At 68.0% G+C, this 55847-nt stretch carries 51 protein-coding genes, 2 tRNA genes, 1 other RNA gene and 9 pseudogenes (2 of these 63 only partly in view); 17 read left to right on the forward strand and 46 right to left on the reverse strand.

Annotation, left to right across the window (positions count from 1 at the left end; translation table 11 throughout):
- Both pepN and QUE33_RS05255 read right to left on the reverse strand, forming a co-directional pair.
- Positions 1-402, reverse strand: partial view of an aminopeptidase N gene (pepN, locus tag QUE33_RS05250; protein WP_286302334.1) — the 5' end (the start) only. It extends 2106 nt beyond the left edge of the window; 402 of the gene's 2508 nt are visible here — the first part of the coding sequence; it begins with the start codon at positions 400-402; its stop codon lies off the left edge, out of view.
- Positions 403-456: 54 nt separating this feature from the next.
- Positions 457-1649, reverse strand: a pseudogene (locus QUE33_RS05255) (trans-sulfuration enzyme family protein).
- Between the two features lie 137 nt (positions 1650-1786).
- On the opposite strand from QUE33_RS05255, the gene QUE33_RS05260 reads away from it, so the two are divergent.
- Positions 1787-2248 carry an Lrp/AsnC family transcriptional regulator gene (locus QUE33_RS05260; RefSeq protein WP_286302336.1) on the forward strand — a complete coding sequence of 154 codons (462 nt, stop codon included), beginning with the start codon at positions 1787-1789 and terminating at the stop codon, positions 2246-2248.
- A gap of 43 nt (positions 2249-2291) precedes the next feature.
- On the opposite strand, the gene msrA is transcribed toward QUE33_RS05260, so the two are convergent.
- Entirely contained in the window at positions 2292-2849 is a 558-nt protein-coding gene (msrA, locus tag QUE33_RS05265; RefSeq protein ID WP_286302338.1) for a peptide-methionine (S)-S-oxide reductase MsrA, read from the reverse strand.
- Positions 2850-2983: 134 nt separating this feature from the next.
- On the opposite strand from msrA, the gene QUE33_RS05270 reads away from it, so the two are divergent.
- On the forward strand, positions 2984-3457 hold the full coding sequence (locus QUE33_RS05270) for a carboxymuconolactone decarboxylase family protein (RefSeq protein ID WP_286302339.1): 474 nt from the start codon (positions 2984-2986) through the stop codon (positions 3455-3457).
- 225 nt (positions 3458-3682) lie between these two features.
- Here QUE33_RS05270 and QUE33_RS05275 read toward each other — a convergent pair.
- The 4 genes and pseudogenes from QUE33_RS05275 to QUE33_RS05290 form a co-directional block, all read right to left on the reverse strand.
- Positions 3683-4501: pseudogene (locus QUE33_RS05275) on the reverse strand (pirin family protein); the annotation flags it as partial.
- A gap of 51 nt (positions 4502-4552) precedes the next feature.
- The gene (locus tag QUE33_RS05280) at positions 4553-5020 is read right to left on the reverse strand and encodes a hypothetical protein (protein WP_286302340.1); all 468 of its coding nucleotides are present in this window, start codon (positions 5018-5020) and stop codon (positions 4553-4555) included.
- A gap of 444 nt (positions 5021-5464) precedes the next feature.
- Positions 5465-5713 (reverse strand): hypothetical protein, encoded by a 249-nt coding sequence (locus QUE33_RS05285; RefSeq protein WP_286302341.1) that lies wholly within the window; start codon positions 5711-5713, stop codon positions 5465-5467.
- Positions 5713-5868 carry a hypothetical protein gene (locus QUE33_RS05290; RefSeq protein ID WP_286302342.1) on the reverse strand — a complete coding sequence of 52 codons (156 nt, stop codon included), beginning with the start codon at positions 5866-5868 and terminating at the stop codon, positions 5713-5715. The genes QUE33_RS05285 and QUE33_RS05290 overlap by 1 nt, the downstream gene beginning before the upstream one ends.
- 184 nt (positions 5869-6052) lie before the next feature.
- On the opposite strand from QUE33_RS05290, the gene QUE33_RS05295 reads away from it, so the two are divergent.
- Positions 6053-7465 (forward strand): plasmid pRiA4b ORF-3 family protein, encoded by a 1413-nt coding sequence (locus QUE33_RS05295; RefSeq protein WP_286302343.1) that lies wholly within the window; start codon positions 6053-6055, stop codon positions 7463-7465.
- A gap of 639 nt (positions 7466-8104) precedes the next feature.
- Here QUE33_RS05295 and QUE33_RS05300 read toward each other — a convergent pair.
- The 11 genes and pseudogenes from QUE33_RS05300 to QUE33_RS05350 all read right to left on the reverse strand — a co-directional run bounded on the left by QUE33_RS05300 (position 8105) and on the right by QUE33_RS05350 (position 17840).
- A complete protein-coding gene (locus QUE33_RS05300) occupies positions 8105-8320 on the reverse strand; it encodes a helix-turn-helix domain-containing protein (RefSeq protein ID WP_286302344.1) in 216 nt (71 codons plus the stop codon).
- 164 nt (positions 8321-8484) lie between these two features.
- A tRNA-Gln gene (locus QUE33_RS05305) sits at positions 8485-8556 on the reverse strand.
- A gap of 88 nt (positions 8557-8644) precedes the next feature.
- Positions 8645-9139 (reverse strand): lipocalin family protein, encoded by a 495-nt coding sequence (locus tag QUE33_RS05310; RefSeq protein WP_286302345.1) that lies wholly within the window; start codon positions 9137-9139, stop codon positions 8645-8647.
- Between the two features lie 82 nt (positions 9140-9221).
- Positions 9222-10730 carry a glutamate--tRNA ligase gene (gene gltX / locus QUE33_RS05315; RefSeq protein WP_286302346.1) on the reverse strand — a complete coding sequence of 503 codons (1509 nt, stop codon included), beginning with the start codon at positions 10728-10730 and terminating at the stop codon, positions 9222-9224.
- 62 nt (positions 10731-10792) lie between these two features.
- A pseudogene (locus tag QUE33_RS16370) lies at positions 10793-12051 on the reverse strand (MFS transporter).
- A 4-nt stretch (positions 12052-12055) separates the two neighbouring features.
- Positions 12056-12832: a fumarylacetoacetate hydrolase family protein gene (locus tag QUE33_RS05325; RefSeq protein WP_286302347.1), complete on the reverse strand. Its 777-nt coding sequence runs from the start codon at positions 12830-12832 to the stop codon at positions 12056-12058.
- 122 nt (positions 12833-12954) lie between these two features.
- Positions 12955-14052 (reverse strand): branched-chain amino acid aminotransferase, encoded by a 1098-nt coding sequence (locus QUE33_RS05330; RefSeq protein WP_286302348.1) that lies wholly within the window; start codon positions 14050-14052, stop codon positions 12955-12957.
- 47 nt (positions 14053-14099) lie between these two features.
- Positions 14100-15149 carry a 3-isopropylmalate dehydrogenase gene (locus tag QUE33_RS05335; protein WP_286302349.1) on the reverse strand — a complete coding sequence of 350 codons (1050 nt, stop codon included), beginning with the start codon at positions 15147-15149 and terminating at the stop codon, positions 14100-14102.
- A gap of 98 nt (positions 15150-15247) precedes the next feature.
- Positions 15248-16866: pseudogene (gene serA / locus QUE33_RS05340) on the reverse strand (phosphoglycerate dehydrogenase).
- 117 nt (positions 16867-16983) lie between these two features.
- The gene (locus QUE33_RS05345; RefSeq protein ID WP_286302350.1) at positions 16984-17343 is read right to left on the reverse strand and encodes a hypothetical protein; all 360 of its coding nucleotides are present in this window, start codon (positions 17341-17343) and stop codon (positions 16984-16986) included.
- Entirely contained in the window at positions 17340-17840 is a 501-nt protein-coding gene (locus QUE33_RS05350; protein WP_286302351.1) for a DNA polymerase III subunit gamma/tau, read from the reverse strand. Before QUE33_RS05350 ends, QUE33_RS05345 begins: the two co-directional genes overlap by 4 nt.
- 71 nt (positions 17841-17911) lie before the next feature.
- Between QUE33_RS05350 and QUE33_RS05355 the strand changes: the two genes are divergently transcribed.
- Positions 17912-18835, forward strand: a complete 924-nt coding sequence (locus QUE33_RS05355; RefSeq protein WP_286302352.1) for a hypothetical protein — start codon at positions 17912-17914, stop codon at positions 18833-18835.
- Here QUE33_RS05355 and QUE33_RS05360 read toward each other — a convergent pair.
- From QUE33_RS05360 to QUE33_RS05390, 7 genes are all read right to left on the reverse strand, one after another.
- Positions 18792-19640 (reverse strand): copper homeostasis protein CutC, encoded by an 849-nt coding sequence (locus QUE33_RS05360; protein ID WP_286302353.1) that lies wholly within the window; start codon positions 19638-19640, stop codon positions 18792-18794. The two genes, QUE33_RS05355 and QUE33_RS05360, sit on opposite strands and share 44 nt — an antisense overlap.
- A complete protein-coding gene (locus QUE33_RS05365; RefSeq protein ID WP_286302354.1) occupies positions 19637-20983 on the reverse strand; it encodes an alpha-L-fucosidase in 1347 nt (448 codons plus the stop codon). Before QUE33_RS05365 ends, QUE33_RS05360 begins: the two co-directional genes overlap by 4 nt.
- Complete coding sequence (locus tag QUE33_RS05370; RefSeq protein ID WP_350226551.1) at positions 20977-21510, reverse strand: MlrC C-terminal domain-containing protein; 534 nt, start codon at positions 21508-21510, stop codon at positions 20977-20979. Before QUE33_RS05370 ends, QUE33_RS05365 begins: the two co-directional genes overlap by 7 nt.
- Complete coding sequence (locus QUE33_RS05375) at positions 21489-22559, reverse strand: M81 family metallopeptidase (RefSeq protein ID WP_286302355.1); 1071 nt, start codon at positions 22557-22559, stop codon at positions 21489-21491. The genes QUE33_RS05370 and QUE33_RS05375 overlap by 22 nt, the downstream gene beginning before the upstream one ends.
- Positions 22560-22620: 61 nt before the next feature.
- Positions 22621-23559, reverse strand: coding sequence for an ROK family protein (locus QUE33_RS05380; RefSeq protein ID WP_286302356.1), 939 nt, complete (start codon positions 23557-23559; stop codon positions 22621-22623).
- Between the two features lie 6 nt (positions 23560-23565).
- Positions 23566-24489 carry a carbohydrate ABC transporter permease gene (locus QUE33_RS05385; protein WP_286302357.1) on the reverse strand — a complete coding sequence of 308 codons (924 nt, stop codon included), beginning with the start codon at positions 24487-24489 and terminating at the stop codon, positions 23566-23568.
- Positions 24479-24802, reverse strand: a complete 324-nt coding sequence (locus tag QUE33_RS05390; RefSeq protein ID WP_286302358.1) for a carbohydrate ABC transporter permease — start codon at positions 24800-24802, stop codon at positions 24479-24481. Before QUE33_RS05390 ends, QUE33_RS05385 begins: the two co-directional genes overlap by 11 nt.
- On the opposite strand from QUE33_RS05390, the gene QUE33_RS05395 reads away from it, so the two are divergent.
- Positions 24786-25484 (forward strand): hypothetical protein, encoded by a 699-nt coding sequence (locus QUE33_RS05395; RefSeq protein WP_286302359.1) that lies wholly within the window; start codon positions 24786-24788, stop codon positions 25482-25484. The genes QUE33_RS05390 and QUE33_RS05395 overlap by 17 nt on opposite strands.
- Here the strand turns inward: QUE33_RS05395 and QUE33_RS05400 are convergent.
- Positions 25421-26680 carry an ABC transporter substrate-binding protein gene (locus QUE33_RS05400; protein WP_286302360.1) on the reverse strand — a complete coding sequence of 420 codons (1260 nt, stop codon included), beginning with the start codon at positions 26678-26680 and terminating at the stop codon, positions 25421-25423. The two genes, QUE33_RS05395 and QUE33_RS05400, sit on opposite strands and share 64 nt — an antisense overlap.
- Before the next feature lie 151 nt (positions 26681-26831).
- Between QUE33_RS05400 and QUE33_RS05405 the strand changes: the two genes are divergently transcribed.
- A complete protein-coding gene (locus QUE33_RS05405; protein ID WP_286302361.1) occupies positions 26832-27962 on the forward strand; it encodes an ROK family transcriptional regulator in 1131 nt (376 codons plus the stop codon).
- A 44-nt stretch (positions 27963-28006) separates the two neighbouring features.
- Here the strand turns inward: QUE33_RS05405 and QUE33_RS05410 are convergent, their stop codons facing one another.
- The 8 genes and pseudogenes from QUE33_RS05410 to QUE33_RS05445 all read right to left on the reverse strand — a co-directional run bounded on the left by QUE33_RS05410 (position 28007) and on the right by QUE33_RS05445 (position 38096).
- A complete protein-coding gene (locus QUE33_RS05410) occupies positions 28007-29275 on the reverse strand; it encodes an alpha-L-fucosidase (RefSeq protein ID WP_286302362.1) in 1269 nt (422 codons plus the stop codon).
- Between the two features lie 152 nt (positions 29276-29427).
- The gene (gene ilvC, locus QUE33_RS05415; RefSeq protein ID WP_286302363.1) at positions 29428-30456 is read right to left on the reverse strand and encodes a ketol-acid reductoisomerase; all 1029 of its coding nucleotides are present in this window, start codon (positions 30454-30456) and stop codon (positions 29428-29430) included.
- 42 nt (positions 30457-30498) lie between these two features.
- Positions 30499-31008 carry an acetolactate synthase small subunit gene (gene ilvN, locus QUE33_RS05420; protein WP_286302364.1) on the reverse strand — a complete coding sequence of 170 codons (510 nt, stop codon included), beginning with the start codon at positions 31006-31008 and terminating at the stop codon, positions 30499-30501.
- A gap of 3 nt (positions 31009-31011) precedes the next feature.
- Positions 31012-32816, reverse strand: a pseudogene (locus QUE33_RS05425) (acetolactate synthase large subunit).
- A 60-nt stretch (positions 32817-32876) separates the two neighbouring features.
- Positions 32877-34522: pseudogene (gene ilvD, locus QUE33_RS05430) on the reverse strand (dihydroxy-acid dehydratase).
- Entirely contained in the window at positions 34405-35415 is a 1011-nt protein-coding gene (otsB, locus tag QUE33_RS05435; RefSeq protein WP_286302365.1) for a trehalose-phosphatase, read from the reverse strand. The pseudogene ilvD and the gene otsB overlap by 118 nt, the downstream one beginning before the upstream one ends.
- A complete protein-coding gene (locus tag QUE33_RS05440) occupies positions 35412-36833 on the reverse strand; it encodes an alpha,alpha-trehalose-phosphate synthase (UDP-forming) (protein ID WP_286302366.1) in 1422 nt (473 codons plus the stop codon). Before QUE33_RS05440 ends, otsB begins: the two co-directional genes overlap by 4 nt.
- Positions 36834-36875: 42 nt before the next feature.
- Positions 36876-38096 carry an MFS transporter gene (locus QUE33_RS05445; protein WP_286302367.1) on the reverse strand — a complete coding sequence of 407 codons (1221 nt, stop codon included), beginning with the start codon at positions 38094-38096 and terminating at the stop codon, positions 36876-36878.
- Positions 38097-38241: 145 nt separating this feature from the next.
- Between QUE33_RS05445 and QUE33_RS05450 the strand changes: the two genes are divergently transcribed.
- Positions 38242-38520 carry a hypothetical protein gene (locus QUE33_RS05450; protein WP_286302368.1) on the forward strand — a complete coding sequence of 93 codons (279 nt, stop codon included), beginning with the start codon at positions 38242-38244 and terminating at the stop codon, positions 38518-38520.
- Between the two features lie 77 nt (positions 38521-38597).
- Here QUE33_RS05450 and QUE33_RS05455 read toward each other — a convergent pair.
- The 3 genes and pseudogenes from QUE33_RS05455 to QUE33_RS05465 all read right to left on the reverse strand — a co-directional run bounded on the left by QUE33_RS05455 (position 38598) and on the right by QUE33_RS05465 (position 41201).
- Positions 38598-39775: pseudogene (locus QUE33_RS05455) on the reverse strand (acetyl-CoA C-acetyltransferase).
- Positions 39772-40425 carry a CoA transferase subunit B gene (locus tag QUE33_RS05460; protein ID WP_286302369.1) on the reverse strand — a complete coding sequence of 218 codons (654 nt, stop codon included), beginning with the start codon at positions 40423-40425 and terminating at the stop codon, positions 39772-39774. The pseudogene QUE33_RS05455 and the gene QUE33_RS05460 overlap by 4 nt, the downstream one beginning before the upstream one ends.
- A gap of 2 nt (positions 40426-40427) precedes the next feature.
- Positions 40428-41201: a CoA transferase subunit A gene (locus QUE33_RS05465; RefSeq protein WP_286303067.1), complete on the reverse strand. Its 774-nt coding sequence runs from the start codon at positions 41199-41201 to the stop codon at positions 40428-40430.
- 103 nt (positions 41202-41304) lie between these two features.
- Between QUE33_RS05465 and QUE33_RS05470 the strand changes: the two genes are divergently transcribed.
- The 4 genes from QUE33_RS05470 to QUE33_RS05485 all read left to right on the forward strand — a co-directional run bounded on the left by QUE33_RS05470 (position 41305) and on the right by QUE33_RS05485 (position 44343).
- Complete coding sequence (locus QUE33_RS05470; protein ID WP_286302370.1) at positions 41305-42099, forward strand: IclR family transcriptional regulator; 795 nt, start codon at positions 41305-41307, stop codon at positions 42097-42099.
- Positions 42100-42171: 72 nt separating this feature from the next.
- Positions 42172-42612 (forward strand): MarR family winged helix-turn-helix transcriptional regulator, encoded by a 441-nt coding sequence (locus tag QUE33_RS05475; protein ID WP_286302371.1) that lies wholly within the window; start codon positions 42172-42174, stop codon positions 42610-42612.
- Positions 42609-43835 carry an MFS transporter gene (locus tag QUE33_RS05480; RefSeq protein WP_286302372.1) on the forward strand — a complete coding sequence of 409 codons (1227 nt, stop codon included), beginning with the start codon at positions 42609-42611 and terminating at the stop codon, positions 43833-43835. Before QUE33_RS05475 ends, QUE33_RS05480 begins: the two co-directional genes overlap by 4 nt.
- Positions 43836-43860: 25 nt before the next feature.
- A complete protein-coding gene (locus QUE33_RS05485) occupies positions 43861-44343 on the forward strand; it encodes a YbaK/EbsC family protein (RefSeq protein WP_286302373.1) in 483 nt (160 codons plus the stop codon).
- Between the two features lie 50 nt (positions 44344-44393).
- Here the strand turns inward: QUE33_RS05485 and QUE33_RS05490 are convergent, their stop codons facing one another.
- Complete coding sequence (locus tag QUE33_RS05490) at positions 44394-44873, reverse strand: hypothetical protein (RefSeq protein ID WP_286302374.1); 480 nt, start codon at positions 44871-44873, stop codon at positions 44394-44396.
- Between the two features lie 74 nt (positions 44874-44947).
- Between QUE33_RS05490 and QUE33_RS05495 the strand changes: the two genes are divergently transcribed.
- Positions 44948-46036 carry an LOG family protein gene (locus QUE33_RS05495; RefSeq protein WP_286302376.1) on the forward strand — a complete coding sequence of 363 codons (1089 nt, stop codon included), beginning with the start codon at positions 44948-44950 and terminating at the stop codon, positions 46034-46036.
- A gap of 97 nt (positions 46037-46133) precedes the next feature.
- On the opposite strand, the gene QUE33_RS05500 is transcribed toward QUE33_RS05495, so the two are convergent.
- A tRNA-Lys gene (locus tag QUE33_RS05500) sits at positions 46134-46206 on the reverse strand.
- 153 nt (positions 46207-46359) lie between these two features.
- On the opposite strand from QUE33_RS05500, the gene QUE33_RS05505 reads away from it, so the two are divergent.
- Together QUE33_RS05505 and QUE33_RS05510 are read left to right on the forward strand one after the other, a co-directional pair.
- Positions 46360-47169, forward strand: coding sequence for an inositol monophosphatase family protein (locus tag QUE33_RS05505; RefSeq protein WP_286302379.1), 810 nt, complete (start codon positions 46360-46362; stop codon positions 47167-47169).
- Positions 47170-47200: 31 nt separating this feature from the next.
- Positions 47201-47773: a hypothetical protein gene (locus tag QUE33_RS05510; protein ID WP_286302381.1), complete on the forward strand. Its 573-nt coding sequence runs from the start codon at positions 47201-47203 to the stop codon at positions 47771-47773.
- Between the two features lie 45 nt (positions 47774-47818).
- Here the strand turns inward: QUE33_RS05510 and QUE33_RS05515 are convergent, their stop codons facing one another.
- Complete coding sequence (locus tag QUE33_RS05515) at positions 47819-48019, reverse strand: hypothetical protein (RefSeq protein ID WP_286302383.1); 201 nt, start codon at positions 48017-48019, stop codon at positions 47819-47821.
- Between the two features lie 137 nt (positions 48020-48156).
- Between QUE33_RS05515 and QUE33_RS05520 the strand changes: the two genes are divergently transcribed.
- Entirely contained in the window at positions 48157-48759 is a 603-nt protein-coding gene (locus tag QUE33_RS05520) for a TetR/AcrR family transcriptional regulator (RefSeq protein WP_286302385.1), read from the forward strand.
- A 41-nt stretch (positions 48760-48800) separates the two neighbouring features.
- On the opposite strand, the gene QUE33_RS05525 is transcribed toward QUE33_RS05520, so the two are convergent.
- Both QUE33_RS05525 and ssrA read right to left on the reverse strand, forming a co-directional pair.
- The gene (locus tag QUE33_RS05525; protein ID WP_286302386.1) at positions 48801-49901 is read right to left on the reverse strand and encodes a fatty acid desaturase family protein; all 1101 of its coding nucleotides are present in this window, start codon (positions 49899-49901) and stop codon (positions 48801-48803) included.
- A 220-nt stretch (positions 49902-50121) separates the two neighbouring features.
- Positions 50122-50490: a transfer-messenger RNA gene (gene ssrA, locus QUE33_RS05530) on the reverse strand.
- A gap of 146 nt (positions 50491-50636) precedes the next feature.
- Between ssrA and QUE33_RS05535 the strand changes: the two genes are divergently transcribed.
- On the forward strand, positions 50637-51290 hold the full coding sequence (locus QUE33_RS05535; RefSeq protein WP_286302387.1) for an SIMPL domain-containing protein: 654 nt from the start codon (positions 50637-50639) through the stop codon (positions 51288-51290).
- A 43-nt stretch (positions 51291-51333) separates the two neighbouring features.
- On the opposite strand, the pseudogene hflX reads toward QUE33_RS05535, so the two are convergent.
- Positions 51334-52841: pseudogene (gene hflX, locus QUE33_RS05540) on the reverse strand (GTPase HflX).
- A 72-nt stretch (positions 52842-52913) separates the two neighbouring features.
- Here hflX and QUE33_RS05545 point away from each other — a divergent pair.
- Complete coding sequence (locus QUE33_RS05545; RefSeq protein ID WP_286302388.1) at positions 52914-53558, forward strand: class I SAM-dependent methyltransferase; 645 nt, start codon at positions 52914-52916, stop codon at positions 53556-53558.
- A 27-nt stretch (positions 53559-53585) separates the two neighbouring features.
- Here the strand turns inward: QUE33_RS05545 and dapF are convergent, their stop codons facing one another.
- The 3 genes and pseudogenes from dapF to miaA all read right to left on the reverse strand — a co-directional run.
- Positions 53586-54458 (reverse strand): diaminopimelate epimerase, encoded by an 873-nt coding sequence (dapF, locus tag QUE33_RS05550; protein WP_286302389.1) that lies wholly within the window; start codon positions 54456-54458, stop codon positions 53586-53588.
- Positions 54380-54997, reverse strand: coding sequence for a dihydrofolate reductase family protein (locus QUE33_RS16375; RefSeq protein WP_434019615.1), 618 nt, complete (start codon positions 54995-54997; stop codon positions 54380-54382). Before QUE33_RS16375 ends, dapF begins: the two co-directional genes overlap by 79 nt.
- Before the next feature lie 31 nt (positions 54998-55028).
- Positions 55029-55847 (reverse strand): annotated as a pseudogene (gene miaA / locus QUE33_RS05560) (tRNA (adenosine(37)-N6)-dimethylallyltransferase MiaA); it runs 107 nt beyond the window's last position.

Raw genomic sequence — 55847 nt, forward strand, 5'->3', positions numbered from 1 at the left:
GTCGGCCGGCTCGTACTGCGTGTACAGGTAGGTCTCGCCGTCGACCGGGTCGTGGAAGCGGTGCATGCCCTCACCCGAGCGGCTGTATGCGGCGACGGCCTCCACGCGCACAACATTGTGCGCGCTGAGACCATCGACCAGGATCCGCGCGCCGTCGTAGCGCACCTCGCGCTCACGGTCGTCGACGGTCACGCGCGTCACGGACTCGCCGATGAAGTCGATCCAGGTCGCATCCGCCGAGGCGTCGAACCTCAGCGTGGTGACCGTGGGGAATCCGGTGCGCGCCCGCTCGGGAGCGCCGCTGAGATCCAGCTCGACACGGATGTCGTGCACAGTGATGTGCGATGCCCGTTCGGCGGTCTCCTCACGGGTCAGGTTGGCGGTCACGTTGGCGGAACTCATTGATCCATCGTGACACGTCGACCCTCGGCCCGTGCAACCGTCCTGCTGCCTGCCTCAGACGGCCGCGGCGAGCGATGCCGCCTTGGCGAGCGCCCGCTCCAGATCCGCGGCGAGGTCGTCGACGTTCTCCAACCCGATCGACAGCCGGACGATGTCCGCCCCGGGACGGGCCGAGGCTGCAACCGGACGGTGCGTGAGAGCCGCAGGATGCTGGATGAGCGAGTCCACTCCCCGAGCGACACCGCATGGGTGAACAGGCGCACGGCGCCGGTGAGCGCCTCAGCGGCGCCGTATCCGCCGACCAGTCGGATCGCGATCATCGCGCCGCCGCCGCGCAGCTGCCGGCCGACGATGCCGCGGACGTCGTCGACCTCGGGGTAGAACACCTCGGCCACCGCCGGGTTGTCCTGCAGCTTCGCGACCAGCGCGCGAGCATTCGCCTGCTGAGCCTGCATCCGCACCGGCAGTGTGGCCAGTCCGCGGTGCAGCAGGTAGGCGCCGAGCGGGTGCAGCACGGCTCCGGTGATCGCGCGCACGCGCCGCAGGGCCTGAGCGGTCTCTTCGGTGCAGGCGATGACGCCGGCGATCACGTCGCCGTGACCGCCGATGTACTTCGTGGCGCTGTGCAGCGACATGGCCGCGCCCAGGTCGAGTGGGTTCTGCAGCAGCGGCGTGGCGAAGGTGTTGTCGACCACCACGGGCACGCCCTGTGCCTGCTCGACGACGGCGGCGATGTCGACCAGGTCCAGCGTCGGGTTCGCCGGCGTCTCCAACACGATCAGCCCGGTGTCTGGACGGAGGGCGGCGGCCACGGCGTCTTCGTCGCAGAACGTCACCTCGGCGCCGAGCAGACCGGAGTCCAGCAGATGGTCGGTGCCACCGTAGAGCGGACGCACCGCCACGACATGATGCTTGCCGACGGCTGTCGTGTGCGCCAGGATCATGGCGGTCGTCGCCGCCATCCCCGAACTGAACGCCACGGCCGCCTCGGCATGCTCCAGTTCCGCCAGAGCTTCTTCGAAGCGCGCCACCGTGGGGTTCCACAGTCGCGCATAGACGTTACCGCCCTCCGGCAGCGGATGCCCGCCGTTGGCCATCGACTCGTAGGAGTCGCCGCCGTGCAGGATGTCGGGCAGCGGGTTGGTCGAGGAGAGGTCGATCGGGGCGGCGTGCACACCGAGTGCGGCGAGATCGGAGCGCCCGGCGTGGACGGCGACGGTATCGGGATGGAGGGGAAGATCAGCCATGACACCAGAATGCTCTGCACAGCGACGATCGTCCACCATCCCTGTCGTTCGTGAGCGCTGTGGTCGCGTATGTTGTTGACAGACCAATGAACCCGAGTTCTGGAGAGTGGAGATTGGCAGCAGCGCATACGGTCGGGGTGGACGAGCTCGACCTTCGGATCATCGCGGCACTCTCGGCGCAGCCGGATGCACCGGTCAAGCAGCTCGCCTCGGCGCTCGGCATCCCGGCATCCACCTGCTCATTCCGGCTGCGCTCGCTGCGGTCGCGCGGGGTGATCGCGGGCCTGCGCGTGGTGATCGAGCCGGCGGCGCTCGGCGCCAGCGTTCAGGCGATGATCCGCGTACGCCTCGCCAACCACAGCAAGAGCGGCGTCGACGCCCTCTTCGACGCACTCGTCGCGACGCCCGGAGTACTGCAGGTGTTTCACATCGCCGGCGTCGACGATTTCCTGCTGCATGTGGCCGTGTCGGATGCCAGCGCTCTGCGCGACATCGTGCTGGACCACATCACCGTACACGATGTGGTGCGCGCCACCGAGACGCAGCTGGTCTTCGAACGGCGCGAGGGCGCGGGCGTGCTGCCGGCGGTCGCCGGCTAACGGCGCCCCGGGTCGCCGCGTGTCAGGCGGTGGTCGCCGCGTGTCAGGCGGTGGTCGCCGCGTCTCGGCGCGGCAGCACCCAGCCTGCGCGCGGGAAGTGGCAGGTGTAGCCGTCGGGATAGCGCACCAGGTAGTCCTGGTGCTCGGGCTCGGCCTCCCAGAACGGCCCGGGCTGCTCGATGGTCGTCACGACGGGCCCTGGCCACAGCCCGGACGCGTCGACATCGGCGATCGTGTCGCGCGCGATCCGCTCCTGCTCCGCATCGAGCGGGAAGATCGCCGAGCGGTAGCTGGTGCCGAGGTCGTTGCCCTGGCGGTTCAGCGTGGAGGGGTCGTGGATCTGGAAGAAGAACGCGAGGATGTCACGGTAGCTCGTCTTCGACGGGTCGTAGACGATCTCGATGGCCTCGGCATGGCCGGGGTGGTTCCGGTAGGTGGCGTGGTCGTTCTCGCCGCCGGTGTAGCCGACACGGGTTCCGAGAACGCCGGGTCGGCGGCGGATCAGATCCTCCATGCCCCAGAAGCAGCCGCCCGCGAGCACGGCCGTCTCGGTGCCCGGCTGGCGGGTGATCGCTCCGGTGTCGCTGGTGCCGCTGGTCATCGCTGTGCTCCTCTGGTCGGGAATCATGACCCCTCCATTCTCTCCCCTGCGTTCGGCGATCGGGGCCGAGTGGCTCTAGGTTGGTGCTGACGGCGGTGCCACGCAGGCCCGCACCGCATACCCGGAGGAAAGTCATGCGCCCGTACCTGGACAAGTCCGCGCCAGAGGTCTGGAAGGCGATCACCTCCTACTCCGCGGTCGTCGCCAAGCGGGCGCAGAGCAGCGGACTCTCGACCGAGGAGAGCGAGCTGATCAAGGTGCGTGCCTCGCAGTTGAACGCCTGCGCGTTCTGCCTGGATCTGCACTCCCGGGAGGCCAGGGAATCCGGCATCCCGCAGCAGAAGCTCGATCTGATCGCCGCCTGGCGTGAGACGTCGCTGTACAGCGAGCGTGAGACGGCGGTGCTGGCCATCGCCGAGGCGGTCACCCGGATGCCGTTGAGCGAGGAGTCCAAGGCCGATCTGGCGGGCGCTCGCGCGGTGCTCGGCGATGAGGCGTTCGCCGCCGCGGAGTGGGTCGCGCTGACCATCAACGCCTTCAACAGGATCTCGATCCTCAGCGAGCATCCGGTGCGCCCGCGCGGCATCGACGGCGAGCCGCTCGCCTGACCTCTCTGCCTGATCTCTCTGCGGCGCGCTGAGCTCACTCGCGCGGACGCAGCGTGACGGTCGGCATCGGCGGGGCCGGCAGTGCGGGGAGCTGTCCGTCGGCGTACGGGCCGAACAGCGCAGGACTTCCTCGTCCCGCGGATCGGCGGGTTCGAAACCGAGCTCGGCCTGGTAGCGGCGCCGGAACTCGACGATCTCGTCGTGGCTGCGGCCGATGAAGTTCCACCACATCACGATCTGCTCCCCCAGCGGCACTCCGCCGAGCAGGATCACCCTGGCGCCGTCGGGCCCGGCGGAGATGCGCAGCGTGTCGGCACCGGTTGGCACGTAACCCAGTTCACGATGCTGCACAGGGCTTCCGTTGACCAGGATCGAACCGGTCTCGGCGAGGGCAGCGTGCTCGAAATCGGCGCGGAGATCGAGCAGCACCTCGGCGCCAGGGTCGAGTGTCAGCTCCGCTCCGAGCAGGTCTGGCGTGCGCGTCTGGACCGGCGAGGTCGAGCCCAGCAGCGATCCGATGAACACGCGTACGCTGACGCCGGGCAGTTCCACCGGCTCGGGAACGTAGTGGGTGAAGTCGTGGTCGGAGAAGCGGGTGGCATCCGGCAGTGCGTACCAGAGCTGCACGCCGTGCAGCACGGTGGTGTCGGGAGCGCTGATCTCCTGGTGGGTGATGCCACGGCCGGCGATCATCAGGTTCAGCTCGCCGGGGAGCACAGCCGCATCCACTCCGTTCGAGTCGAGGTGGTCGATGCGCCCGGTGAACAGCCAGGAGACAGTCGCGAGCCCGGTGTGCGGGTGCCGGGGCACCTCCATCCCGCCGGTGTCGGCGACGTCGTCGGGTCCGTAGTGGTCGAGAAAGCACCAAGCGCCGACCAGGGAGCGCTGCTTCTGCGGCAGCGTGCGGTACACCGTCATGGCGCGGATGCCGCCCAGCGGTACCTCGCGCGGGGTGAGCACCTCGACATCCGTGCACAGCTGCCCGGGCTCGAGAAGACGCTCGGGAGGGTTGCGTTCCTGGTTGCTCATGCTGCTCCTCGGCATCCGTGTCCTGCCAGCGTAGCCATCCCCGCCGCGCGGGTGCCTATGCCGGCGCTACACGTTGCGGATCGCGGAGAGCACCATTCCGACCGGGATGCTGACAGCAAGGATGACGAGCAGGATGCGGTAGGCGATCAGCGGGACCCGTCGGGGTGCGGTGTCGATCCGTAAGGTCACGAGGAAGGCGATGACCAGAGCGGCCACGAGCGCCGCCGACCCGAGGATGACGACGATCGTGACGCCCGCGAGCGTCCCGCCGATCACCGCGAAGTTGCCGAGGTTCCACAGTCCGAACTGCCACCAGCCCGGTGCCGCGCGGCCCGCCTTGCGCCAGTGCTGCCGCGCGGAACCCATCGCCACCTGGGCGACGCCCACCACGAGAACGAGATACGCCGCAGCCCAGCTGCCCTTGCTCAGCTCGAGCGGGCCGGTCACTGCAGCGACCAACCCGCCGACGACGACCGCAGCGGCGCCTGTGAAGCGCATCGCTGCGGAGGAGGAGACGGATGCTGAGGTTGCCACGATTCGAATCTACGCGTGTGTGCCCTCCGAGGCGGGGCGTCGCCGGGAACGAGGCAGGAATCGACCACGAGTGTCGAAACCGAGCCGCAACTGACGCGCCGGGCTGTTCTCATCGAGATCCTCGATCCATGCCGCCCATGTCGCTGCTTGAATCGCGTCTTCACGGAAAACGCCGTGCTTCGGTGCCGGGGCATGACGAAGTTCTCTAACTCGCGGATACGTATCTGTTGGGTTGGCGACCAGAGCACTTCTAGGCAAGGCGCTTACAGCCCGCAGGCCCAACAGTCAGCGACGCACAGCCGACAGACGCGGCGGTCGCCTTCGCCTCCTGCGTCCAACCTGTGTCAATCGGGAGCGGGCGATGAGGCGATAAGGCCGATGATCCGTTCAAGCCAGTGGCGCGCCACCGCGACATCCGGCGCCACGGGAGTCTGGCCGTCGACCTCAGTCTCCGTAGAGCTTCTGATGCAGGTCACGGAGGAACGCGTCCGTGAGGATATCGGCGAGCACGAGTCGCCCGTCGGCGATGTCATCGAGCAACGCAATGCTGATCTCATCGTTGATCGCCTGTTCGGCCTCGTAAAGGTCGATCTTCTTCGGCTCATCGCCGAAGATCTCACGAGCCTGTGGGGTGAGGGCGTCTGCTTCTTCCGGGTCCAACGAGGTCTCGCCGTAGCCGGGCTCGACACCCATCAATCGCGCTGCTTGCGCGCGGCAAGGAAGCGCTCGACCCGTTCAGAGCGAGTAACACCGACCGGCACCGACCTGTTCTCCAACGCCGCCGACGCCCGCGTGGAACGCAGAGCGGCACGATGAAGCGCCTCGCGGGTGACGTCCTTGCGCTTCATATGCTCACGTCCGGGAGAACAGGATTGGTTTCATTCTATCGTGCCGGCTCCCGCTTGGCGGGGTGCGGTGCGCGCCCCGCCAGGCACTTCCCTGACCAGCAGTTGAGCGGACACCACCGTGCTCCGCGAGAATTGATCGCGATGGCGCATCCCGAAGCGGTGTGCCCGAGCCGGAAGAAGGAAGATGACATCCGAGAAGTTCGAGGCACTCGATCTACAGAAGCTCATCGCCTCACTGAGGCCCGACGCTGATCACCTGGACGATCTCTGGCGTCGCCCCGAGCCGCAGCTCCTCCCCGTCCCGACTACGGTGCGGTGGTTCCGCATCCGCATCGACCTGCAGCGCACGAAGCCGCCGGTGTGGCGGCGCATCGAGGTTCCCGGCGACATCCTCCTCCCGCGGTTGCACGAGGTGATCCAGGCGGCGATGGGATGGACCGACAGCCACCTGCACCGCTTCCGCACGAGCAATGACCGGAACCCTCCCGAGTTCCTCACGCAGTTCGACCTCGACGAGGGCGACGAGGGGATGCTTGAAGACGATGTGCGTCTCGATCAGGTCATCGCTGAGGAGGGTGATCGGCTCTGGTACGACTACGACTTCGGAGATGACTGGAAGCACGTCCTGCGCGTCGAGAAGGTGCTCGACAGCCCTCCCCCGACTCCGGTGTGCGTCGGCGGGAAGCTCGCCTGCCCGCCAGAGGACTGCGGCGGCGTCTGGGGCTACAGTGAACTCGCGGACTGGGTGCGCAGCGGCTACGACGACGCACTCAGACCCGAGGTGTTCGACAGCACTGCGGAAGGGCGCGCCTGGCTGCCCGACGGCTGGCATCCCGACGTGTTCGACATCGACGAGACGAACGAGCTCATCACCATAGTGACCGCGGAGCCGATCCCAGTCGTCGAGGAACTCGAGTCGCTGCTCGAACTGGCACGCAATCGCGGCACACACGGCCTGCGCAACGCGCTCGCGCATCCGGCCACGTCCGGTGTAACCGACGTGAGCACCGGCGATGCCGCTGACGTCACCGAGCCGTTCCGTGTGCTCCTCGACGTCGTTGGGGACGGCATGGCGCTCACCACCGCCGGGTATCTGAAGCCCGCCGCGGTCGAGCAGATCGCGCACCGCACGGGCATCACTGACTGGTGGATCGGCAAGGCCAACCGCGAAGACCTCACCTGGCCCGTCTGGGAGCTGCGCGCCACGGCGCGAGCACTGGGACTGGTGTCGGTGCGCACAGGCCGCATCGCTCCGACTCAGGCCATCGCCAAACGTAGAGATGACCCGCAGGCGATCCTGCGACACATCATCGGCCGACTCCCGCTCGGAACAACCCCCGCAGAGCGGCACGCCGGATGGATGGCACTCGCCGTCGTCGCGAGCGAGACGCCCGCTGAACTGTGGGAGTCGCGCATCAGTGAACTCCTGCTCGAGCTCGGCTGGCGCGACCGCGAGGACCCCTACCGCGCCCCCTCACCCGAGAGTCCCACGCTCGACATACTTCACCTGCTCGCGGGGGCGATGCGCGCAAACTGGCGGCCCAAGGGGGTGAACACGGCTGTCTCAGCCATCACCCGGGCCGCCATACGGGCTTGATCGTCTGTCTACCGGATCGGCTGCGGCCAGGTTCAACAGAAACCGGCACAGGTCCGTCCTACCTGTAGCGGATCCTGTCGGGTCGGACGGCGTGACGCGTGCCGACGAGGTATGCGCGCCCTGCGGCGCTCTCTCGCGTGGGCCTACTCATCGGGGACTCGCAACATCGAGCGCAGCGCGCATCCGCCCGAACGTCCCCAGCGTCTCCGCATACTCCAGCAGCAGTACCGTTTCGAGTTCGGTGCTGCCAGGTATCGGTGAAGCGCGGCGTGCGCGATCGGCTCGCCAAGGCGTTTTCGAAATCTCATGAGATCCACCGTCCTCGCCGCGTCGTAGATGCGCACCGGCTCTCCCGGCCCTGCCTCGAACGACGTCAGCCAGAGTCGAAAGAGACCTCGTCAAAGCGGAACACCATCACCGGAGGATAGGTGATTACCGGCGTATGCGACCGCTTGGGAACCGCGATCTGCGTCTTCGCGCGAGACATCAGCTCCTCGCGGGCGTCAGACTCGGTGGCACCTTCGGCACGGAGTTGCACCAGCTCGCGAGCCGTCGCGCATCCGGGCGCGTGCCAGCCATTTGCCGTTCGCGAGTTGGGTCACCTGCACCTGGCCGATCTCGCCGGCGGCGATCTTCGGCCTAGACATGACGCTGCTCTCGCTCCCAGACGAGCACGTCGTCGCGGTCGTACCTGATGTGCCGGCCGAGCTTCAGCCACGGCGGCCCGGACTTCGTGAGTCGCCCGCCTTCGAGCGTGCGCTCGGGCACGCCCAGGAGCACGGCGACCTCGGCCTGGGTCAGGAACGCGGGCGCGACCTCGATGCGTGCATGAGCTTCCAAGTCAGACAGGTTCATGGCAGCAGGAGCGGGGCCGAGTGCGTACCTCATCGGCAGAGACGACCGCGAAACGCACCCCGTGAGGGTTTCTGGTCACCAATCTGGTCACCAGGCGCCAGATCGGGCCACTCGACGGAGTGAAGAGGAGGCCGGACTTCCTAGAGAACTCTAGCGATTCGTTGCTGGGGTACCTGGACTCGAACCAAGAACAACTGAACCAGAATCAGCCGTGTTGCCAATTACACCATACCCCAAGGGCGAAACCGGAGCCTCGCACCGAGGTTCAAGCTTACCGGAGCGGGAGCGAGATCGCGAATCGCCGCGCCTGTGGGCGTGGCCCTCTCAGACCTGCACCACCTGCCCCGACTGCGCGGGCCGGATCCATGACTCGAGGTCGTACCCCTGGTCGCGCGCGGTCTCGAGGTAGGTCTCCTCCACGGCATCCGAGATCTGTGGCGTGCGCGAGAGCAGCCAGAGATGCTTGTGGTCGGGCGTGCCCACGAGCGCATGCTCATAGGCCTCGTCGATGCGCAGCACCCAGTAGTCCGCCTTCGTGAACGGAATCCAGCGCAGCGCCTCCGGCAGGAAGGTCACGCGCAGCCGCCCCGGGTGCTCCTCGTCGGGAATCGCCTCGCCGAGCGCCTGGGTGGGCTCGCCCTGATCGTCCAGGCATCGGTTGTCGACGCGCACCACTCCCCCGTCCTCCAGGGAGTACTCGGCGGTGACATCCCGCGCACCGTCGTCTTCGAACCTCAGCGGAAGCCTGCCGACCTCGAACCACAGTCCCAGGTATCGCCCCAGCTCCAGCGCCGGCACCGAACGCACCTCATCCGTCATCCTGCTCTCCCCTCTGCTTCCGACCACCGTAGGCAGTCGCCGGCAGACCGGAAAAGGGCTTGCGCAGCCGACGGCGATTCGGCTAAGAGAGCCTGTCGGCCAGCGCCCGCAGGCGGCGCAGCGTCTCGTCCTTGCCCAGCAGCTCCATCGACTCGAACAGGGGCGGCGAGACGCGGCGCCCGGTGAGCGCGACGCGCGGCGGACCGTAGGCGACGCGCGGCTTGAGTCCGAGGTCGTCGACCAGGGATGCTGAGAGCGCGGCCTGCACAGCATCCGGGGTGAAGTCCTCCACAGGCTCCAGCGCCGCCGCGCATGCGGTGAGCACCTCGGCAGCGTTCGCCGGCATACCCTTCAGCGCATCCGCCTGGTATTCGATCTCGTCGGTGAACAGGAAGCCGAGCAGTCCGGGTGCCTCCCCCAGCAGCTGCATCCGCTCCTGCACCAGCGGTGCCGCGCGGAACGCCAGCACGATCTGCTCGTGCGTGGGTTCGGCCGATCCGAACACGCCCGCATCGGCCAGGTACGGCAGCATCCGCTCGGCGAAGTCCTTGCCGTCCAGCTGACGGATGTGGTCGCCGTTGATCGACTCGGCCTTCTTCTGGTCGAAGCGGGCCGGGTTCGGGTTGACGTCGGCGATGTCGAACGCCTCGATGAACTCCTCCAGCGAGAACACGTCGCGGTCCGGCGCGATCGACCAGCCCAACAGCGCCAGATAGTTCAGCAGACCCTCGTGGATGAAGCCGCGCTCCCGGTGCAGGAACAGGTCAGCCTGCGGGTCGCGCTTGGAGAGCTTCTTGTTGCCGGTCTCGCCCAGCACCAGCGGCATGTGCGCGAAGCGCGGCACGAAAGAGGCGACGCCGGCCTGGATCAGCGCGTCGTACAGCACCAGCTGGCGGGCCGTGGACGGCATGATGTCCTCGCCGCGCAGCACGTGCGTGATGCCCATCAGCGCATCGTCGACCGGGTTCACGAAGGTGTACAGCGGCTGCCCGTTCGGACGCACCACCACGAAGTCAGGGAACGACCCGGCAGGGAAGGTCACCTCACCGCGGATCAGGTCCTCGAAGGTGAGATCCTCGTCCGGCACGCGCAGACGCAATGCGGGCTGGCGCCCCTCTGCGCGGAACGCCGCCTTCTGCTCATCGGTCAGATCGCGGTCGTAGTTGTCATAGCCGAGCTGCTTCGCTCGTCCGTTCGCCTCGTTGCGCGCGTCGATCTCCTCGCCGGTGGAGAAGCTCTCGTACACGGCGCCGGACGCCTTCAGCTTCTCGATCACCTCGCGGTAGATGTCGTGCCGCAGCGACTGACGGTATGGCGCGTGCGGGCCGCCGACCTCGACGCCCTCGTCCCAGTCGATCTTCATCCAGGTGAGAGCGTCTACCAGCTGCCGGAAGCTCTCCTCGCTGTCACGCGCAGCATCCGTGTCCTCGATGCGGAAGATCAGCTTTCCGCCGTTGTGCCGCGCATACGCCCAGTTGAACAGCGCCGTGCGCACCATACCGACGTGAGGCAGGCCGGTCGGCGAGGGGCAGAAGCGCACGCGGATGTCTGACCCGGTGGCGGTGGTGGTGAGGGGATGCACAGTAGCCATATCCCCTCGATCCTATCGGGGGCGGATGCCGCGGCCGAGACGCCCCAGACGAGTGAGACGCCTCAGGGCGTCGGGCGGATCCTGCCCAGCGGCGACAGGACGATGATCGCGATCACGAACACGAGCGCCACGACGCCGAGTCCGCCATAGCCGAACTCGGTGAGCACCCAGCCTGCGGCGGCCGCACCCGCAGCGGCCGTCAGGCTCATCAGGGAGTCGCTGAGTCCCTGGCGGCGCGGACGCATCGTCACCGTCGACGATTCAGTCAGCAGCGCCGCGCCGGCGACCGTCGCCGCGCTCCAGCCCAGGCCCAGCAGAATCAGCGCGACCATCACTCCCGCCGGGTGCTCCCCGGCGACGATCGCCGTGATCAGGGATGCCGCGAGCATCCCCTGCCCCAGCAGCACGACGCGCACCCGCCCCCAGCGGTCAGCGAGGACGCCGAACAGCGGAGACAGCCCGTACATACCCGCGACATGCAGTGCGATCGTCACTCCCACCAACAGGGTCACATCCGCGCTGGTGGTGTGCGCACCGCCGGCGTGATGTGCCATGTGCGACAGGTGGATCGGCGTCATCGCCATGACGGACGCCATCACGGCGTGCGAACCCGAGACCGCGAAGATCGCATAGCGAGCGCTGACCGGATGATCGGCGCTCGCGCCCAGCACCGACGCCTGCGAGGGCTGCCTGGCGAGGTTCAGCGCCGTCAGCAGCGGATCCGGGCGCAGTGCGACCAGATACAGCACGAGAGCGGTGGCCTGCGCCACCAGCGAGAACAGGTACGCACCGGTCAGCGGCGGCATCCCGATCGCCTGCCCCAGCAGCTCCCCGGAGTCAGCAGCAGCGGCCCCGCCACCCCGCCGACCGTCGTCGACCAGACCACCACCGAGAGATCGCGGGCACGATGCTCGGGAGAAGCCAGATCTGCGGCAGCGAATCGCGACTGCAGGTTGCCGGCGTTGCCCATCCCGATCATGACGATCCCGATCAGCAGCAGCGGGAACACGCGCAGCGCCGCGGAGAGGATCACCACGCCGACGCCCACCAACGCCAGCAGGTTCCCGGCTGTCAGCGACAGCCGCCGGCCGCGACGGGCGGCGAATCGAGCGAGCGGGATCGCGAAGGCCGCAGCACCGAGGGTGACGGATGCCGTGGCCAGACCGGACAGTGCGTCGGAGCCGGACAGATCGGCAGCCAGCAGCGCGCCGAGCGACACGGTCGACCCGAAGGCGATGCCGCCGAGCACCTGTCCGAGCGAGAGCACTCGGACGGTGCGGCGTTGCAGAGCCGCGAGATCGTCAGTGGTGAGGACGCTCACGTGCTCAGGTGCTCGGAGCCGCGTCGCGCACCGGGTTGCGCAGCGTGCCGATGCCGGTCACCTCGACCTCGATGGTGTCGCCGGCCACGACGGGTCCGACCCCTGCGGGCGTGCCGGTCATGATGACGTCTCCCGGCAGCAGCGTGAATGCCGCCGAGGCGTAGGCGATGATGTCGGCGACGGAATGGATCATGTCGGTCAGCGGCGCCTGCTGCCGCACGTCTCCGTTCACCCGCGTCTCAATGCGGGCGGATGCGGCATCGAACTCGGTCTCGATCACCGGCCCGAGCGGGCAGAAGGTGTCGAACCCCTTGCCGCGGGTCCACTGCCCGTCCTTGCGCTGGATGTCGCGGGCGGTGAAGTCGTTCCCGACGGTGTAGCCGAAGACGTAGTCCAGGGCATCCGCCGCCACCACGTTCTTGGCGATGCGCCCGATCACCACGACCAGTTCGCCCTCGAACTCCGTGCGCTCCGAGACCGCCGGACGCACGATCGCATCACCCGGGCCGATCACCGAGGTGTTGGGCTTGAGGAACAGCAGCGGCTCCTCGGGGGCGACGTTGCCGAACTCCGCCGCGTGCTCGTGATAGTTGCGCCCGACACACACCACCTTCGAGCGCGGGATCACCGGCGCCAGCAGAGCGGCATCCGCGAGAGGCACCCGCTCCCCCGTCGGCTCGAATCCTGCGAACATCGGATCGCCGTCGAGCACGACGAGATCGCTCTCGTCGACGATGCCGTATCGGATGCCGTCGCTGTGGCTGAATCGTGCGATCTTCACCCGCACAGCCTAGCTGGCCGCCCCCGCTCCCGACGAGACTCGGGGCTGTCGCCGGACACCCCGCCCTGCGGACGTCAATACCACGGGGTATGGACGGGAAGACGGGAGTCGGGGAAGGAGAATCAGGACAGGCGCAGCAGCCAGCCGTGCTTGTCTTCGCGGCGGCCGTACTGGATGTCGGTGAGCTCCTCGCGCAGCGACAGCGCCAGCTCGCCGATGGGCTGCTCGTCCTCGAAGCCCTCGCCGACCAGCGCGCCGATGGGGGTGACCACGGCGGCGGTTCCGCAGGCGAACACCTCGACGATGTCACCGGATGCCACGCCCTGTCGCCACTCGTCGAGCGAGACCGGGCGACGCTCGACGGTGAGCCCACGGTCCTCGGCCAGCTGCAGCAGGGAGTCGCGCGTGATGCCCTCGAGGATGGACTCGGATGCCGGGGTGACGACGCGGCCGTCCTTGAAGACGAACACGACGTTCATTCCGCCGAGCTCCTCGACGTTGCGGTGCTGATCGAGGAAGACCACCTGGTCGCAGCCCTTGTCATACGCCTCGGCCTGCGGCAGCAGGCTGGATGCGTAGTTGCCGCCGGTCTTGGCCGCACCCGTGCCGCCCTTGCCTGCGCGGGCGTAGTTCTCGCTGAGCCAGATGCGCACGGGCTTCACTCCGCCCGAGAAGTACGCGCCGGCGGGACTGGCGATCAGGTAGTAGGCCACCTTCTTCGCCGGGCGCACCCCCAGGAAGGCCTCCTTGGCGAACATGAAGGGCCGCAGGTAGAGGCTCTGGTCCTCTCCCGAGGGCACCCAGTCGCCGTCGAGCGCGATCAGCTCCCGCAGCGACTGGAGGAAGTACTCCGTCGGCAGCTCGGGCAGCGCCAGCCGACGTGCGCTGCGCTGCAGCCGAGCGGCATTGCGATCAGGACGGAAGGTGTGCACCGAGCCGTCGGCGTGCCGGTACGCCTTGATGCCCTCGAAGATCTCCTGCCCATAGTGCAGCACCGCGGCGGCCGGGTCGAGCGTGATCGGGCCGTAGGGCTGCACGCGCGGACGGTGCCATCCGCCGTTCTCCGACCAGCAGATGTCGACCATGTGGTCGGTGAAGTGCACGCCGAAGCCGGGTTTCTGCAGGATCTCTTCACGCTGAGCCGGGTTCTTGGCCGCGAGGTTCTTCGTCACGGTGAACGTGAGCTCACCGGTGCGGGCGCTTGTCGTGGTGTCGGTCATGTCTGTCCTCGGTCGAGATGCGGCGTCGATGCTCGCATACAGTCAGATTACGCCTGCAGCAGGGCGATCACAGCGTCGCCGATCTCGCCGGTGCTGCGCGGTTCGCCGCGGCCGGCGATGTCCTGCTCCACCGCGCGTTGCACGCGAGCGGCCTCATCACGCAGCCCGAGGTGGTCGAGCAGCAGCGCCACCGACAGGATGGCAGCGGTCGGGTCGGCCTTGTGCTGTCCGGCGATGTCGGGTGCCGACCCGTGCACAGGCTCGAACATCGACGGGAAGGCGCCATCGGGGTTGATGTTGCCGGAGGCCGCCAGGCCGATGCCGCCGGTGACGGCGCCGGCCAGATCGGTGAGGATGTCGCCGAAGAGGTTGTCGGTGACGATCACGTCGAAGCGAGCCGGATCCGTGACCAGGAAGATCGTGGCGGCGTCGACGTGCAGGTAGTCGACCGTCACATCCGGGTGTTCGGATGCCACCTGATCGACGACTCTCTTCCAGATCGCCCCGGCGTGCACGAGCACGTTCGTCTTGTGCACCAGGGTCAGCTTCTTCCGGCGCCGCTCAGCCAGGTCGAAGGCGTAGCGGACGACCCTCTCGACGCCGAAGGCGGTGTTGACGCTGGTCTCGTTCGCGATCTCGTGCGGCGTTCCCGTGCGAATGCTGCCGCCGTTGCCGACGTACGGCCCCTCGGTGCCCTCGCGGACGACGACGAAGTCGATCTGCCCGGGGTTCGCGAGCGGCCCGGGCGCTCCGGCGAAGAGCTTGGACGGACGAAGGTTCACGTAGTGATCCAGCTCGAACCGCAGCTTGAGCAGCAGACCGCGCTCGATGTTGGCATCCTTCAGCCGCGGATCCCCCGGCACCCCTCCGACCGCGCCCAGCAGGATCGCGTCGTGTGCGCGGATGGACTCCAGATCGGCATCCGTCAGCGTGTCACCGGTCTCGAGATACCGGGCCGCGCCCAGAGAGAACGGCGTCTTCTCGAAAGTGACGTCGCTGTGCTCCGTCACCGCGTCGAGCACGCGCTCGGCCTGAGCGACGACCTCCGGACCGATCCCGTCTCCCGAAATGACAGCCAGCTTCACGACGCGCGACATGGATCTCCTTGCATCACGGCCGTCCGCCGCGCGGTCGCCGCGGACTTCGATCTCAGCGTAGCGGGGGCCGCCGTGTCGCCCCGACCACGAGTCATGGTTCAGACTTCGGTGAGCTCCACCTGACGGAACAGGTCGGCGTCGATCGCCGCGCTGATGTCGGCGAGCAGCTCGTCACTGACCGGCGAATCCAGCGTCAGCACGCTGAGCGCCTGCGCACCGGCCGCCTCACGGGCGATCTGCATGCCGGCGATGTTGATGCCCGCCTCGCCGAACTTCTGACCGTACACGGCTACGATGCCCGGACGGTCGGTGTACATCATCACGACGTGGTGCTTCTCGATGGGCAGCTCGATCGCATGCTCGTTGATCGCGACGAGCTTCTCGACCTGCTTCGGGCCGGTCAGGGTTCCCGAGACGGCCAGCTGCGCGCCATCGGAGAGCGCACCGCGCAGGGTGATGATGTTGCGGTACTCCTCACTGACCTCATCCTTCAGCAGACGCACGGCCACACCGCGCTGCTCGGCCAGCAGCGGCGCGTTGACGTAGGAGACGGTGTCGCTGACCACGTTGGTGAAGATGCCCTTCAGCGCGGCCAGCTTGAGCACGCTCACGTCGTAGTCGTTCAACTCGCCGTGCACCTCGACGTCCAGGCTCGTCAGCGGCGACTGTGCGAGCGCGGAGAAGATCTGGCCGAGCTTCTCGACCAGCGGGATGCCCGGGCGCACGTACGGGTCGATCACGCCGCCGGCGACGTTCACGGCATCCGGAACCAGGTCGCCGCCGAGTGCGAGGCGCACCGAGCGAGCGACCGACACACCGGCCTTCTCCTGCGCCTCCTCGGTGCTCGCCCCCAGGTGCGGGGTGACGACGACGTTCGGCAGGCCCAGCAGTGCCTGTGCGGTGCTGCCCTCTGCGGGGGCTCGGAGGTGAAGACATCCAGTCCCGCCCCGGCGATCTCCCCTGCGACGAGGGCCTCGTGCAGAGCGGCCTCGTCGATCAGGCCGCCGCGCGCGACATTGACGACGAAGGCGGACGGCTTCATGGCGGCGAACTGCTCGGCGCCGATCATCCCGGTCGTCTCCGGGGTCTTGGGCATGTGGATGGTCAGGAAGTCCGCCTCGGCGGTGAGCTCCTCGAGCGTCACCAGCTGCACGCCCAGCTGCTGGGCGCGAGCACTGGTGACATAGGGGTCGTAGGCGATCACACGCATGTCGAAGGCGTTCAGACGGGCGGCGACGAGCGCGCCGATGCGCCCGAGGCCGACGATGCCGACGGTCTTCTCGAAGAGCTCAGCCCCCGTGAACGAGCTGCGCTTCCAGGCTCCGCTGGAGAGCGAGGCGTTGGCCGCGGGAATGCGGCGGGCGAGGCTGATGATGTGCCCGATCGTCAGCTCGGCGGCCGAGACGATGTTGGACGTCGGCGCGTTCACGACCATCACACCGGCGGTGGTGGCCGCCTTGATGTCGACGTTGTCCAGGCCGACGCCGGCACGGGCGACGACCTTGAGCTTCGGCGCGTGCGAGAGAGCCTCGGCATCGATCTTCGTCGCGGAGCGCACCAGCACGGCATCCGCATCGGCCAGCGCGGCGAACAGCGCCGGCCGGTCGGTGCCATCGACCTGCCGCACCTCGAAGTCGGGGCCGAGCGCCTCGATCGTGGCGGGCGAGAGCACCTCCGCGAGGAGGACGACGGGCTTGGATGCAGAGGTGTTCGACACAGGTATCCTTCGGGGCAGCGCACGGTGGAGGGCGGTCGATGCGCCGCACTCCGTCGGGGCGCGATCGGGACACACTTTACCGCAGGGCGAACCCGCCCGAAGACCGTGTGACGTCGTTCAGGCCCCGGTCAGCGCGGCGAGGTTGCGGATCACGTAGCTGAACGTGTCGAGCAGGAACACCGCACTCAGACCGAGTCCGGCCAGCATCGCCAGGGCGAAGGCACCCACCCCGCGACGCCGCAGGAGCACGAGCACGACGACGAAGACCACCGCGGCCACGATCGCCGGGAGCAGCAGGATGAACCAGCCGTAGCCGCTCATGCCGCCCGCCGTGATCTGGATGGCGTAGAACACCGCGGTCCAGATGATGAACGCGTAGGCGAGCCCGCCCACGCCGGTCACGGCGGCGCGCAGCACGCGAGAAAGACGCCCGGATGCGGTGGGCACGGCGCCCGCCGTGGAGACGTCGGCGTTCACAGCGCACCGCCTCCGCCGGAGACCACGAACGGCCACGGCACGAGCAGCGCCGCACCGGCGATCAGCCACACCACGCGCACCCAGTCCTTCGAGCCCCGCGTCGCCACGAGCACCGCCGCGAACCAGAGCGCCGGGGCCAGCACGGCTACCCACAGTGCCGCCTGATACAGCACGGCGGGAAGCGTGAACATCACGGGCGCCTGCATCCCGACGCCGCCGATGATCCAGCCGATCGTGTAGAGCAGGTAGATGCCGCCGAGAATGCCGAGCAGCACCAGGCTGACTGTTCCCAGCCCCTGCGGCTCGTCCTCGGCATCCGTCGCGTCTGCCGCTGCTTCTGCCGCTGCTGCTGTTGCCGGAGTGGGAACGGATGCCTGCGCTCCGTCGCCTGCGAGCTGCGGGGTCCGGGAAGCAGGAGCCCACACTGCGGGGCGAGGCGCATCGAGCGCATCGTCCCCCTCCCAGCTGAGCGCGTCGTCGTCTGCGTCGGATCTCATCCCCTCAGCGTACCGAGGTGGACTCGCCGTTCCCACTATGCTCAGTGGCGAAACCACACCGGGAGGACACCGTGGCAGAGAGCAAGAAGAAGGACGTCCGGCCGGGCGCAGCATCCGCCGCCGCCGAGCGCGGGTGGACGCCCACGCCCGAGGCCAAGAAGAAGGCCACGACGTTCCGCTGGATCGCCGCCGTGCTCTGGGCTGTCGCCATCGCCGGCGAAGCAGTGGGGATCTTCTGGCTGCTGCGCCAACGCGTCGTCACCACCGAGGGTGGACTCGTACGCGATCCGGAGACCGGCCTTCTGCAGGAGAATGTCGCAACCTCCACCTTCCCGCAGTGGGCCTTCATCACCCTGCTGGTGCTGCTGGTCGTGATCGCAGCGCTGTCCATCACCGGTTCGGTGCTGTGGAAGAAGGCCAATCGCCTGGACCCGGCCCGCAAGTCCGACACGGTGCGGTTCTTCGTGCAGAACCAGCTCGGTGCGATCATCGCCATCATCGCCTTCGTGCCGCTGATCATCCTGATCTTCCTGAACAAGGACATGGACAAGGGTCAGAAGACCACGGCCGGTGTGGTCGGCATCGTGCTCGCGGCTCTGGCCGTGTTCATCGGCGTCGACTTCAACCCGTCATCTGTCGAGAAGTACACCGCCGATCAGTCGGCGGTCATCCAGCTGCTCGGCGCGGACCAGGTCACCTGGGTGGCCGGCGGCTCCGTGTACCACGTGTGCGACCAGGTCTCCGACATCCAGACCGGCAGTGAGATCCACACTGGCACCACCGCGGAGGCCGTCGAGGCCCACAAGGAGCGACTGACTCTGAAGTTCGCCTCGGAGCTGGAGAAGTGTGGCCTGCCCGTGCCCGAGAACGCCGCCGAGATCGCTGATGCGCTGCGTCAGTTCCAGGCGGGCCAGATCACCACGCTTCCCGCACCGGTGTGGGGCGAAGGGGTCACCCCGCCGCTGCAGGTCGAGGAGGCTGTTCCGGCCGAGTAGGCGCGGCCAGAGCGCGATCCACCGCTGTACGCGCCGCGGCCACGATCGCACCGTCCGTGACGTCGAATCCTGCTGAGCCGCCGCCAGGACCGCTCGGCGAGGTGTCCGAGGACGATGCCCGTGCCGACAGATGCACCGCATCCGCACCCGCCTCGACGAGGCACCGGATGTCCTGCACCCGCACTCCCCCGCCGGGCATGACCTCCACGGCCCCCGCCGAGCGCTCCACGAGGGCGGCGATCAGCCCGAGGCCGTCGATGCTGCGTTCCGCGCCGCCGCTGGTGAGCACGCGGCGCACTCCGAGTTCGATGAGCTGGTCGATGACCGCCACAGGATCCGGCGCGATGTCGATCGCACGGTGGAACTCGACCTCGGCATCTCCGGCGGCATCCATCCAGCGACGCATGGCGTCGATGTCCACACGCCCGTCCGTCGTCATGGCGCCGATGACGATACCACCCGCTCCCCGGCGCACGGCCTCGCGCACATCCGCGGTCACCAGAGCGATCTCGTCGGCGTCGTAGACGAACCCTCCAGGGCGCGGGCGCACCAGCACGGCGACCCGCTGCGGATTCTCTGCGGTCTGCAGAACAGCGTCGATCGTCGCCGCCGACGGGGTGAGCCCGCCGGTGGCGGACAGCGCCTGGCACAGCTCGACACGATCTGCGCCGGCGGCGAAGGCCGTGCGCGCACCCGCGGCGTCCTGCACGGCGATCTCGAGCTTCACCCGCGCGGGTGCCGCGGGTGTCTCGGGTGCCTCAGGTGTCTCATGGCCGATCCCGGGGCCGATCCCGCCGCGATTCATGCGATCGTCGCCACTGCGGCCGGTGCGGAGCGCAGCCCATCGGGAACGGTGAGCACCACGGTGCCATCGGGTCGCGTGCTGCTCGCCGCGCTGGACCCGTCGGCCCATCTCGCCTCACGAGCGGCCAGCTCATCGGGCAGCACGATCTCTCCGACGGCTGGATCCAGGGCATGCACGTGCACACCATCCGCAGATGACGTGTATCGCACGGGGGTCCCGACCGGCTCGCCGAATCGGATCCACGGCCTGGTGCCGTACACGGCTCGCCCGTTCTGCTCCAGCCAGGCACCCATCTCGCGCATGGCCCGCAGCTGCAGTGCCGGTATCGTGCCGTCCGCCGCGGGCCCGACGTTGATCAGCAGATTGCCGTTCTTGGAGACCACATCGATCAGCATCCGGATCAGCTCGGCACCGGAGAGCGACTGCCGCTCGTCCTCGGCCTGGTTGAAGCCGAAGGAGTAGCCCAGGCCACGGGTGGACTCCCACGGCTCGTGCAGGATGTCGGGGATGTCGCGGTACTCCCGGGTGAGGAACCCGTGATACGGAACACCCCAGCGATCGTTGACGACGCCGTCGGGCACCGTGTCGAAGTAGCGGGACAGCAGTGCGGCCACCGCGTAGTCCTCACTCCCCTTCCCACCGTCGGGCCATTCGATGTCGTTCCAGAGCACGTCGGGTGAGAACCTCTGCACGAGCTCCTCCAGTTGCGCTGCGGAGTAGCGTGAGAAATGCTCGTCGTTGCGACGGAACCGGAACAGGTCCGTGTCGGACTCGATCGGCGGGAAGTCGCTGACGTGCCAATCCAGAGCACCGGAGTAGTAGACGCCGAACTTCGCACCGGCACGGCGCGTGGCATCGTGGATCTCGCCGATCAGGTCGCGCCGGGGGCCGCGCACTGCGGCGTTGAACCCGGTCGTGGCGGTGTTCCACAGGCAGAAGCCCTCGTGGTGCTTGGTGGTCGGGATGACGTACTTCGCCCCGGCTCCGACCAGCTCGGCGACGAAGGCGCCGGCGTCGAAGGACTGCGCGTCCCAGAGATCGGCGAGGTCCTCGTAGGACGTTCCTGGCCCGTACACCCGCTGATGACGCTCCCAGGTCGGGCTGCCCGGGATGCGGACGGTGTTGCCGTACCACTCCGCGTACTGGTGCGACGCGTAGGCGTCTTCGGCGGGGATGTTCACCCCCTCGCCGTGCTGCACCGCCCATGCCGGCACAGAGTAGAGACCCCAGTGCACGAAGAAGCCCAGCTTGGCATCCCGATACCACTCCGGCACGCCGTTGCTCGGATAGGTGGGCGCTGCCGCCCCGAAGTCGGGGCCGGTGCGCGTCTCGAAGTTCAGCATGCGGAGGTCTCCTCGCGTCGGCTCACGTGCGCCGTGAGGGGCGGGTTCCCGGCGGTGTCGAAAGGATAGACGCCGGATGCCAGGTTGTGGTGTCCCAGGCGCAGCAGATCCTGGTCGACGCCGCCGGGAGTCAAAGCCAGCGTCCAGTCTGCGGCCAGATCGTACAGTTCGGGCTCGAGGTAGCCGATCTTTACGACGACGATGTCGGCGGCTTCGGGGTCGAGCCCGAGCATCCGGAAATCGTCCAGGTGGTGGAAGGGCTTGCGTCGCGTGGTGATGATGAGGTGCAGTCCGCCGACGGCGATGACCGCCTGCGGACCGGCATCCGGGTCGCCGTCGGTGATCGAGAACACCCGACCGGTGATCTCGACGGGGCCGCTCGGCCCGTCATCGATCCGGGCGCCCGCGGTGAGTGTGACCATCTCGCCGATGCCCGCCTCGCGTGCGGCCTGCACCGCATCCGCATCGAAGATCGATGCGACCAGCGTCGTGCGGGTGCCGTCGGTCAGCTCCGGATGCGCGAGCAGCTCGGTCGCCGTCCAGGTGACATCCCCGCCCCGCCGGCGGTCGGGTTGTCGCCGGAGTCCGAGATCAGATACGGGCGCGCCGCCCCCGGTGCGAGAGCCCGATCCAGCGCGCCGTCGAGCGTCGCCGTCGGTGCGACGAACACGAAGTCGGCGCGAGCCTCCCAGAACCGCCGTGCGATCCGCTCGGCCTCCTGCGCGATCAGCTCGCGATCGTCGCCGGTGACGACGACATATGCCTGGCAGCGGGGCTCGTCGGCCCAGGCGTACCCGATCCAGATCGACGCGTCCACCACGCCGTCCATCGCCTCGATCCTCGGCAGCTCCGCGTACAGACCCGCCGCAGGCTCGAGCCGTGTGCTGGTCTTCTCACCGGGGAGCAGCACCGGGACGGGCACCCAGGCGGTGAAGGGCCGCCGCAGCACTGGATCGGCACCGTGGGGCCCGCGCAGGCGCGTGAGCAGATTCCACACCGCGCGCTCCTTGGTGTTCATCCAGTCCTCGTGCGGTGCCATACGGTAGCAGGTGAGCAGGTCCACCTGGTCGCGCAGCACCTCTGACACGTTGCCGTGCAGATCCATCGACGTCGAGATGAGCGTGTCCGGACCCAGCGCGGCGCGCACCGCGGTGGCCAGGTCGCCCTCGGCATCCGTCATTCCGATGACGCTCATGGCGCCGTGGATGTCGAAGAAGAAGCCGTCGAAGGCGCCGTCGGTGCGGATGCTGTCGCGGATGCCGTCGACGATCGCGGACTTCATCCGCGCGTACGTCTCGGCCGCCACCGCTCCCCCGGGCAGCGAGCGGCCGTGGTACATGGGTGTCCAGCGCGCGGCGGCGCGCAGTTCCCGTCCCTCGTCGAGGAACGGGTAGTAGCCGAGAAGGTCTGCGCCGGTACGGATCGTGAACGCCTCATCGCCGGAGACGTGCGGCGAGAACGTGCTCGACTCGATCGAGATCCCGGCTATGCCGATCCGCGGTGCGGCGAGACCGCCGTCGGCGACGGCAGGCAGCGGACCCATCCAGATCTCACTGGCTTCGGGACGAATGGTCACGGGGACTCCTCAGATTTCGGGGCTGTCGGGGTGCGGATGCTGTGCAGCTGACGCCTGCCGGTCAGGCGACGACCGGAACGGCACGGCGTGCGGACTCGATCGCACCGAGCGCGACCGCATCCGACCCGAGTCGCCCCGGTCTGATCTCGAGGGGGATACCGGAGACCGGCGCGTTCGCCTCCAGTGCGGCGTCGATCCCCGGCTGGAGCAGATCCCAGGCGTGCGCGACGCCGCCGCCGACGATAGCGACGGGCAGATCCAGCAGAGTCGCCACACGGGCGCAGGCCAGTCCCAGTGCGTGCCCTGCTGTGTGGAACGCCGCGATCGCATGCTCGTCCCCCGCCCGCGCGCGATCCGCGACCTCGCGGGCTCCGCTCGCGGATCTCCCCGATCGCTCGGCGTAGCGCAGTGCGATGGATGTGCCCGAGGAGAGCGTCTCCAGATGTCCGACCTGCCCGCACGTGCAGACCAGGTCGCTGTAGCCGGCGGTGTGTCCGATCTCACCGGCCGCGCCGTGCGGCCCGCGCCGCAGGTCTCCGTCGATGATCAGAGCACCGCCGACACCTGTCCCCAGCATGATGCCGAGTGCGTCGCCTGCAATATCCGCCGCTTCGCCGAGCAGGAACGCGTTCACATCGTTCTCGATGGTCACCGGCGCGCCCAGGCGCTCGGACAGCTCGGCCGCGAGTGGGAAGCCGACCCAGTCGACGAACGTCGCCGACGCGGCGCGGATGGTCCCGGCACCGTGGTCGATCACGCCGGCGGCTCCCACCCCCGCCGACAGGATCCGCGCGTTCCCCGCAAGGCCCACGGCCAGCGCCGTGGCCGCGGCTGCCATGGCCTGTCCGCCTTCGCGGACGGGCGCGACGACAGAATCGCGGGCGAGGATCTGTCCCGTCCCATCCGTGACAAGTCCGGCGATCTTGGTTCCGCCGATGTCCAGGCCCAGGAGCACCGTGTCGGCGCCGGTGGGCACGGCTGTGCTGTGCGATGCGGTCATCGTCGCTCAGCGCCCGCCGAGCCCGGCCATGGCGATGCCCTTGACCAGGTGCTTCTGCAGGATGATGACCAGCAGCGTCGTCGGGATCATGGAGATGATCGATGCGGCCATCTGCAGGTCCCAGCGCGTTCCGGTCAGCCCCGAGAAGCTCGCCAGACCGACGGGCAGAGTGCCGTGTGCGTTGTAGTCGACCGTCACGATCAGCGGCCACAGATAGCTGTTCCAGAAGCTCATGAAGGTGAACACCGCGAGCACGGCGATCGACGAGGTCGACAGCGGAAGGATGATCCGCAGGAAGGTGCGCACGGCGCCGGCGCCGTCGACACGGGCCGCCTCCTCGAGCTCGTACGGGATGCCGCGGAAGAACTGCCGCATGAGGAACGTTCCGAATGCGGTGAACGCGAACGGGAAGATCAGCGCCTGGAAGGTGTCGACCCAGCCGAACCACTGCATCACCTGGAACATCGGGATCACCAGCACCTCCGCCGGCACCATCAGGGTCGCCAGGAACAGCACGAACACGGCGTCCCGGCCCCTCCAGCGCAGACGCCCGAATGCGTAGCCCGCCGTGGTGGAGACGAACAGCACCACGAGCGTGCCCGCGATCGCGACGAACAGCGAGTTGCCGATGTAGGTCCAGAACGGGCCGAACTCGAACACCTCGGCGAAGTTCGACCAGCGCACCTCGGAGCCGATGAGGCGCGGAGGCATCGCGAACATCTCGCCATTGGGCTTGAGCGCAGAGAAGAACGCGTAGATCAGCGGCAGCATGAAGATGAGCGCCGCGACATAGACCGCGATGTGCGCGAGGATCAGTCGTACCCGACCGGCGGCGGACTGCGGCGCCTGCCCGCGGATGCGCTCCGCACCCGCCGTGCCGTCGTCCTTCGCGTCGCCGAGGACCAGGGGTTCCATGGTGTCAGTGCTCATAGTGCACCCACTTCTTCTGTGCGCCGAACTGCAGAGCGGTGATGATGATGATCAGCGCGAACAGGATCCAGGCGCCGGCCGCGGCGAGGCCCAGGTCCTGGAACTTGAAGCCTTGGTTGTAGATCCACATCACCAGAGGCAGCGTCGCGTTGCCGGGGCCTCCGCCGGTGAGCATCTGCGGCTGGACGAACACCTGCAGCGAGGTGATCATGGTCATGATGGTGGCGAAGAAGATCGCCGGGGAGATCATCGGGATCATGATGCTCCACGTCAGTCGGAGACCGCGTGCGCCGTCGATGACCGCAGCCTCCATCACGCTCTCGGGCAGCTTGTTCGAGAGCGGCCGAGAAGATCAGCATGTTGTAGCCGATGCCCTGCCAGACGCTCATGACGACGACCATGATCATCGCCCAGTTCTTGTCGGCGAGGAAGTTCGGCAGCTCGGCGCCGAACCAGGTCTGCGCCAGCCCGTTGAACAGGCCCTGCGGCTGCAGCAGCATCTTCCAGACGAGCACGTTCGCGACCATCGGTGTCACGACCGGAATGAAGAACAGCACGCGCAGCGCGCCACGACCGCGGATGCGCGGGCCCAGGCCCAGCGCCAGCAGCAGCGAGAGGATGATGCTGGCAGGGACGTAGAGCACGGTGAACACCAGCGTGTTCCGCAGCGCCGGCAGGAAGTTCGGGTCCTCGAACAGCCTGACGTAGTTCGCACCGCCGTTGAAGGTTCGATCGCCGAACGTCGGCCAGTCGAAGAAGCTCATCACGATGGACAAGACGACCGGCACGATCGTGAACAGGGCGAGGCCCACCAGGGCTGGGCTTGCGAAGCCCAGCGCCTGGCGCGCCTCGACCTTGGCGAGCGACCCGCGACGACGCTGGGGAGCGATCGTGGTGGTCATCTCCGGATATTCCTTTCGTTCAGCAGCCGTCAGTTGCCGAACTGCTGCTGTGCGGTCTCGAGCACCGAGGTCATCGACTCCTGGCCGTTGTAGACGCTGACCAGCTCGGGCTGCACGAAGGTGCCGACCTTGGCCCAGTTATCGGAGACGTTCTGCCCCTCGACCTGCGCGAACGCCTCCTCGAACACCGCCTGCACCTGATCGCGGTACTCCGGGTCGATCGACTCGAAGTACAGCGGCTGGCTCTCGGCGCGTGCGGGGTAGCTGCGGCCGGACGAGGCGATGTAGTCCTGGGAATCCTTGCTGAGCAGAGAGCCGAGCACCTTCAGCGCGGCCTCCTTGTTCTCGCAGGTCTTCGCGATGCCGAAGCCCGAGCCGAGCACCAGGCTCAGGCTGCCGTTGTCGCCGGAGGGCAGCGGCGCCAGGCCCGCCTTGAACCCGGCGTCGTTGTTCAGGTAGCCGACCGCGTTCCAGGTGCCGTCCACGGCCATGGCCGCGTTCTCGCTGGTGTACTGGTTCTCACCCCAGCCCCCGTCGGATGCGGACGCCACGGGAGCGGCGACCTTCTCGTCCGTGACCAGGCCGGCATACCACTCGGCGGCCGCGGTGAAGCCCGGGTCGGTGAGCTGGAGGTCGCCGTCGACGGACACCGGCTGGGTTCCGGACTTCGCGATCGGCAGCGCCTGCCACTGGAAGTCTCCCATCCCGATGCCGAATCCATACTTCCCGTCGGTGGTCGCCTTCTTGGCCGTGGTCTCGAAGTCGTCGAAGGTCCAGCCGATCTTCGGCAGCTCCGCACCGGCGGCGGTGAGCTGGTCCTCGTTGTAGTACGTGACCATGGTCGACACGTCGAACGGCAGGCCGTACAGATCGCCCTTGTTCTTGAGGATGTCTGTGGCACCGGGGGCGAAATCGCCTTCCGCGAGGCCGGCGGCCTTGAGGTCGGCGTCGGTGAGCTTGACGAACCCGTCGGTGTAGCTGGCGAGCATGCCCGAGTTCATCCCGGTCACGCAGGCCATGTTCCCGGATGCCATGTTCGTGGTCAGCTTGGTGAAGAAGTCGCCCCAGGGCGCCGTGCGCAGCTCGACCTTGAGGTCGGGGTTCTGCTTCTTGACGACATCGATCTGCGCCTTCAGCGCAGCCGTGTCGTCCTCACTGCCGGCCCACATGTCGACGACGATCGTGTCGCCATCGCCGGATCCCCCGGCGGCCGGACCGTTCGAGCAGCCGGCAACGGCGACGGCGACGCCGGCGACTGCGATCACAGCACCTACACGCTTGATCTTCATTGATTGTCTCCTTGCAAGGAGGTTGATTCGATCATCGAATTAACCTGGTAACGTCTTGGACGAAGGTACGCTTTCATACTTCGAACACTTACGCAAGACGAACATCCGATGTCTCTCCCGATATCGCATCGCCGCCAGCCAGGAGACAGCCATGTCGAACACCGAGGACACCTCCATCCGCCGCATCGTCGAGCTGGTCGCGACCGGCGAAGCGCGCTCCCGCAGCGAGCTCGCGACGCTGCTGGGCCTCGCACCTTCCACCATGGGCACCCGCGTGCAGCAGCTCTTGGACTCCGGAGTGCTGCGCGAGGCGGGCGACGGCGACTCACGCGGGGGCCGCAGGCCGCGCGTGCTGCAGCTCGCCGAAGCCGGCACGATCCTCACAGCCGACCTCGGTGGCGGTCACGCGCGCATCGGCAAGCACACGCTGGGTGGAGACCTCGGCCGCGTCGAGACCATCGCAATCGATCTCACCCAAGGGCCCGAGAAGACGCTTGACCTGGTGAGTGCCGTCTTCGACCGCTTCGCGGAGAACGCCTCGGTGCGCGCGATAGGCGTGAGCCTCCCCGGCCCGGTGGACATCGCCAGCGGTTCGGTCACTCAGCCGTCGCGGATGCCGGGGTGGCCGGGGTTCCAGGTCGGCGATCATCTGCGCGAACGCCACGGTGTTCCCACCGTCGTCGACAATGACGCGAATCTCGCCGCGCTCGGCGAGCATGCCGCGCAGTTCGGTACGGACAAGCACAGCATCACCGTGAAGGCGGGCACCGCCATCGGCAGCGGCATCATCGTGGACGGGCGTGTTCACCGCGGCGCGACAGCGGCAGCCGGCGATATCACGCACACCAGGATCGACGGCAGCGGCGACATCCCCTGCTCCTGCGGCAACACCGGGTGCCTGGAGACCGTGGCCAGTGGCGCGAGCCTGGTACGGCAGATGCATGAGCGCGGCTACGCCTCGGTGCAGACCACCGAAGACGTGCTGGCACTGGCCAGGGACGCGCACCCGGAGGCGACCACACTCGTGCGCACGGCCGGGACGCATCTGGGTCAGGCTCTCTCCGGTGTGGTGAACTTCTTCAATCCGCACGCCGTGTTCCTCACCGGCAGCATGAGCGCGTCCGAGCCGTTCCTGGCCGCTGTCCGCAGCCGTGTGTACGAGGCGTGTCATCCCCTGGTCACCCAGACACTGCGCATCGAGGCCGCCCGCACCGGTGCCGACGCCATCCTGCGCGGCGCGGCGAGACTGGCGATGGGACGGCTCGAGCTCCCCGCTGGCTGAGGCCGCCGCCGGGGTCAGCCGGAGAAGCGTCAGCCGAAGAGGCGTCAGCCGGCCGTCAGCGTCAGCTCGATCACGGGGACGAGCACGTCGGGTCGCTGAACGGGCAGATGCACGGTCAGCGTGCCCTCCGCCTCGCCGGCAGGCGTCATGTGTGAGGCCTGCTGCTCGGGGTCCGTCACCGAGGTCTTCAGCCAGGATCCGTCGTTCAGCAGCCGCGCGAAGGACACCTTCCCGCCGAGGTCTGGCAGGTGCACGAACCCGAGCGGCCAGCTGAACAGATGCAGGTAGAGCCTGTCGCCCCGGCGCGTGTAGACACCCTCTCGCGGCGGGGTGAACTCCGCGTGCCCCGCGCCGACGATGGCGTCGCGATGCAGCAGCATCCACTCCCCGATCGCATCCAGTGTGCGCGCGTCCCGCGGTGCGATGGCGCCGCGACCGTCCGGCCCGATGTTCAGCAGCATGTTGCCGTCCATCGACACCGAGTCGGCGAGCATCTGCACCAGCAGCGCGGGCGACTTCTGATCCGTGTTGTCACGGTGATAGCCCCATGACCCGTTCAGGGTCTGGCACGCCTCCCAGACCTGCGGAACGCCGTTCGCGTCGACCAGCGGAGCAGTGGGCTGGTACTGCTCGGGGGTGACGAAGTCGGCGGGGATGCCGAGACGGTCGTTGACGAGCATGTCGGGCTGCAGCTCACGGCACATGGCCAGCAGGTCGTCGGCGTTCCAATCCTCCGGCCCCTTGCCCGCCCAGCCGTCGCGCTCCTCCGGATACGTGAAGTCGAAGAACAGGTAGTCGATCTGGCCGTACTGCGTCAGCAGTTCCTGCACCTGGCCGTGCAGGTGCTCCCGGTAACGAGCCATGTCGCGGCCCTCATTGAGCGCAGCGGCGTTCTCGTCGTCGCGGCGCGGGTGGTTCCAGTCCACGGTGAAGTCGGGATGACGCCAGTCGATCAGCGAGTGATAGAGGCCGACTTCCAGGCCCTCGGCACGCACGGCATCCACGAACTCGCGCACGAGGTCGCGCCCACAGGTGTGCTGCGAGGTGAAGTCGGTGAGGGCGGAGTCGAACAGGCAGAAGCCGTCGTGGTGCTTCGTGGTGAGCACCACGTACCCCATGCCGGTCTCCTTCGCCCTGCGCGCGATCGCCCTGGCGTCGAAGCGATCCGGATCGAAATGGTCTGCGTACTGCCGATACTCCTCATCGGTGAGGCGCTCGTAGCTCTGCACCCACTCATGCCGGGCGGCGACGCTGTAGACGCCGAAGTGCGCGAACATCCCGAACCGGGCCTCGTCGAACCATTCCTGTCGCATCCCTCAATCCTGGCACAGACATCGGATGTCTACGTCCCGCCCAGCCCGTCTATCTGGCGCTGCTGCACGGTTTCGGGCGTGAAAACGTGCACAAGCGCCATACAGACGGAAGCGGGCGTCCCCGAAGGACGCCCGCTTGCGATGCTCGTGGGTCAGCGTGCGGCGCTGCCCTCGACGTAGTCCTCGTCGGACTGCTTCCAGGCGAACAGCGCACGCAGCTCCTTGCCCGTGGTCTCGATCGGGTGGCCCTGCTCCTTCTCGCGGAGCGCCAGGAACTCCTTCGCGCCGTTGTCCTGGTCGTCGATGAAGCGCTTGGCGAAGGCACCGGACTGGATGTCGGCGAGCACGCCCTGCATCCGCTCCTTCACACCGGCGTCGATGATGCGCGGGCCCGACACGTAGTCGCCGAACTCGGCGGTGTCGGAGATCGACCAGCGCTGCTTGGCGATGCCGCCCTCCCACATCAGGTCGACGATGAGCTTGAGCTCGTGCAGCACCTCGAAGTAGGCGATCTGCGGCTGGTAGCCCGCCTCGGTGAGGGTCTCGAAGCCCGCCTGCACGAGGTGGCTCACGCCACCGCACAGCACTGCCTGCTCACCGAACAGGTCGGTCTCGGTCTCTTCGGTGAAGGTCGTCTTGATGACGCCGGCCCGGGTGCCTCCGATCGCCTTCGCGTACGACAGCGCAAGAGCCCAGGCTCCGCCCGAGGCATCGCGCTCGACACCGATGATGTCGGGGATGCCCCGGCCGGCGACGAACTCGCGGCGCACGGTGTGCCCGGGGGCCTTCGGAGCGATCAGGATGACATCCACGCCCTCGGGCGCATCGATGTAGCCGAAGCGGATGTTGAAGCCGTGCGCGAAGGCCAGTGCCTTGCCCGCGGTGAGGCGGTCCTTGATGGACTCGTTGTAGATCGTGCGCTGGTGCTGGTCGGGCGCGAGGATCATGATCACGTCGGCCCACTCGGTGGCGTCGGCGACGGTCTTGACCGGGAAGCCGGCCTCCTCGGCCTTGGCGATCGACTTGGAGCCCTCCTTAAGGGCGATGGCGACCTCGACGCCCGAGTCGCGCAGGTTCATCGCATGGGCGTGGCCCTGCGAGCCATAGCCGACGATGGCGACCTTCTTGCCCTGGATGATCGAGAGGTCGGCGTCGTCGTCATAGAAGATCTCGGTGCTCACGGTGTGTTTCTCCTTGGTTGTGGTTCTGAAGATGATGGATGCTCAGCCGCGCAGGACGCGCTCGGTGATGCTCTTGCCGCCCCGGCCGATGGCGAGCAGGCCCGACTGGGCGAGCTCCTTGATGCCGAAGGGCTCCAGAGCCCGCAGCAGCGCCTGCACCTTGCCCTGGTCGCCGGTGACCTCGACCACTAGCGCGTCCGGCGCGTAGTCGACGACCGAGGCGCGGAAGAGGTTCACGACCTCGAGCACGTTGGAGCGGGTGTTGTTGTCGGTGCGCACCTTCACGAGCATGTGCTCGCGCTGCACGGATGCCGACTGCTCGAGCTCGACGATCTTGATCACGTTGACCAGCTTGTTCAGCTGCTTGGTGACCTGCTCGAGGGGAAGGGCGTCGACGTCGACGACGACGGTGATGCGCGAGATGCCGGGCACCTCGGTCACGCCGACGGCGAGGGATTCGATGTTGAACCCACGGCGGGCGAACAGCCCGGCGACGCGGGTGAGCAGGCCCGGGGTGTCCTCCACCAGCAGACTCAGCACATGCGATGCCATGATTCAGATCTCCTGATCGAACGCCGGCGCGTGATCACGCGCGTATTGGACGTAGCTGTTGCTGACGCCCTGGGGAACCATCGGCCACACCATGGCATCCGCGCTCACGACGAAGTCGATCACCACCGGGCGGTCGTCGGTCTCCAGCGCCTTCTGGATCGCAGCGTCCACCTCGTCCTCGCGCTCCACGCGGATCGCGAGGCAGCCGTATGCCTCGGCGAGCTTGACGAAGTCGGGGATGCGCACGGTGCCGTGACCGGTGTTCAGGTCGGTGTTCGAGTGGCGCCCGTCGTAGAACAGCGTCTGCCACTGGCGCACCATGCCCAGCGAGGAGTTGTTGATGATCGCGACCTTGATCGGGATGTTGTTGATGACGCAGGTCGCGAGCTCCTGATTGGTCATCTGGAAGCATCCGTCGCCGTCGATCGCCCACACCACGCGGTCAGGCTCGGCGACCTTGGCACCCATGGCTGCAGGAACGGAGTAGCCCATCGTGCCCGCTCCCCCGGAGTTCAGCCAGGAGTTCGGGCGCTCGTACTTGATGAACTGCGCCGCCCACATCTGATGCTGCCCGACGCCGGCGGCGTACACCGCCTCGGGTCCGGTGAGCTCGCCGATGCGCTGGATGACGTGCTGCGGTGAGAGCAGCCCGTCGCTGGGCTGAGCGAACCCGAGCGGGAACTCGGACTTCAGCCCGTCCAGATACGACCACCACTCCTCGGTGTCGGGCTCGGAGCCAGCGATCGCTCCGCGGAACGCGGTGTCGAGATCGACCAGCACGTCGCGCACGTCACCCACGATCGGCACATCGGCCGTACGGATCTTGGAGATCTCCGCAGGATCGATGTCGACGTGCACGATCTTCGCCTTCGGGGCGAACAGCGAGACCCGGCCGGTGACCCGGTCGTCGAAGCGCGCGCCCAACGAGATGATGAGATCGGCCTCCTGCAGCGCGAGGACGGCGGGCACCGTGCCGTGCATGCCCGGCATCCCCAGGTGCTGCGGATGCGAGTCGGGGAACGCCCCCGCGCCATCAGCGTGGTGACCACCGGAGCGCCGGACGACTCGGCGAGCGCGAGCAGCTCGGCCGAGGCGCGACCGCGGATCACGCCACCGCCGACGTAGAACACCGGCTTCTTCGCCTCGGCGAGCATCGTCGCCGCGGCCTGGATCTGCTTGCCGTGCGCTTTGGTCACCGGACGATACCCGGGCAGGTCGATCTTCGGCGGCCAGACGAACGGCGCGATGGCCTGCTGAGCGTCCTTGGTGATGTCGACGAGCACCGGGCCCGGCCGGCCGGTCGAGGCGATCTCGAAGGCCGCGGCGATCGCACCCGGGATGTCCTCCGCCCGCTTCACGAGGAAGGAGTGCTTGGTGATCGGCATGGTGATGCCGACGATGTCGGCCTCCTGGAAGGCATCCGTTCCCATCAGCGTCGAGAACACCTGTCCGGTGATCGCCACGATCGGCACGGAGTCCATGTAGGCGTCGGCGATGGCGGTGACGAGGTTGGTCGCGCCCGGGCCGGAGGTCGCGATGCACACGCCCACCTTGCCGGATGCCGAGGCATAGCCCTCGGCGGCGTGGCCGGCACCCTGCTCGTGCCGCACCAGGATGTGACGCAGATCCGAGGCGTCCATCAGCGGGTCGTACACCGGCAGAATGGCGCCACCGGGAAGCCCGAAGACGTCGGTCACCCCGATCTTCTCCAACGAGCGGACGACGGCCTCGGCTCCGGAGAGCTCGGGAGCCGAGACGCTCCGTGCTGGAGGTCGTGGCACGGCGGGAGCGGAATCAGGAGGAGTCATGTCATTCCTTGGTATCTGAACGGTGCGTTTCCGATGTGGAGCCGAGACCGGACTGAAGGATCAGCCGGTCACTGCGCCCTGGGCGGCGGAGCGCACCAGACGGGAGTACTTGGCGAGGACGCCACGGGTATAGCGCGGAGGGAGGGGCTCCCAGCCAGAGCGGCGGGATTCCAGCTCAGCATCCTCGACGAGTAGCTCGAGGGAGCGAGCCGCGATATCGACCCGTATCAGATCACCATCGCGCACGAAGGCGATCGGACCTGCGTCCACCGCTTCGGGTGCTATGTGGCCGATGCACAGACCGGTTGTGCCGCCTGAGAATCGTCCGTCTGTCAAGAGTAGTACATCTTTTCCGAGACCCGCGCCCTTGATGGCTCCGGTGATGGCGAGCATCTCGCGCATGCCGGGACCGCCCTTGGGCCCCTCGTAGCGGATGACCACGACGTCGCCGGCGTTGATCTCGCCCGCCGCCAGAGCATCCATCGCCGCGCGCTCGCGCTCGAACACGCGCGCCGGCCCCTCGAACACGTCGGCGTCGAAGCCCGCCGACTTCACGACCGCGCCCTCGGGAGCCATCGAGCCATGCAGGATCGTGATGCCACCGGAGGAGTGGATCGGGTTGTCGAAGGTGCGGATGACTTCGCCGTCGATGGGGTCCGGATCCAGTTCGCGCAGGTTCTCGGCGACGGTCTTGCCGGTGACGGTGAGCGCGTCGCCGTGCAAGAAGCCCTCATCGAGCATCGCCTTCATGATCACCGGGATGCCGCCGTGACGGTCGACGTCGTTCATGACGTACTGCCCGAAGGGCTTCAGGTCGCCGATGTGCGGCACCTTGTCACCGATCCGGTTGAAGTCGTGCAGGCTCAGGTCGACGCCGGCCTCGTTCGCGATGGCCAGCAGGTGCAGCACCACGTTGCTCGAACCGCCGAGCGCCATCGCCAGCGAGATCGCGTTCTCGAAGGCCTCCTGGGTGAGGATGTCCTTCGTGGTGATTCCCTGGCGCAGCAGGTTCACCACGGCCTCGCCGGAGCGGTGCGCGAAGTAGTCGCGGCGGCGGTCGGCCGACGGCGGGGCCGCCGAACCCGGGATGCTCAGGCCCAGCGCCTCGGCGACGGATGCCATGGTGTTGGCGGTGTACATGCCACCGCAGGCACCTTCTCCGGGGGCGAAGGCGCACTCGATGCGCTTGAGATCCTCCTCGGTCATCCGACCGGCGCGGCAGGCGCCCACGCCTTCGAACGAGTCGATGATCGTGATGTCCTTCTCGGTGCCGTCGGAGAGCTTCACCCAGCCCGGTGCGATGGATCCGGCGTAGAGGAAGACGCTGGAGAGACCGAGGCGGGCGCTGGCCATGAGCATGCCGGGGATCGACTTGTCACAGCCTGCCAGCAGCACCGACCCGTCGAGCCGCTCGGCCATCATCACGGTCTCGACCGAGTCCGCGATGACCTCGCGCGAGACCAGCGAGAAGTGCATCCCCTCGTGGCCCATGGAGATGCCGTCCGAGACGGAGATGGTGCCGAACTGCAGCGGATAGCCGCCGCCGGAGTGCACTCCTCCTTGGCGCCCTGCGCGAGCCTGTCCAGGCTCAGGTTGCAGGGCGTGATCTCGTTCCAGCTCGACGCGATGCCGATCTGCGGCTTGTCCCAGTCGGCGTCGCCCATGCCCACGGCACGGAGCATTCCGCGGGAGGTGGTCGCCTCGATGCCGTCGGTGACGACGCGGCTGCGCGGCTTGATGTCGATGTCGGAGGGCGCCCCGGGCGCGCCGGAAGGATCTTCGTGGGTGGACATGACGGAAGTCTATTCCCGACCGGCGTCACGTTCGGCCGCGATGACGTCCAGGACTTCGGCGATCTGCTGTGGGGATCCCACACGCAGCGTCGCTGCGGTCTCCCCTCGCCGACTCGCACGCCGAGGTCGTCGGGGCCCAGCGCCCGCAGAGCGTCCTCGTCGGTGACGTCGTCCCCGGCGAAGAGGATGCCGGTCGCGCCGGTACGGTCGCGCAGCATGCCGATCGCGGCATCCTTGCCCTCGTCACGGGACGAGAACTCCAGGATGCGGTCACCGGTGCGTCGGCGCCAGTGCGCGGCACGCCGCGCCAGCACCTCGTCCACCGCTGCGAAGGCCGCACGCTCCACGGCCGGCTCGGCGGGGCGGCCATGGATGCCGACTCCGAAGGTCTTGCGCTCCAGCTCGACGCCCGGGTACTGCGTGAGCAGCGGCTCCAGCTCGGCGTACAGCGACTCGCGCAGGTCCCGATCCTGCGCGCTCTCGACGACGTCTGCTTCACCCTCGCCGGGGAACCAGTACTGCGCGCCGTGGGAGCCGGCGAGAATGACCGGCGAGTCCTCGGCGTGTTCGGCGATCTCGCGCAGGTGCACCAGGCTGCGGCCGGAGACGTACGCCACCTCGGTGTCGGGCATGGCTGCCAGCCGGGCGACGACGTCGGCGATCTCGGGAATCGCCCTGGCCTTCATCGGCTCGGGCACGAGCGGCGACGCCGTGCCGTCGAAGTCCAGTGCGACCAGCAGCACGGGAGTGCGGGCGATCGCCGTGACGGCGGGATCGGGGGTGTCCTTCGACCAGTTGCGAGTCATGACCGCTGCTCCGCGGAGTGGCGGTGATGGCTGGCGTCGTCGAGCGCCTTCAAGAAGGATTGCGACCAGACATCGACATCATGCTCGAGCACGCGCTTGCGCAGCGACCGCATCCGCCTGGCCTGCTCCTCCTTCGGCATCTCGACGGCGGTCATGATGGCATCCTTCACGCCTTCGATATCGTGCGGGTTCACGCGCACCGCCTGACGCAGCTCGTCGGCTGCGCCGGTGAACTCGCTCAGCACCAGCACGCCGCGGTTGTCCGCACGCGTGGCGACGTACTCCTTGGCGACCAGGTTCATCCCGTCGCGCAGCGCGGTGACGAGCATCACATCCGCGGCGAGGTACATCGCCACCATCTCCTCCCGCGGGAACCCCTGGTGCAGATAGCGGATGGCGGTGTGCCCGAGGGTGTCGTGGTCGCCGTTGATGCGACCGATGGCGAGCTCGACCTCGTCGCGCAGGTGCATGTAGGCGTCCACGCGCTCCCGGCTGGGGCTGGCCACCTGGATGAACGTGGCGTCCTCCACCGAGAGCCGCCCCTGATCGAGAAGCTCTCCGTACGCCTTGATGCGATGACGGATGCCCTTGGTGTAATCCAGTCGATCCACCCCCAGCAGGATCCGCTTCGGGTTGCCGAGGCTCTCTCTGATCTCCACGGCGCGCGCCTTGATGTCGGGGCGCCGTGCCAGCTCCCGGTACGGAGTGGTGTCGATGGAGATCGGGAAGGCCTTGGCATGCACGCGACGTCCGTCTGACAGCGTCACCGCGTTCGCCTTGGTCTCCAGACCGAGACGGCGTTTGACGGCCGCGACGAAGTTCGCGGTGTCCTGCGTGCGCTGGAAGCCGACCACGTCCGCGCCGAGCAGACCTCGCAGCACCTGGTCGCGCCAGGGCAGCTGCGCATACAGTCCGTGCGCGGGGAACGGGATGTGGTGGAAGTAGCCGATCGTGACGTCGGGTCGCAGATTGCGCACCATCTCGGGCACGAGCTGCAGCTGGTAGTCATGCACCCACACGGTGCCGTGCTTGGCCACAGCGGCTGCGGCGGCCTCGGCGAAGCGCAGGTTGACCGAGACGTAGGCGTCCCACCATTCCCGGTGGTACTGCGGCGGCTCGATGACGTCGTGGTACAGCGGCCAGATCGTGTCGTTGGAGAAGCCCTCGTAGTACTCCTCGATCTCGGACTCGCTGAGTGTGACGGGGATCAGGCGGATGCCGTCCGCCTCGAATGGCGAGAGCTGCTGATCGGGCAGGCCCGCCCAGCCCACCCAGGCTCCGTCGACGGTGTGCATCATCGGCTCGAGCGCTGCGACAAGGCCGCCTGGCGATGTGCGCCAGATCTCCTCGCCATCCGCGGTGATGATCCGGTCGACAGGAAGCCGATTGGCGACGACGACGAATTCTGCGGCGGCCATGGAGACTCCTCTGTTCGTTTCCTCCAGGCTACCCAGCGCAGCTCAGCGCTGCATGGGCGTGAGCAGTCGATTGACGACGGCGGCCGCCAAGACGATCGCCGAGGCGATCAGCGGCATCAGCAGCGCCGGGCCGGTGCCCGCCCGTTCGGCCAGCTCGCCGGTGATAGCGGCCGCAGCAGCCTGTCCGACGACTACGCCCGCCCCCAGCATGCTCATCACCGTCGCGGATCGCCCCAGAGGGCTCCTCGCGGCCCCCAGGCTGTACAGGGTGACGAGGGTGGGGCCGACGCCGACGCCCAGGATGGCGAGCGCGACGAGCATGGCCGGAATCGTCGAGGCGCTGATGACCAGCACCGAGCCGCCGACCAGGATCGCCGCGAAGAGCAGCCACCGGGCATGCAGGGTGAACCGCACCGGAAGCCAGGCCACGCCGAGCGCGAGGATCGCCGAGCCGATGCCCATCACGCCGTACAGCAGGCCGGCCTGCTCGGCGGCGTCACGGTCGGCCATGAACGAGGTGAGCGCTGTCAGGGTAGCGCCGAAGAACAGTCCGACTCCGAAGATGCCGACGACCACGACCAGCAGCACGGGCCAGAACAGCTCCGACGCACGGGAGGGAGCTGTGCCGTCGGCACGGCGCGACGCCGAGACGTGGCGCCCGGTGGGATGCAGTGCGAAGGCGCCGACGAAGAGCAGGGTCAGAGCGGATGCCAGCGCGATCGGCGCCCAGGGGGAGATCAGCGTCGCGAGAGCACCGACCAGGAAAGGGCCGAAGACGAACACCATCTCGTCGGCCGCCGACTCGTACGACATGGTCGCCGATGTGGTGCGGGGGCGCTGCGGCTCAGGCATCCGATCGTCGATGATGGTCACCAGCCTGGATCGCGACATCGGCGACACCTGCGGTGCTGTGGCGCCGATGGCGAATGCCGTCAGCATCACGAATGCCTCGCTCATCGTGCTGTAGACGACAAGGGCGAAGATGCCCAGCATCGCCGAGTTCAGCACCGCCGCCGCTGCCAGCACGGGACGTTGGCCGTACCGGTCGGCTGCGGCGCCGAGGAAGGGCCCGATCAGTGCCGTGCCGATGCCGACGGCGGCAGAGGTGAGGCCGCCCATCGACAGTGAGCCGCGAGCTGTCACGACAATGGTCAGCACGCCCACCACCATCATCGCGAACGGCAGACGCGCGACGAACGCGATCAGGAAGTACGGCAGCCCGGCCAGGCGAAGCAGGCTCGGAGAAGAGGGGTTCTGTGTCATGGCTCTCGGGCGCGAGGAGCGGATCTCCACCGTGCCGGGTCGGGTGCCGCCGCTGTCCGCCGGGGAGCCGACGGCCGGTAGATACACAGCTGGAACTGTCGTCGAGTCTAGCCCAGCGCAGCGGGCTCTCGGCTAACGTGAATGCATGCGGTATCTCTTCAGCACAGGTCTGTTCGGCGCGATCACCACGGGAGCGTCGCTGCTGCGCGGCACCCGTGAGACCCCGATCACCTGGCGTGCGGTGCTCGCGTGGCTGAGCTGGGGCATCAGCCTGGCACTGGCGATCGGCGCCGCGGTCGACATGCGGCGCGCAGAGCACGGCATCGCCGTGGCCGTGGACTCCCCGCTCGCTCCGAAGCAGGACAAACGCGCCAAGAAGCAGCTCAAGGCGATCGAGAAGGCGGCGAAGGCCACCAAGCGCTGAGCTTCGCCGCGCTCTGAGCCTCGTCGGCGCTGTCCCGGGGCGTCGGTGCGCGAGGTGTCGACGCGCGCCTCGAAGGGTCAGCGCGTGAGCACCAGAGCCTCGCCCTGACCGCCGCCGCCGCACAGGGCCGCGACCGCGGTGCCCGAGCCACGTGCGGCGAGCTGGTGGGCGAGATGCACGACCAGACGGGCCCCGCTCGCCCCGATCGGATGGCCGATGGCGATGCCGCCGCCGTGCACGTTGACGATGTCCGCGGAGAGTCCGAGCTCCTGCTGCGAGCGCGCGACGACGGCGCCGAACGCTTCGTTGATCTCGACCAGGTCCAGCTGGTCGACACCGATCCCCTGCCTCTCGAGTGCACGTTCGATGGCGCGCGCGGGCTGAGCCTGCAGGGAGTTGTCGGGTCCGGCGGTCTGACCGTTCGCGCCGATCACCGCCAGCACGGGCCATCCCTTCGCCTCGGCGTTCTCGCGCGAGGTGACCACCACGGCGGCGGCGCCGTCGGAGATCTGCGACGAATTCCCGGCGGTGATCGTGCCGCCCTCGGCGAATGCCGGGCGCAGCCGGGCGAGAGTCTCGACGGTGGTGTCGGGACGCACGCCCTCGTCGGCGCTCAGTACGAGCGGGTCGCCCTTGCGCTGCGGCACCGTGACCTCGACGATCTCGGCATCGAACGCGCCGTCCTGCAGACCGGCGGCAGCACGCTGGTGCGAGAGCGCGGCGACGGTGTCCTGCAGCTCACGGGTCATCTCGTAGCGCGGGTTGTGACGCTCGGTCGACGATCCCATGCTCTCGTTGTCATAGGCGTCTGTGAGTCCGTCGTACGCCATGTGATCGAGCACCTCGATGCTGCCGTACGTCCAGCCGTCGCGGGAGCCCATCAGCAGGTGCGGAGCGCGGGTCATCGACTCCATGCCGCCCGCGACCACGGTGGTCGCGTCACCGGTGCGGATCATCCGCGCAGCATCGATGATCGCGGTGAGCCCCGACAGGCACACCTTGTTGACCGAGCTGGCCGGGACGTCCCAGCCGATGCCCGCGCCGATCGAGGCCTGACGCGCGGCGTTCTGGCCGGAGCCGGCGGCGAGCACCTGCCCCATGATGACCGCGTCGACGTCGGCCGGATCCACGGATGCCTGCTCCAGCGCACCTCGGATGGCGAGCGAGCCCAGCTGCGGTGCGGTGAACGAGGCGAGCTGCCCCTTCAGCCGACCCTGGGGGTACGAGCCGCGGCCACGATGACGATGTCGCTCATGAGTTCTCCTTGAGGGTCTCCGAGATGGTCAGCTCCGGCTCGGTGGCATCGACGACCTGCTGCACGCTGACCCCGGGCGCGGTCTCCACGAGCACGAGTCCGGCGGGTGTGACGTCGATCACGGCGAGGTCGGTGATGATCCGGTCGACCACTCCCCTGCCGGTGAGCGGCAGCGAGCACTCGTTCACGACCTTCGCGGAGCCGTCCTTGGCGACGTGCTCCATCAGGATGATCACGCGCTCGGCACCGTGCACGAGGTCCATCGCACCGCCGGGCCCCTTGACCATCTTGCCGGGGATCATCCAGTTGGCGAGATCGCCCGTGGCCGAGACCTGCATGGCGCCGAGGATGGCCGCGTCGATCTTCCCGCCCCGGATCATGCCGAAGCTGGTCGCCGAGTCGAAGAAGGCGGCCCCGGGATTCAGCGTGACCGTCTCCTTGCCCGCGTTGATGAGGTCGGGGTCGACATTCTCCTCGGCCGGGTACGGTCCGACTCCGAGGATGCCGTTCTCGGACTGCAGCACGAGAGTCACGCCGTCGGGGACGTAGTTGGGCACCAGGGTGGGCAGGCCGATGCCGAGGTTGACGTACGAGCCGTCGGCGAGCTCCCGGGCAGCCCGTGCCGCCATCTCATTCCGTGTGAGTGCCATGGTCATGCGCCTTCCTGGGTGACGGTGCGCCGTTCGATGCGCTTCTCGATATCGGATCCGACCTCGACCACCCGGTGCACGAACACGCCGGGCAGATGGATGCCGTCAGGATCGAGCTCGCCGGGCTCGACGAGCTGCTCGACCTGTGCGATGCAGACCCGGCCGGCCATGGCCGCCAGCGGATTGAAGTTACGGGCGGCCTTGTTGAAGATCAGGTTGCCGTGGCGGTCGCCCTTCAGCGCGTGAACCAGGGCGAAGTCTGTGGTGATGGACTCCTCGAGCACGAAGTCGCGCTGCTGACCGCGGAAGTCGAAGCTACGAACCTCCTTGACCGGAGAGGCGACATCGATCGTCCCGTCGGGGTGATAGCGGCGAGGCAGTCCGCCCTCGGCGACCTGAGTGCCGACGCCGGTCTGGGTGTAGAACGCCGCGATGCCGGAGCCGCCGGCACGAAGCTTCTCGGCGAGGGTGCCTTGAGGTGTCAGCTCGAGCTCGAGATCGCCCTCCAGGAACTGCCGCTCGAACTCCTTGTTCTCGCCGACGTACGACGAGGTCATCTTGCGGATGCGCCGCGAGGCGAGCAGGATGCCGAGCCCCCAGTCGTCCACGCCGCAGTTGTTGCTGACGACGCTGAGGTTCGTGGTTCCCTGCGCGTGCAGCGCCTCGATGAGGATCATCGGGTTGCCGGAGAGCCCGAACCCGCCGACCGCGAGCTCTGCTCCGTCGGGGATGTCGGCGACGGCCTCCGCCGCCGATGCGAACTGCTTGTCGATCACGGGCCACTCCTTCGTGTTGCGTTCCCTCCAGCATCCGCCCGGTTCCAGGCGACGGCAAGCGGATGCTTGCGATGTGGTCATCGAGACGAGTAGCGTCCACATTATGGAATCCGGGAGCTCGAGCAGACGGACGGTTCCCGGTGCGCAGGCGATCGCCAGGGCTGCGGCGCTGCTGCGTCTGGTCACGGCATCGTCCGATGGCGCCTCGCTGCACCGGCTGGCCGCGGATGCCGGCCTCAGTCGCTCGACCGCGCATCGCCTGCTCAGTGCGCTGCGACTGGAGGGGCTGGTCGACCAGGACCCGAGCACTGCCCGGTGGATGCCGGGGCCCGAGCTGTACCTGATGGGCGCGGTGGCCGCGTCGCGGTACGACATCACCGAGCTGTCGCGCGACATCGTGCGCTCACTGGCGGTGAAGACCGAGGAGAGTGCGTTCCTCTCCGCCCGGCGCGCTGACGAGACGGTGTGCCTGATCCGTGAGGAGGGCCCCTTCCCGATCCGCTCCTTCGTACTCAGCGAGGGCATCCGTTTTCCACTCGGCGTAGCCAGCGCCGGACTGGCCATCCTCTCCTTCCTGCCTGACCACGATATGGATGCCTATCTGGAGCGCCACCCTGAGCTCGAAGAGCGCTGGGGGCGACCGCACGGGCCGGGGCCGCTGCGCACCAGACTCCGCGAGACGAAGGCCCGGGGCTACGCGGTCAACCCCGGCCTGATCGTGGAGGGCTCCTGGGGTATCGGCGCCGCGGTGTTCGATCGCGAGGGACGACCGGAGTGGGCGCTGAGCCTGACCGGCGTGGAGTTCCGGTTCGCCCCCGACCGACTCCCCCAGCTCGGCCGCACGCTGCTCGCGCACGCGCACCAGCTGTCGTCCCGCATCGCCGGCGCGCGACGCTGACCGAGGGGCGCAGAGCGGCTATCGCACTCCTCCCGCAGGTATATGCATACCAACCGGTATATACTCGCCGATATGGAAAAAGCGGATGTGATCCCGTCGATCGTGCTCTCCGCGCATGTGCTGGCCCGGTTCGCCGCGGCGGACTCCGGCAATGACGCACCCTCTGCCCAGTGGCGTGCGCTCGGCCTTCTCGAACGGCAGGGCGGCATGCGCGTCGGCGAGCTCGCCGCGGCGGCCCGCACCACTCAGCCGGGGATGACCCGACTCATCGGCGTGCTCGAGCGCGAGGGTCTCGTCACTCGCAGCACGGACCCGGCGGACACCAGGGCGACACGGGTATCGGCGACCCCGCAGGGATTGACGCACCTCGCGGAATGGCGCTCACAGCTGCGCGACTCGCTCGCACCCCGCTTCGCCGATCTGGGCGACCAGGAATGGACGGTCCTCAGTCAGGCCGCGCGCATCCTCGCCGACCACGCGCAGGAATCGACCACGACAGGAGAACCCCTATGAGCGGAACAGCACAGGGATCGGTCTGGCATCAGCCGGCACAGGTATGGGCGGTCGCCTTCGCGTGCGTCGTCGCCTTCATGGGGATCGGCCTGGTCGATCCCATTCTGCCCGCAATCGCCGGTTCCCTGGAGGCGTCCCCGGTCGAGACGGAGCTGCTGTTCACCAGCTACCTGCTGGTGACGGGCCTCGCGATGCTGGTGACCAGCTGGGTCTCCAGCCGCATCGGCGCCAAGGCGACCCTGCTGGTCGGGCTCGGCCTCATCGTCGTGTTCGCGCTGCTGTGCGCGATGAGCGGCAGCGTGGATGCCGTGATCGGCTTCCGGGCGGGATGGGGGCTGGGCAACGCGCTGTTCATCTCGACAGCGCTGGCGACCATCGTCGGAGCCGCCTCGGGCGGCAGCGGTGCGGCGATCGTGCTGTACGAGGCCGCGCTGGGCCTGGGCATCGCGGTGGGTCCGCTGCTGGGCGGGCTGCTGGGCGAGCTGAGCTGGCGCGGCCCCTTCTTCGGCGTCGTGGCCCTCATGGCCATCGGCTTCATCGCCGTGCTCGCTCTCGTGCGCTCGAGCGACGAGAAGCGCGAGCCGATGCCGCTGTCGGCGCCGCTGCGGGCACTGCGCCGCCCCGCCCTCGCGATCCTCGCGGTGGCCGCGCTGTTCTACAACATCGGGTTCTTCGTACTGCTGGCGTTCTCGCCCTTCCCGCTCGGCTTCGGCGCGATGGGCATCGGCCTCACGTTCTTCGGCTGGGGTGTCGCATTGGCCCTCACGAGCGTGTGGGTCGCTCCGGCGCTGATGCGCCGTGTGCCGCGCACCGCGATCATCCTCGTCACGCTCCCGCTGCTCGCGGTCGACCTGATCCTGGCGGGCCTGCTCGTGGCCAGCCCCGCCGCGCTGGTGGTGTGCATCGTCGTCGGTGGACTGCTGCTGGGCGTCATGAACACCGTGCTGACCGAGGCGGTGATGGAGGCGACCGACCTGCCCCGCTCCGTGGCGTCGTCGGCGTACTCAGCGGTGCGCTTCCTGGGCGGCGCGATGGCCCCGCCCGTCGCCGCAGCCCTCGCGCACACGTTCAACGACACGGTGCCCTACCTGTTCGCGGCTCTCTCGGTGCTGCTCGCGACCTTCACCGTGCTGCTGGGACGCCGCACGCTCGCGCACATCGACGATGCCGGGCACGGAGTCATCGAGGACGCGGAGGCTATCCTCGTGGGTGACGCCGCCTGAACAGCATCCGATCGGAGGAGTCCCCGTGACCGCACCTGAGACACTGCCCGCACGCAGCAGGATCGTGCACGAGCAGCTCACCGCCGCCGGCATCGACAGCAGCATCGTCGTCCTGCCGGACTCCGCACGGACGGCCGCGCTGGCCGCAGCGGCGATCGGATGCGAGGTGGCCGCCATCGCGAACAGTCTGGTGCTGGTTGCTGATGGCGAGCCGATCCTGGTGATGACCAGCGGCGCGCACCGCGTCGACATGACGGTGCTCGCCGAGAGCATCGCTGCGGATGCCGTGTCAATGGCCCCCGCAGCGACAGTGCGGCAGGCCACAGGGCAGGCCATCGGCGGAGTGGCGCCCATCGGGCATCCGTCGCCGCTGCGCACCTACCTCGACCAGGATCTGTGCCCCTTCGAGGAGATCTGGACCGCTGCGGGCACGCCGCAGACGGTGATGCCGCTCACCTTCGCACAGCTGGAATCGCTCACCCACGGCCGGACGATCCGCGTCGCCTGAGCACCCGCCCCGCACGGCTGCTCGACAGACTCCGGCTCGACGAGCTTGGCCTACTCCACCATGAGGTCGTCGATTTCGAGATCCTCATCGAGCAGGCAGTACACGATCAGATCCGGGTACTCCTCGGGTGCGAGGTACAGCAGGGTCAAGCCGCCGTCGCCGAAGACCACCACCCCGTCCAGGACGATGTCCTCTTCCAGGGCTCGCAACGCCTCCACCGGATCGAGCGCCTCGTCGTCTTCGCCCGCAGTCTCGACAAGCCGGTGCGCGACCTCGCGCTCGCGGGCATCGAGCACCTCCTCGCTCAGCCGGGCGAGAGCATGCCGCACTGTCTCCTGCATGGCGTCCAGGTCGGGGAGATCTTCGAGCTCGACGTCGTCATCGTCGTCGTCTTCCTCATCATCGTCGTCAAGGCTCTCGAATTCCTCGTCGAATTCGTACTCCACCGTCACACGCCGCCCACCGGGCAGCTCGGCGTTGGCGTTGAGAGCACCGTCCTCATCGGTGTCGACATCCTCGAGTTCGATCATGACAACCTCCCTGGTCGCCATGATCTCACCGCGTCGCGGCAGAGGGAAGAGGGACGTCGCCTAATCTCAGGAGCATGAGAAGAACGCACGGTCGAGTGATCTACGTCGACGCGCTCGAGGACTTCGATCACCGTCTCGCCTCCGGTGCTCTCTCGCTGTCGGGATGGCGACTTCGCGCACTCGATCTGACTGAGCGAGGTGTGTCGCTGCGCTCGGTCGACGTCGCGGGCGCCCTGTTCCTGGGGTGCGTGCTGCGCCCCGAGGACGAGGAGTCCATCCGGGCGCGCGGCGCCGTGGTCTTCCCCGCAGTTCCCGAATCCCCCGTGGACACGTATCGCACCGCGCTGTACACGCCGCAGGAGCTCTACGATCACACCGACTACGCCCGCAGCATGGACGCCCGGGTGTACGCGTGGTCGCAGAGCGCCAGTTCCCGCGACGGCGCACTGGCGCAGTCGCTGCACGATCACAGCATCGGGCTCGCCCTGGAGGCATGGGTTCAGCCGCGCGAGATGATCGGCGTTATGGGCGGGCACGATGCAGCACGCGACACTCGCGGCTACGCCGACGGCGCGCGCCTGGGACGGATGCTGTCGCAGACGCACACCGTCGCGTCCGGCGGCGGGCCGGGAGCGATGGAGGCCGTCAATCTCGGCGGCTACCTCGCCCGGCACGGTGAGGATGCGCTGGAGGAGGCGTTGTCGATCCTGCGCCGGGCCGCGGGCTTCGTGCCGCACATCGACGCCTGGGTGCGCGCAGCCTTCTCCGTGCGCGAGCTGTTCCCGGACGGCGAGGATTCACTCGGCATCCCGACCTGGCACTACGGTCACGAACCGTCCAACCCGTTTGCCAGCGCCATCGCGAAGTATTTCCGCAATGCGCAGCGCGAGGCGATCCTGCTCGAGATCTGCCGCGCGGGCATCGTGTTCCTGCCCGGAGCGGCCGGAACCGTGCAGGAGATCTTCCAGGACGCCTGCGAGAACTACTACGCCGACGAATCGTCGACCGCGCCGATGGTGCTGGTCGGCCGGGAGTACTGGACCGAACGCTACCCGGCATGGCCGCTGCTGAAGGCCCTCGCACGAGGGCGGGCGATGGAGTCGCGCGTGCATCTGGTGGACTCCGTGCACGACGCCGCCGCGCTGATCATTCACCAGCCCTGAAAGCCATACGGCCGATGAACCGGAGACGCGGGCGCGAGAGGCCGCACGGAAAGCAGAAAGGCTCCGGAATCTGGCGAGAGATCCCGGAGCCCGTCCGTGCGCCCCCAGGGACTTGAACCCTGAACCCATTGATTAAGAGTCAATTGCTCTGCCGATTGAGCTAGAGGCGCATGGCCCGGAACGCGTTCCCGGCCGAGGAATTACATTACCAGCGGCGCGGAGTCACGCCAAATCCCTGCGGAGCCTCGGGCGCGTTGCAATTCGTTTCACGACCGATATACAGCAAGCCCTTCCAGCGAACCGGCCCGGACTATCCTGTTGAAGTGTCCCTCCCCCGCGCCGCCACCGACTTCCATGCTGACCTGGAGCTCGCGATCGCGCTGGCCGATGCCGCAGATGCACAGAGCATGCCGCGTTTCGACGCCGCGGATCTGGAGGTCTCCCTCAAGGCCGATCAGTCCCACGTGACCGACGCGGATCTGGCCACCGAGCGGGCCATCCGCGACATCCTGCACGCCGAACGCCCAGACGACGGGATCCTCGGCGAGGAGTACGGCACCGAGGGCGCTGCGCGGCGGCAGTGGATCATCGACCCGATCGACGGCACGGCCAATTTCCTGCGCGGCGTGCCGCTGTGGGGAACGCTGATCGCACTCGCAGTGGACTCGGTCCCGCAGGTGGGCGTGGTCAGCATGCCGGCTCTCGGCCGGCGCTGGTGGGCATCCGCAGGCGGTGGATCATGGACTGCCACGAGCGGTGACCCGCGCCGGCTCTCGGTGTCGAAGGTCGACTCCCTCGACGACGCGAGCGTGAGTTTCCAGAGCATCGCCCAGTGGACGGATGCCGGAAAGCTGCCCGAGCTGCTCACGCTCGCCGACCGGGTCTGGCGGGACCGCGCCTATGGCGACATCTTCAGCTACATGCTGCTGGCCGAGGGTCGTCTGGAGATGGTGGCGGAGTTCGATGTCAAGGAGTACGACATCGCCGCGGCCGTCCCGATCGTCCGAGAAGCAGGCGGACGGATGACGGCGTTCGACGGCACGCAGACGCTGTCCGCGCGCTCGGCACTGGCCACCAACGGCATTCTGCACGACCCCTTCCTCTCCCTGTTCCGCGACGTGCCGCACTCCTGAGTGCGACACGCACACCTCCCCCACGGATCACATGAAAACCCGATACCCCTTCGCCATCGGCGTGCTGCTGGCGGGGCTGAGTCTGGCATCCTGCGGCTCCCCCACGCCGAGCGGCCCGTCGCCGTCCGACTCGCCGCCCACCGCGACGCCCACGATCACCGCCGATGTCTCGCCGACCGCCGAACCCACGCCGCCGAGCACCACCGAGACGCCGACCTGCGAGACGCTGATAACACCCGGGACCGTCGATGCTCTGACGTCCGAGGGCTGGACGTTCAAGCAGCGGGAATTCGTCATCGGCGACATCGCGGTCGAGGGCGGCCTGGAGTGCCTGTGGGCCGACTACAGCACGGCATCCGACCACGGCCAGATGTACGCATGGGGCCCACTCGGCACCGAAAGATCCCGTGCTGCGCAGACCGGTCTGGTCAACGACGGCTGGCTGCGTTCGACGGAGGGTGAGATCACCTACATCACCGAGGATCCGGCTTATGCGATCGCGACGGACGGCGACGGGTTCGGGATGACCTACGAATTCGGCGACGGCTGGGTGAAGTTCGCCGACACAAAACAGGGCCTGCTGCTCATCGAGTGGGGCGACTGAGTCGCCCGCCTTCGGCCGGGTGCCGCGTCACGCGGCGACCGAGGCTCACTTGTCGCCGCGCTGGTTCCAGTTGTCGGTGCGGCGCGTGGCAGAGCCGCGCTGACGCATCACGTAGGCGAGCGCGAGGCTCACCAGGACGATGCCGGCGGAGAAGACGACGCCCTGCGCGGTCGGCAGACTCCACGAGATCCCGAACAGGTAGAAGCCACCCAGGAACAGAACCATGAACACGATGAAGTCGACCACGTCGAAGCCTCCCGATCGTCGGATAACCCCTCCAGCTTAGTGGGCTTCACCCCACCTCCGTGCACGGCGCGGACGACATCCAGGCGTTTCCGTGGGTGCATCGCGCGATAGATTGAACGCATGTCGAGGATGATCCGATGACCGGAGCCGCCAAGCCAGCGCGGCGCGGACGGCCCGGTCACGACCGTGCCGCCATCATCCGCGCCGGGGTCGAGCTGTTCAACCAGCAGGGTTATGACGCGACGTCTGTGTCGGATCTGACCGGCCGGCTGGGCCTGACCAAATCAGCGCTGTATCACCACGTCGACTCGAAGGAGCAGATCCTGCAGGTCGCGCTGGAGGATGCGCTGGGCGGCCTGGAGCGGGCGCTGACGGATGCCCTGGATCACCCCACCGCGGCGGAGCGCCTGTCGGCGATCATCCGAGGCGCGGTGCGCGTGCTGACCGCACGGCAGCCTCAGGTGACGCTGCTGCTGCGGCTGAGGGGGAACAGCGAGATCGAGACCGCGGCCCTGGCCCGGCGGCGCCGCTTCGACCACACGGTCACCGGTCTGGTGCGTGAGGCGCAGTCCGAGGGTGTGGTGCGCTCGGATCTGGATGCCGCCGTGGCGACGCGACTGATCTTCGGCATGATCAACTCCGTCGTCGAGTGGTACCGGCCCGATGGGCCCATCGACCCCGAGCTGCTCGGCGAGGAGATCCTCGCCGTCACGCTGGGCGGCCTGCAGCCACGCGACTGAGGCCGGCCTCGCAGGGCTCGAGAGCCTCCTCCCACCTCGCGTCACGCCGTCACGCCGAGATGATCGCGCTGGTCGAGGAGAGGGCAGGTGAAGACGTCGCGCTCACCCAGACCGACGCGGTTGATGTAGCGCACCACGATCGCATACGAGCTGAACAGGCCGACCTGCGTGTACGGCACGCCGTGCGCTCGGCAGTACGCGGCGACGACGGGCGCAGCGCGGCGGAGGTGCGGGCGCGGCATCGAGGGGAACAGGTGGTGCTCGATCTGATAGTTCAACCCGCCCATCAGGAAATCGAGCATCCGAGTCCCGCCGATGTTGCGGCTCATCATGACCTGGCGCCGGAGGAAGTCGAGCTTCATCGTCCGCGGCACCACCGGCATGCCCTTGTGGTTCGGTGCGAAGGCGATCCCCATGTAGAAGCCGAAGATACCCAACTGCACTCCCAGGAAGCCCGCCGCGACACCCGGCGAGAGCACGACGAGCACCAGCGTCACGTATCCGATCAGTCGGATGCCGAGGAAGACGATCTCCACCCACCGGTGCTCGAGACGACCGCGGACGAACACGCGGCGGACGCTGGACGCGTGCAGCGAGAGCCCCTCGAAGAGCAGGATCGGAAAGAACAGCACGCCCTGATGAGCGCGCAGCCACGAGAGGATGAGCCCATGATCTCGCTGCGCGTTCTCCGCCGTCACCGCGATCACCGGGAGCTCGATGTCCGGATCCGCGCCCAGCTTGTTCGGGTTCGCGTGGTGCCGGGTGTGCTTGTGCTGCCACCAGCCGTAGCTCATCCCGACCATCAGGTCGCCGAGCACCAGGCTGATCCAATCGTTCCACCGACCGGATCTGAAGATCTGGCGGTGGGCGGCATCATGGCCCAGGAACGCGATCTGGGTGAACACGAATGCCAGGGCCGCCGCCGTGAACAGCTGCCACCAGGTGTCCCCGATCAGGACGAAGGCGACCAGGCATGCGGCAAGAAGCAGAGCGAGTGCCACGATCTTGGCCCAGTAGTATCCGTAGCGTCTTCGCATCAGGCCAGAGCTGCGCACTTGGGCTGCCAGCTCTGTGAAGAGGTTCGCGGAGCTCGGATCCGTTCGGCTTCGGGTGGACCGGATCGTCGAGCGCACACCGTCCATGACGGCCTTCTCTCTCGGGGATCCCGCTGAGAGCGGGCTGACCCCCGCATCGTCCCCCGTGCGAAGCGGAGCCGGATGCGTCGGTGCGGCCGGGCGGATCGAACCGGGTTTCTGCGAACGCTACGCCCCCAACCTGGGCGCGCTCACAGCCCGAGACGAAGAACCCCCGCGACCCATACTCTCGTAAGGGATCGCGGGGGTTATCCACAGTGACAGCGGCTGGTGGAGCTGGGGGAATCGAACCCCCGTCCGACGCTGCTCATCCACGTCTTCTCCGGGCGCAGTCTGTGAAGGCGTTCTGCTCGGCTCCGACCTTTGTCACAGACACCTAAGTCGACGAGCCCAGCCTGGGAAGAGTCCCACGTGACGTCCAGACGCCATCACGCAGCAAGATCCCTAGATGACGCCAGGGTCCGTATCGGGATCACATACGGTCTGACGGACTATCGGGCTCGCTTATGCAGCGAGGGCGAAGTCGTTGCGCTTTGTGTTGGCAACTATGGTTTTGCAGGGGGCGTTCACGAGATAACCCTGCATCCTCGGCCCGCTTCCCGTCGATACACAGGCGCCGTCGAAACCGATCAGCCCCGTGAACCTTCTTGCGAAGGAACCGCTGTCACACTGTGGAATTACCAGCTGGATGCTGACGCACCCGAGCATCACAGCGTACAACGGATTCGACGCGCACGCTATTCCGCCGGCGGAACCCGAAAGAGGTGTCGTACAGTCGCACTCATGAGCGATGTCATAATCACCGTCCGGAGCGAGTGCGAGCTGCGCGTGGCACCCGATCGCGCCACCGTCCACCTGGTCGTCGCCTTCGACGGCCCCGACCGCACGAGCGTCGTTGAGAAGACGCTCGCCGCCGCCGGATCGGTGCGCGCGGGCATCGAGAGCAGGGATGCTGCGGGCACCGTCCTGGAATGGTCCAGTGATCGAATGAACGTGGTCGCGAACCGCCCCTGGAACAGCGAGGGCAGGCAGCTCGCGCCAGTGCACCGTGCCAGCGTCGACTTCTCCGCGACGTTCGCCGACTTCTCCGCCCTGTCGGACTGGGTGACCGACCTCGCCGAGCAGGATGGCGTGTCCATCGGCTACATCGATTGGCACCTCACCCCGGAGGTCGAGGCGGAGACCGAGCGCGAAGTCGCCACTCGGGCCGTCGGCATCGCCCTCGCGCGTGCTCGTGCCTATGCCGCAGCGCTCGGACTGCACGAGGTCACGCCACTCGAGATCGCCGATCGCGGGATGATCTCCGACGGCGCGCATCCGCAGGCGAGGCTCATGCGCGCCGACGCCATCGCCGTTGGCGGCTCACCGGAGCTGGATCTGAAGAGCGAGGAGATCGTGCTCTCCGCCACCGTCGAGGGCCGGTTCACCGCGAAATGACGCGTACGGCCGTGCAGCGCACGGTCGTACGCCCTGTGCGCGTTCAGTCGGCTGCGTAGCGCGCGAGTTCGGCGGCGAGCCGCTCCGACACATGCGCGTGCACCAGGGTGCCGCCCTCCTTGTGCTCCGCGGACAGCAGCACCCCGCTCTCGTGCACGGCAGAGACCAGATCACCGCGGTCGTAGGGCACCAGCGCCCGTACCTCGACGGCGGGCATCGGCAGCATCCGCTCGATCGTCTGCCGCAACTCATCGATGCCCTCGCCGGTGCGCGATGACACGAAGTGCGCGTCGGGTGCGAGGCCGCGCAGCACCAGACGCTCGTCGTCGCCGACAAGGTCACCCTTGTTGAAGACGACGATCTCGGGGATGTCCCTGGCACCGACATCGCCCATCACATCGCGCACGGTCTGCAGCTGCGCCGAGGATCCGGATGCGAGCCGTCGACCACGTGTACGATCAGGTCGGCCTCGGCGACTTCCTCCAGTGTCGAGCGGAACGCCTCGACCAGCTGGTGCGGCAGGTTGCGGACGAAGCCGACCGTGTCGGTGAGCGTGTAGACGCGCCCGTCCTGTGTCTCGGAGCGCCGCACGGTGGCGTCCAGCGTCGCAAACAGCGCATTCTCCACCAGCACGCCGGCGCTCGTGAGCGCATTCAGCAGACTGGACTTTCCGGCGTTCGTATAGCCGGCGATCGCGACCGACGGGATGGTGTTGCGCTTGCGCTCGGCCCGCTTGGCGTCGCGCGCAGGGGCGAACTCGCGGATCTGCTTGCGCAGCTGCGCCATACGGGTGCGGATGCGACGGCGATCCAGCTCGATCTTCGTCTCACCGGGGCCGCGCGAGCCCATGCCGGCCCCCGCCGCACCGACCTGGCCACCGGCCTGGCGGCTCATCGAGTCTCCCCAGCCGCGCAGGCGAGGAAGCAGGTATTCCAGCTGGGCGAGCTCGACCTGTGCCTTGCCCTCCCGGCTCTTCGCATGCTGGCTGAAGATGTCGAGGATCACGGTGGTGCGGTCGATGACCTTCACCTTGACCACATCCTCCAGTGCGCGCCGCTGGCTGGCCGCCAGCTCGGCGTCGGCGATGACCGTGTCGGCGCCGACAGCGGCGACGATGTCCTTCAGCTCCTGCGCCTTGCCCCGGCCGAGATAGGTGGCCGGATCCGGGTGCGGGCGGCGCTGCAGCAGGCCGTCCAGCACCGCTGCGCCGGCCGTCTCAGCGAGGGCGGCCAGCTCGCGCAGCGAGTTCTCGGCGTCCTCCTGCGCCCCCTGCGGATAGACGCCCACCAGGACGACGTTCTCCAGCCGCAGCTGCCGGTACTCGACCTCGGTGACATCCTCGAGCTCTGTGGAGAGTCCTCCGACCCGGCGCAGAGCGTGCCGATCTTCGAGGTCCCACTGCTCGCCGTCACCGACACCGTGCGTGGCAGTGGCAGCGTCCTGCAGTGCCTGAGCGGCGCCGAACACTCTCGCCTCGGTGCGCGAGTCGGCGTGTGCGAGCACGCGATCCAGCGCATCCGTCGTCGTGTTCTCGTCGTTGGTCTTCGTCATCCGGTCCTTTTCTTCGACGTCATCTGCTCAGGGCGCCTTAACCTTAGCCCCGCCGTCCGGTACGCTCTCTGCATGCCGTCCGACCACTATTTCAGCGCGGCCCCGGCAAGTGCAGAGAACCTGCGCACCATTCACGTCACCCTGGCGGGACGAGATCTGGAACTCACCACGGCGAGCGGGATCTTCAGTCCTGACCGGCTGGATGCCGGAACGGCCGTGCTGTTGAACAACATGCCTCCCCTGCCTCCCGGCGGTGATTTCCTCGACCTCGGATGCGGGTGGGGTCCGATCACCCTCACGATGGCGCTGTCCGCCCCGCATGCGACTGTGTGGGCGGTCGACGTGAACGAGCGTGCCCTCGACCTCGTCCGGCGCAACGCACAGGCCCTCGGCCTCACTAATGTGAACGCCGTGCGGCCCGAAGATGTTCCCGACGATGTCGTCTTCCGCACCATCCGCTCCAATCCGCCCATCCGCGTCGGCAAGAGCGAGCTGCACGACATGCTCGAGCACTGGATCCCGCGATTGGACGAGCGCAGCGACGCCTGGCTGGTCGTGCAGCGCAATCTCGGCTCGGACTCGCTGCAGCGGTGGATGGCCATGACCTTCACGCCCGGCTACAGTGTGCACCGTGCCGCCACGGGCAAGGGCTACCGCGTGCTCAAGGTGCGCAGGCATGGCACCCCGCCGACCGAGCCGATCACGGTCTCCGCGTAGCCCCGCTCGCCGGCGCTGCCCGCACGTTCAGGCGAGGTCGATCTCGCCGCGGAACACGAGCTGAGCAGGGCCGGACAGTGCCACGTGCTCGCCGTCCTCGGCGGGGAACATGCGCACCCCGAGCGTACCGCCGGGCACGTCGACCCGCCACTGGTGCGGCGCACGCTCCCCCGCCCAATGGCGCACTGCCAGAGCGGAAGCCACCGCTCCGGTCCCGCAGCTGAGAGTCTCGCCCGAGCCGCGCTCGTGCACACGCATCCGCACATGCCCCACGCCGTCGCGCACCAGGGGCTCGCCCGGCACCACGAATTCGATGTTCGCACCCTCACTCGGTGCCGGGTCGAGGATCGGTGTGGGGTTCAGGTCGAGCCCGGCGAGCTCCTCCTCGGAGGCCAGTGCCACGACGATGTGCGGATTGCCGACGTCGATGCCGAGGCCGGGACGCGCCACAGAGAGACCTGCGGCACGGGCCAGCGGTTCGCCGCCCGCCAGACGCCAGCGCCCGAGGTCCACTTGATAGCCGGTCTCGCTGCGCATCACGTCGCGTACGCCGGCGCGCGTGCCGATCGGCAGCGTCGACCCTGCCTCCAGGTCGGCGAGGCCGGAGCGCAGCAGGTAGTGCACGAACACTCGGATGCCGTTGCCGCACATCTCCGAGACAGACCCGTCGGCGTTGCGGTAGTCCATGAACCACTCGGCCTCCGGCTCCTCGGCGAGAGCTGCCGCTCCGTCCGGAATCGCCGACGAGCGCACCACGCGCAGCACGCCGTCGGCGCCGATGCCGAAGTTGCGATCGCACAGCGCCTGTACGCGCTGCGGAGTCAGATCGAGCGCGCCGTCCGCATCTTCGATGATGACGAAGTCGTTTCCGGTTCCGTGCCCCTTGGTGAATGCGACCATGGGACAAGTCTATTGAGCGCGGAGCACCCGGTAGCGCCCGCAGAGGAACGCCCTGTTGCGCGCGACGTCCACGAGCTCGAGGTCCAGCTTGCGCGGCAGCACCGGAGCACCGGATCCCAGCGTGACGGGCGCGTACTGGATCCACACCTCGTCGACGAGCCCGGCATCGGCGAACTGGCCGACGAGTTCCCCTCCCCGACGATCCAGAGATCCTTGTCGCCGGCGACGGCGGACATCTCGGCGTGCACCTTGCGCACATCGTCGCGGGTGAGCCGGATGTCCGCACCGTCGGGAAGGTTCAGCCTGCGGTGCGAGAACACCCAGGCGGGAAGCGTGTAGCTCCAGCCGTCCTCGTCATGCTCCAGGATCCACTCATAGGTGTGCGCTCCCATCGCCATCGCCCCCAGGCCAGCGCGAAAGCCGGAGTAGGCCATCGGCCCGTCCTCGTCGATGTCCTGTGTGAGCAGCCAGTCCAGTGAATGATCCGCGGTCGCGATGAACCCGTCCAGGCTGGAGGCGGTGTAGTAATGGGTGGTCATCGTCCCATCGTGCCGAGTGCCTCCGACACCATCAAGGGCATCCTGCGTCGGCGAGGATGCGAGCGGCATCCGCCGACCCGGAATCGACCCACTCGATGTCGGGATAGCGCTTGAACCAGGAGACCTGACGCCGCGCGTAGCGCCGGGTGAGCGCCTGGGTCGCGGCGATGGCCTCCTGCTCCGTGCATTCGCCGCGCAGTTGGGCGAGCGCCTGTGCGTATCCGATCGCCCTGGACGCGGTCACGCCCCGCTCCAGGCCTTCCGGGCGCAGGCGGGAGACCTCATCGAGCATGCCCGTCTGCCACATCCGTTCGACCCGGCTGTCGAGTCGTTCCACAAGCTCCGCCCGATCGACCTGCATTCCGATGATCCGGGTGTCCGGATGCCAGAGCACGGGCTTCTCGGGCAGCGCTGCTCCGTGCGTGGCGCCGCCCTGCTCCAGCACCTCGAGCGCTCTGACGATGCGACGACCGTTCTTCGGGTCGATCCGGGCCGCGGTGACGGGGTCCCTCTCACGCAGACGCGCGAACAGCGCACCGCTCCCCTGCGCGGAGAGCTCGGCTTCCAGACGTGCCCGCACGACGGCGTCCCTGGGCGGGAACCGGAAATCGAAGAGGACGCTCGACACGTACAGTCCGGATCCTCCCACCAGGATCGCGTCTCCCCGGCGTGCGTGGATCTCCTGCACGGCGGAGCGGGCGAGCGGCTGATACCAGGCGACCGCTGCCTCCTCCGCGACGCCGCGCACGTCGAACAGATGATGCGGGATGCCGCGGCGCTCGTCAGCGGGCAGTTTGGCGGTGCCGATGTCCATGCCGCGATACAGCTGCATGGCATCCGCATTCACGAT

Source organism: Microbacterium suwonense (assembly GCF_030296555.1).
GTDB lineage: Bacteria > Actinomycetota > Actinomycetes > Actinomycetales > Microbacteriaceae > Microbacterium > Microbacterium suwonense.

What these genes read in the sequence shown, in the direction of transcription:
- QUE33_RS05410 (WP_286302362.1), bottom strand. Translation starts at nt 29,275, where the DNA reads ATGCGACAGGAATGGTTCGACGAGGCCCGGTTCGGGATGTTCGCGCAC.
- QUE33_RS05490 (WP_286302374.1), bottom strand. Translation starts at nt 44,873, where the DNA reads ATGATCGAACTCGAGGATGTCGACACCGATGAGGACGGTGCTCTCAAC.
- QUE33_RS05300 (WP_286302344.1), bottom strand. Translation starts at nt 8,320, where the DNA reads ATGAACCTGTCTGACTTGGAAGCTCATGCACGCATCGAGGTCGCGCCC.
- QUE33_RS05270 (WP_286302339.1), top strand. Translation starts at nt 2,984, where the DNA reads ATGCGCCCGTACCTGGACAAGTCCGCGCCAGAGGTCTGGAAGGCGATC.
- QUE33_RS16375 (WP_434019615.1), bottom strand. Translation starts at nt 54,997, where the DNA reads ATGACCACCCATTACTACACCGCCTCCAGCCTGGACGGGTTCATCGCG.
- msrA (WP_286302338.1), bottom strand. Translation starts at nt 2,849, where the DNA reads ATGACCAGCGGCACCAGCGACACCGGAGCGATCACCCGCCAGCCGGGC.
- QUE33_RS05470 (WP_286302370.1), top strand. Translation starts at nt 41,305, where the DNA reads ATGGAATCCGGGAGCTCGAGCAGACGGACGGTTCCCGGTGCGCAGGCG.
- ilvN (WP_286302364.1), bottom strand. Translation starts at nt 31,008, where the DNA reads ATGGCATCGCATGTGCTGAGTCTGCTGGTGGAGGACACCCCGGGCCTG.
- otsB (WP_286302365.1), bottom strand. Translation starts at nt 35,415, where the DNA reads ATGACTCGCAACTGGTCGAAGGACACCCCCGATCCCGCCGTCACGGCG.
- QUE33_RS05460 (WP_286302369.1), bottom strand. Translation starts at nt 40,425, where the DNA reads ATGGCACTCACACGGAATGAGATGGCGGCACGGGCTGCCCGGGAGCTC.
- gltX (WP_286302346.1), bottom strand. Translation starts at nt 10,730, where the DNA reads ATGGCTACTGTGCATCCCCTCACCACCACCGCCACCGGGTCAGACATC.
- QUE33_RS05360 (WP_286302353.1), bottom strand. Translation starts at nt 19,640, where the DNA reads ATGAATCGCGGCGGGATCGGCCCCGGGATCGGCCATGAGACACCTGAG.
- QUE33_RS05290 (WP_286302342.1), bottom strand. Translation starts at nt 5,868, where the DNA reads ATGAAGCGCAAGGACGTCACCCGCGAGGCGCTTCATCGTGCCGCTCTG.
- QUE33_RS05395 (WP_286302359.1), top strand. Translation starts at nt 24,786, where the DNA reads ATGACCGCAGCCTCCATCACGCTCTCGGGCAGCTTGTTCGAGAGCGGC.
- QUE33_RS05350 (WP_286302351.1), bottom strand. Translation starts at nt 17,840, where the DNA reads ATGAGATCCGACGCAGACGACGACGCGCTCAGCTGGGAGGGGGACGAT.
- QUE33_RS05525 (WP_286302386.1), bottom strand. Translation starts at nt 49,901, where the DNA reads ATGGACGGTGTGCGCTCGACGATCCGGTCCACCCGAAGCCGAACGGAT.
- QUE33_RS05495 (WP_286302376.1), top strand. Translation starts at nt 44,948, where the DNA reads ATGAGAAGAACGCACGGTCGAGTGATCTACGTCGACGCGCTCGAGGAC.
- QUE33_RS05445 (WP_286302367.1), bottom strand. Translation starts at nt 38,096, where the DNA reads ATGACACAGAACCCCTCTTCTCCGAGCCTGCTTCGCCTGGCCGGGCTG.
- QUE33_RS05405 (WP_286302361.1), top strand. Translation starts at nt 26,832, where the DNA reads ATGTCGAACACCGAGGACACCTCCATCCGCCGCATCGTCGAGCTGGTC.
- QUE33_RS05285 (WP_286302341.1), bottom strand. Translation starts at nt 5,713, where the DNA reads ATGGGTGTCGAGCCCGGCTACGGCGAGACCTCGTTGGACCCGGAAGAA.
- QUE33_RS05295 (WP_286302343.1), top strand. Translation starts at nt 6,053, where the DNA reads ATGACATCCGAGAAGTTCGAGGCACTCGATCTACAGAAGCTCATCGCC.
- QUE33_RS05385 (WP_286302357.1), bottom strand. Translation starts at nt 24,489, where the DNA reads ATGAGCACTGACACCATGGAACCCCTGGTCCTCGGCGACGCGAAGGAC.
- QUE33_RS05475 (WP_286302371.1), top strand. Translation starts at nt 42,172, where the DNA reads ATGGAAAAAGCGGATGTGATCCCGTCGATCGTGCTCTCCGCGCATGTG.
- QUE33_RS05535 (WP_286302387.1), top strand. Translation starts at nt 50,637, where the DNA reads ATGAGCGATGTCATAATCACCGTCCGGAGCGAGTGCGAGCTGCGCGTG.
- QUE33_RS05440 (WP_286302366.1), bottom strand. Translation starts at nt 36,833, where the DNA reads ATGGCCGCCGCAGAATTCGTCGTCGTCGCCAATCGGCTTCCTGTCGAC.
- QUE33_RS05510 (WP_286302381.1), top strand. Translation starts at nt 47,201, where the DNA reads ATGAAAACCCGATACCCCTTCGCCATCGGCGTGCTGCTGGCGGGGCTG.
- QUE33_RS05545 (WP_286302388.1), top strand. Translation starts at nt 52,914, where the DNA reads ATGCCGTCCGACCACTATTTCAGCGCGGCCCCGGCAAGTGCAGAGAAC.
- dapF (WP_286302389.1), bottom strand. Translation starts at nt 54,458, where the DNA reads ATGGTCGCATTCACCAAGGGGCACGGAACCGGAAACGACTTCGTCATC.
- QUE33_RS05450 (WP_286302368.1), top strand. Translation starts at nt 38,242, where the DNA reads ATGCGGTATCTCTTCAGCACAGGTCTGTTCGGCGCGATCACCACGGGA.
- QUE33_RS05400 (WP_286302360.1), bottom strand. Translation starts at nt 26,680, where the DNA reads ATGAAGATCAAGCGTGTAGGTGCTGTGATCGCAGTCGCCGGCGTCGCC.
- QUE33_RS05310 (WP_286302345.1), bottom strand. Translation starts at nt 9,139, where the DNA reads ATGACGGATGAGGTGCGTTCGGTGCCGGCGCTGGAGCTGGGGCGATAC.
- QUE33_RS05330 (WP_286302348.1), bottom strand. Translation starts at nt 14,052, where the DNA reads ATGACCGACACCACGACAAGCGCCCGCACCGGTGAGCTCACGTTCACC.
- QUE33_RS05380 (WP_286302356.1), bottom strand. Translation starts at nt 23,559, where the DNA reads ATGACCGCATCGCACAGCACAGCCGTGCCCACCGGCGCCGACACGGTG.
- QUE33_RS05335 (WP_286302349.1), bottom strand. Translation starts at nt 15,149, where the DNA reads ATGTCGCGCGTCGTGAAGCTGGCTGTCATTTCGGGAGACGGGATCGGT.
- QUE33_RS05480 (WP_286302372.1), top strand. Translation starts at nt 42,609, where the DNA reads ATGAGCGGAACAGCACAGGGATCGGTCTGGCATCAGCCGGCACAGGTA.
- QUE33_RS05390 (WP_286302358.1), bottom strand. Translation starts at nt 24,802, where the DNA reads ATGGAGGCTGCGGTCATCGACGGCGCACGCGGTCTCCGACTGACGTGG.
- QUE33_RS05520 (WP_286302385.1), top strand. Translation starts at nt 48,157, where the DNA reads ATGACCGGAGCCGCCAAGCCAGCGCGGCGCGGACGGCCCGGTCACGAC.
- QUE33_RS05365 (WP_286302354.1), bottom strand. Translation starts at nt 20,983, where the DNA reads ATGCTGAACTTCGAGACGCGCACCGGCCCCGACTTCGGGGCGGCAGCG.